The organism is Exiguobacterium sp. UBA5002 (genome assembly GCF_002396765.1).
GTDB lineage: Bacteria > Bacillota > Bacilli > Exiguobacteriales > Exiguobacteriaceae > Exiguobacterium_A.
The window spans coordinates 177,073-234,743 of sequence record NZ_DGYQ01000026.1 but is presented as its reverse complement, the minus strand read 5'-3'; the positions used below and the strand labels follow the sequence as shown (position 1 = coordinate 234,743).

At 48.8% G+C, this 57,671-nt stretch carries 57 protein-coding genes, 1 other RNA gene, 1 pseudogene and 3 other annotated features (2 of these 62 only partly in view); of the genes and pseudogenes, 55 read left to right on the top strand and 4 right to left on the bottom strand.

The window, feature by feature from the left end; translation table 11 throughout:
* The 21 genes from B4C70_RS08390 to B4C70_RS08290 form a co-directional block, all read left to right on the top strand.
* On the top strand, nucleotides 1-570 hold the 3' portion of the coding sequence (locus tag B4C70_RS08390) for a GspE/PulE family protein (protein WP_214746524.1). Its footprint begins 1,095 nt before the window's first position; 570 of the gene's 1,665 nt are visible here — the last part of the coding sequence; the start codon falls outside the window, past its left edge; the stop codon is at nucleotides 568-570.
* Complete coding sequence (locus B4C70_RS08385) at nucleotides 567-1,613, top strand: type IV pilus twitching motility protein PilT (RefSeq protein ID WP_023468959.1); 1,047 nt, start codon at nucleotides 567-569, stop codon at nucleotides 1,611-1,613. Before B4C70_RS08390 ends, B4C70_RS08385 begins: the two co-directional genes overlap by 4 nt.
* A 4-nt stretch (nucleotides 1,614-1,617) precedes the next feature.
* Nucleotides 1,618-2,835: a type II secretion system F family protein gene (locus B4C70_RS08380; RefSeq protein WP_290778379.1), complete on the top strand. Its 1,218-nt coding sequence runs from the start codon at nucleotides 1,618-1,620 to the stop codon at nucleotides 2,833-2,835.
* 136 nt (nucleotides 2,836-2,971) lie between these two features.
* The gene (locus B4C70_RS08375; RefSeq protein ID WP_214746519.1) at nucleotides 2,972-3,442 is read left to right on the top strand and encodes a type II secretion system protein; all 471 of its coding nucleotides are present in this window, start codon (nucleotides 2,972-2,974) and stop codon (nucleotides 3,440-3,442) included.
* Nucleotides 3,443-3,498: 56 nt separating this feature from the next.
* Nucleotides 3,499-4,254, top strand: coding sequence for a prepilin peptidase (locus B4C70_RS08370; RefSeq protein ID WP_290778372.1), 756 nt, complete (start codon nucleotides 3,499-3,501; stop codon nucleotides 4,252-4,254).
* A gap of 18 nt (nucleotides 4,255-4,272) precedes the next feature.
* Nucleotides 4,273-5,991 carry a fimbrial assembly protein gene (locus B4C70_RS08365; RefSeq protein WP_290778368.1) on the top strand — a complete coding sequence of 573 codons (1,719 nt, stop codon included), beginning with the start codon at nucleotides 4,273-4,275 and terminating at the stop codon, nucleotides 5,989-5,991.
* Nucleotides 5,988-6,710: a hypothetical protein gene (locus B4C70_RS08360; RefSeq protein WP_290778365.1), complete on the top strand. Its 723-nt coding sequence runs from the start codon at nucleotides 5,988-5,990 to the stop codon at nucleotides 6,708-6,710. Before B4C70_RS08365 ends, B4C70_RS08360 begins: the two co-directional genes overlap by 4 nt.
* A 107-nt stretch (nucleotides 6,711-6,817) precedes the next feature.
* Nucleotides 6,818-7,393, top strand: coding sequence for a Maf family protein (locus B4C70_RS08355; protein WP_290778363.1), 576 nt, complete (start codon nucleotides 6,818-6,820; stop codon nucleotides 7,391-7,393).
* A gap of 46 nt (nucleotides 7,394-7,439) precedes the next feature.
* Nucleotides 7,440-8,072, top strand: a complete 633-nt coding sequence (gene radC / locus B4C70_RS08350) for a RadC family protein (RefSeq protein ID WP_214747291.1) — start codon at nucleotides 7,440-7,442, stop codon at nucleotides 8,070-8,072.
* Between the two features lie 162 nt (nucleotides 8,073-8,234).
* On the top strand, nucleotides 8,235-9,269 hold the full coding sequence (locus B4C70_RS08345) for a rod shape-determining protein (RefSeq protein WP_023468951.1): 1,035 nt from the start codon (nucleotides 8,235-8,237) through the stop codon (nucleotides 9,267-9,269).
* Between the two features lie 14 nt (nucleotides 9,270-9,283).
* Nucleotides 9,284-10,168, top strand: coding sequence for a rod shape-determining protein MreC (mreC, locus tag B4C70_RS08340; RefSeq protein ID WP_290778359.1), 885 nt, complete (start codon nucleotides 9,284-9,286; stop codon nucleotides 10,166-10,168).
* Entirely contained in the window at nucleotides 10,161-10,664 is a 504-nt protein-coding gene (mreD, locus tag B4C70_RS08335; protein ID WP_023468949.1) for a rod shape-determining protein MreD, read from the top strand. The genes mreC and mreD overlap by 8 nt, the downstream gene beginning before the upstream one ends.
* Nucleotides 10,665-10,667: 3 nt before the next feature.
* Nucleotides 10,668-11,342 (top strand): septum site-determining protein MinC, encoded by a 675-nt coding sequence (locus B4C70_RS08330; RefSeq protein ID WP_023468948.1) that lies wholly within the window; start codon nucleotides 10,668-10,670, stop codon nucleotides 11,340-11,342.
* Nucleotides 11,343-11,392: 50 nt separating this feature from the next.
* Nucleotides 11,393-12,196: a septum site-determining protein MinD gene (minD, locus tag B4C70_RS08325; RefSeq protein WP_029342255.1), complete on the top strand. Its 804-nt coding sequence runs from the start codon at nucleotides 11,393-11,395 to the stop codon at nucleotides 12,194-12,196.
* Between the two features lie 63 nt (nucleotides 12,197-12,259).
* Entirely contained in the window at nucleotides 12,260-13,600 is a 1,341-nt protein-coding gene (locus B4C70_RS08320; RefSeq protein WP_290778355.1) for a ribonuclease E/G, read from the top strand.
* A gap of 74 nt (nucleotides 13,601-13,674) precedes the next feature.
* Nucleotides 13,675-13,744: a sequence feature (ribosomal protein L21 leader region), on the top strand.
* Nucleotides 13,745-13,759: 15 nt separating this feature from the next.
* A complete protein-coding gene (rplU, locus tag B4C70_RS08315) occupies nucleotides 13,760-14,068 on the top strand; it encodes a 50S ribosomal protein L21 (protein ID WP_012370978.1) in 309 nt (102 codons plus the stop codon).
* A 3-nt stretch (nucleotides 14,069-14,071) separates the two neighbouring features.
* Nucleotides 14,072-14,410, top strand: a complete 339-nt coding sequence (locus B4C70_RS08310) for a ribosomal-processing cysteine protease Prp (RefSeq protein ID WP_023468945.1) — start codon at nucleotides 14,072-14,074, stop codon at nucleotides 14,408-14,410.
* Between the two features lie 14 nt (nucleotides 14,411-14,424).
* On the top strand, nucleotides 14,425-14,703 hold the full coding sequence (rpmA, locus tag B4C70_RS08305; RefSeq protein ID WP_012370976.1) for a 50S ribosomal protein L27: 279 nt from the start codon (nucleotides 14,425-14,427) through the stop codon (nucleotides 14,701-14,703).
* A gap of 68 nt (nucleotides 14,704-14,771) precedes the next feature.
* On the top strand, nucleotides 14,772-15,254 hold the full coding sequence (locus tag B4C70_RS08300; protein ID WP_056062530.1) for a Spo0B domain-containing protein: 483 nt from the start codon (nucleotides 14,772-14,774) through the stop codon (nucleotides 15,252-15,254).
* A 15-nt stretch (nucleotides 15,255-15,269) separates the two neighbouring features.
* On the top strand, nucleotides 15,270-16,565 hold the full coding sequence (gene obgE, locus B4C70_RS08295; protein WP_290778349.1) for a GTPase ObgE: 1,296 nt from the start codon (nucleotides 15,270-15,272) through the stop codon (nucleotides 16,563-16,565).
* A gap of 53 nt (nucleotides 16,566-16,618) precedes the next feature.
* Nucleotides 16,619-17,893, top strand: a complete 1,275-nt coding sequence (locus B4C70_RS08290) for a hemolysin family protein (protein ID WP_290778346.1) — start codon at nucleotides 16,619-16,621, stop codon at nucleotides 17,891-17,893.
* 42 nt (nucleotides 17,894-17,935) lie between these two features.
* Here B4C70_RS08290 and B4C70_RS08285 read toward each other — a convergent pair whose 3' ends face one another.
* Together B4C70_RS08285 and B4C70_RS08280 are read right to left on the bottom strand one after the other, a co-directional pair.
* Nucleotides 17,936-18,478 carry a transcription repressor NadR gene (locus tag B4C70_RS08285; protein ID WP_149427668.1) on the bottom strand — a complete coding sequence of 181 codons (543 nt, stop codon included), beginning with the start codon at nucleotides 18,476-18,478 and terminating at the stop codon, nucleotides 17,936-17,938.
* A gap of 24 nt (nucleotides 18,479-18,502) precedes the next feature.
* Nucleotides 18,503-19,585, bottom strand: coding sequence for a cysteine desulfurase family protein (locus B4C70_RS08280; protein ID WP_290778342.1), 1,083 nt, complete (start codon nucleotides 19,583-19,585; stop codon nucleotides 18,503-18,505).
* 98 nt (nucleotides 19,586-19,683) lie between these two features.
* Between B4C70_RS08280 and B4C70_RS08275 the strand changes: the two genes are divergently transcribed.
* From B4C70_RS08275 to B4C70_RS08185, 19 genes and pseudogenes are all read left to right on the top strand, one after another.
* Nucleotides 19,684-21,153, top strand: coding sequence for an L-aspartate oxidase (locus tag B4C70_RS08275; protein WP_290778339.1), 1,470 nt, complete (start codon nucleotides 19,684-19,686; stop codon nucleotides 21,151-21,153).
* Entirely contained in the window at nucleotides 21,077-21,919 is an 843-nt protein-coding gene (gene nadC, locus B4C70_RS08270) for a carboxylating nicotinate-nucleotide diphosphorylase (protein ID WP_290778336.1), read from the top strand. Before B4C70_RS08275 ends, nadC begins: the two co-directional genes overlap by 77 nt.
* The gene (gene nadA / locus B4C70_RS08265; protein WP_290778333.1) at nucleotides 21,909-23,006 is read left to right on the top strand and encodes a quinolinate synthase NadA; all 1,098 of its coding nucleotides are present in this window, start codon (nucleotides 21,909-21,911) and stop codon (nucleotides 23,004-23,006) included. The genes nadC and nadA overlap by 11 nt, the downstream gene beginning before the upstream one ends.
* A gap of 162 nt (nucleotides 23,007-23,168) precedes the next feature.
* A complete protein-coding gene (ruvA, locus tag B4C70_RS08260) occupies nucleotides 23,169-23,762 on the top strand; it encodes a Holliday junction branch migration protein RuvA (protein WP_023468936.1) in 594 nt (197 codons plus the stop codon).
* Nucleotides 23,763-23,766: 4 nt separating this feature from the next.
* Nucleotides 23,767-24,762 (top strand): Holliday junction branch migration DNA helicase RuvB, encoded by a 996-nt coding sequence (gene ruvB, locus B4C70_RS08255; protein WP_035406506.1) that lies wholly within the window; start codon nucleotides 23,767-23,769, stop codon nucleotides 24,760-24,762.
* A 4-nt stretch (nucleotides 24,763-24,766) separates the two neighbouring features.
* Nucleotides 24,767-25,807, top strand: a complete 1,041-nt coding sequence (queA, locus tag B4C70_RS08250; RefSeq protein WP_214853061.1) for a tRNA preQ1(34) S-adenosylmethionine ribosyltransferase-isomerase QueA — start codon at nucleotides 24,767-24,769, stop codon at nucleotides 25,805-25,807.
* Nucleotides 25,807-26,952 (top strand): tRNA guanosine(34) transglycosylase Tgt, encoded by a 1,146-nt coding sequence (tgt, locus tag B4C70_RS08245; RefSeq protein ID WP_214853063.1) that lies wholly within the window; start codon nucleotides 25,807-25,809, stop codon nucleotides 26,950-26,952. Before queA ends, tgt begins: the two co-directional genes overlap by 1 nt.
* A gap of 72 nt (nucleotides 26,953-27,024) precedes the next feature.
* The gene (gene yajC / locus B4C70_RS08240) at nucleotides 27,025-27,315 is read left to right on the top strand and encodes a preprotein translocase subunit YajC (RefSeq protein ID WP_214853065.1); all 291 of its coding nucleotides are present in this window, start codon (nucleotides 27,025-27,027) and stop codon (nucleotides 27,313-27,315) included.
* A 156-nt stretch (nucleotides 27,316-27,471) separates the two neighbouring features.
* A pseudogene (gene secD / locus B4C70_RS08235) lies at nucleotides 27,472-29,680 on the top strand (protein translocase subunit SecD).
* A gap of 72 nt (nucleotides 29,681-29,752) precedes the next feature.
* Nucleotides 29,753-32,062, top strand: a complete 2,310-nt coding sequence (gene recJ, locus B4C70_RS08230; protein ID WP_290778330.1) for a single-stranded-DNA-specific exonuclease RecJ — start codon at nucleotides 29,753-29,755, stop codon at nucleotides 32,060-32,062.
* On the top strand, nucleotides 32,041-32,559 hold the full coding sequence (locus B4C70_RS08225) for an adenine phosphoribosyltransferase (RefSeq protein WP_023468928.1): 519 nt from the start codon (nucleotides 32,041-32,043) through the stop codon (nucleotides 32,557-32,559). Before recJ ends, B4C70_RS08225 begins: the two co-directional genes overlap by 22 nt.
* A 141-nt stretch (nucleotides 32,560-32,700) precedes the next feature.
* On the top strand, nucleotides 32,701-34,899 hold the full coding sequence (locus B4C70_RS08220; RefSeq protein WP_290778327.1) for a RelA/SpoT family protein: 2,199 nt from the start codon (nucleotides 32,701-32,703) through the stop codon (nucleotides 34,897-34,899).
* A gap of 14 nt (nucleotides 34,900-34,913) precedes the next feature.
* Nucleotides 34,914-35,363, top strand: coding sequence for a D-aminoacyl-tRNA deacylase (gene dtd / locus B4C70_RS08215; protein WP_058713802.1), 450 nt, complete (start codon nucleotides 34,914-34,916; stop codon nucleotides 35,361-35,363).
* A gap of 45 nt (nucleotides 35,364-35,408) precedes the next feature.
* Nucleotides 35,409-35,630: a binding site (T-box leader), on the top strand.
* 42 nt (nucleotides 35,631-35,672) lie between these two features.
* Nucleotides 35,673-36,953, top strand: a complete 1,281-nt coding sequence (hisS, locus tag B4C70_RS08210) for a histidine--tRNA ligase (RefSeq protein WP_064299563.1) — start codon at nucleotides 35,673-35,675, stop codon at nucleotides 36,951-36,953.
* Nucleotides 36,950-38,716 carry an aspartate--tRNA ligase gene (aspS, locus tag B4C70_RS08205; RefSeq protein WP_290778324.1) on the top strand — a complete coding sequence of 589 codons (1,767 nt, stop codon included), beginning with the start codon at nucleotides 36,950-36,952 and terminating at the stop codon, nucleotides 38,714-38,716. Before hisS ends, aspS begins: the two co-directional genes overlap by 4 nt.
* Nucleotides 38,717-38,778: 62 nt before the next feature.
* Nucleotides 38,779-39,363 carry a DNA-3-methyladenine glycosylase gene (locus B4C70_RS08200; protein WP_290778321.1) on the top strand — a complete coding sequence of 195 codons (585 nt, stop codon included), beginning with the start codon at nucleotides 38,779-38,781 and terminating at the stop codon, nucleotides 39,361-39,363.
* 290 nt (nucleotides 39,364-39,653) lie between these two features.
* Entirely contained in the window at nucleotides 39,654-40,838 is a 1,185-nt protein-coding gene (locus B4C70_RS08195) for a DASH family cryptochrome (protein WP_290778318.1), read from the top strand.
* A 74-nt stretch (nucleotides 40,839-40,912) separates the two neighbouring features.
* Nucleotides 40,913-41,102, top strand: a non-coding RNA gene (gene ssrS, locus B4C70_RS08190) — 6S RNA.
* Between the two features lie 93 nt (nucleotides 41,103-41,195).
* Nucleotides 41,196-41,960, top strand: a complete 765-nt coding sequence (locus B4C70_RS08185; RefSeq protein WP_290778315.1) for a tRNA threonylcarbamoyladenosine dehydratase — start codon at nucleotides 41,196-41,198, stop codon at nucleotides 41,958-41,960.
* Between the two features lie 10 nt (nucleotides 41,961-41,970).
* Here the strand turns inward: B4C70_RS08185 and B4C70_RS08180 are convergent, their stop codons facing one another.
* On the bottom strand, nucleotides 41,971-43,308 hold the full coding sequence (locus B4C70_RS08180) for a replication-associated recombination protein A (protein WP_047393656.1): 1,338 nt from the start codon (nucleotides 43,306-43,308) through the stop codon (nucleotides 41,971-41,973).
* Nucleotides 43,309-43,368: 60 nt separating this feature from the next.
* On the opposite strand from B4C70_RS08180, the gene cymR reads away from it, so the two are divergent.
* From cymR to B4C70_RS08160, 4 genes are read left to right on the top strand one after another with little or no spacing between them, the layout of a single operon-like run.
* Nucleotides 43,369-43,776, top strand: a complete 408-nt coding sequence (gene cymR / locus B4C70_RS08175; protein ID WP_290778471.1) for a cysteine metabolism transcriptional regulator CymR — start codon at nucleotides 43,369-43,371, stop codon at nucleotides 43,774-43,776.
* Between the two features lie 13 nt (nucleotides 43,777-43,789).
* A complete protein-coding gene (locus B4C70_RS08170; protein ID WP_290778312.1) occupies nucleotides 43,790-44,917 on the top strand; it encodes a cysteine desulfurase family protein in 1,128 nt (375 codons plus the stop codon).
* A gap of 16 nt (nucleotides 44,918-44,933) precedes the next feature.
* Complete coding sequence (mnmA, locus tag B4C70_RS08165; protein WP_290778309.1) at nucleotides 44,934-46,055, top strand: tRNA 2-thiouridine(34) synthase MnmA; 1,122 nt, start codon at nucleotides 44,934-44,936, stop codon at nucleotides 46,053-46,055.
* A gap of 13 nt (nucleotides 46,056-46,068) precedes the next feature.
* Nucleotides 46,069-46,734 (top strand): tetratricopeptide repeat protein, encoded by a 666-nt coding sequence (locus tag B4C70_RS08160; protein ID WP_290778306.1) that lies wholly within the window; start codon nucleotides 46,069-46,071, stop codon nucleotides 46,732-46,734.
* 45 nt (nucleotides 46,735-46,779) lie between these two features.
* Here the strand turns inward: B4C70_RS08160 and B4C70_RS08155 are convergent, their stop codons facing one another.
* Complete coding sequence (locus tag B4C70_RS08155) at nucleotides 46,780-47,328, bottom strand: VOC family protein (protein ID WP_214859649.1); 549 nt, start codon at nucleotides 47,326-47,328, stop codon at nucleotides 46,780-46,782.
* A 116-nt stretch (nucleotides 47,329-47,444) separates the two neighbouring features.
* Here B4C70_RS08155 and B4C70_RS08150 point away from each other — a divergent pair, with 116 nt between their 5' ends.
* The 11 genes from B4C70_RS08150 to mtnN all read left to right on the top strand — a co-directional run.
* Nucleotides 47,445-49,670 (top strand): ATP-dependent RecD-like DNA helicase, encoded by a 2,226-nt coding sequence (locus tag B4C70_RS08150; RefSeq protein ID WP_023468913.1) that lies wholly within the window; start codon nucleotides 47,445-47,447, stop codon nucleotides 49,668-49,670.
* Between the two features lie 42 nt (nucleotides 49,671-49,712).
* Nucleotides 49,713-49,923 (top strand) — a binding site (T-box leader).
* A 57-nt stretch (nucleotides 49,924-49,980) separates the two neighbouring features.
* Nucleotides 49,981-52,623, top strand: coding sequence for an alanine--tRNA ligase (alaS, locus tag B4C70_RS08145; RefSeq protein WP_290778301.1), 2,643 nt, complete (start codon nucleotides 49,981-49,983; stop codon nucleotides 52,621-52,623).
* Between the two features lie 34 nt (nucleotides 52,624-52,657).
* The gene (locus B4C70_RS08140) at nucleotides 52,658-52,927 is read left to right on the top strand and encodes an IreB family regulatory phosphoprotein (RefSeq protein WP_029342229.1); all 270 of its coding nucleotides are present in this window, start codon (nucleotides 52,658-52,660) and stop codon (nucleotides 52,925-52,927) included.
* Entirely contained in the window at nucleotides 52,924-53,346 is a 423-nt protein-coding gene (gene ruvX / locus B4C70_RS08135) for a Holliday junction resolvase RuvX (RefSeq protein ID WP_023468910.1), read from the top strand. Before B4C70_RS08140 ends, ruvX begins: the two co-directional genes overlap by 4 nt.
* A 14-nt stretch (nucleotides 53,347-53,360) precedes the next feature.
* Nucleotides 53,361-53,648, top strand: coding sequence for a DUF1292 domain-containing protein (locus B4C70_RS08130; RefSeq protein WP_023468909.1), 288 nt, complete (start codon nucleotides 53,361-53,363; stop codon nucleotides 53,646-53,648).
* Nucleotides 53,635-53,928: a DUF1292 domain-containing protein gene (locus B4C70_RS08125; RefSeq protein ID WP_023468908.1), complete on the top strand. Its 294-nt coding sequence runs from the start codon at nucleotides 53,635-53,637 to the stop codon at nucleotides 53,926-53,928. Before B4C70_RS08130 ends, B4C70_RS08125 begins: the two co-directional genes overlap by 14 nt.
* A gap of 78 nt (nucleotides 53,929-54,006) precedes the next feature.
* Nucleotides 54,007-55,155: an endolytic transglycosylase MltG gene (gene mltG, locus B4C70_RS08120; protein ID WP_290778298.1), complete on the top strand. Its 1,149-nt coding sequence runs from the start codon at nucleotides 54,007-54,009 to the stop codon at nucleotides 55,153-55,155.
* 71 nt (nucleotides 55,156-55,226) lie between these two features.
* On the top strand, nucleotides 55,227-55,865 hold the full coding sequence (locus tag B4C70_RS08115) for an O-methyltransferase (RefSeq protein WP_023468906.1): 639 nt from the start codon (nucleotides 55,227-55,229) through the stop codon (nucleotides 55,863-55,865).
* 16 nt (nucleotides 55,866-55,881) lie between these two features.
* Nucleotides 55,882-56,529 (top strand): uridine kinase, encoded by a 648-nt coding sequence (udk, locus tag B4C70_RS08110; protein WP_023468905.1) that lies wholly within the window; start codon nucleotides 55,882-55,884, stop codon nucleotides 56,527-56,529.
* 56 nt (nucleotides 56,530-56,585) lie between these two features.
* The gene (greA, locus tag B4C70_RS08105; protein ID WP_029342224.1) at nucleotides 56,586-57,059 is read left to right on the top strand and encodes a transcription elongation factor GreA; all 474 of its coding nucleotides are present in this window, start codon (nucleotides 56,586-56,588) and stop codon (nucleotides 57,057-57,059) included.
* 52 nt (nucleotides 57,060-57,111) lie between these two features.
* A protein-coding gene (gene mtnN / locus B4C70_RS08100; protein WP_023468903.1) for a 5'-methylthioadenosine/S-adenosylhomocysteine nucleosidase crosses the window boundary here: on the top strand, nucleotides 57,112-57,671 show its 5' portion. Its footprint extends 139 nt past the window's final position; the window shows 560 of its 699 coding nt (coding positions 1-560); the start codon lies at nucleotides 57,112-57,114; the stop codon falls past the right edge of the window.

Sequence of the window (57,671 nt, the reverse complement as noted above, 5' to 3'; positions counted from 1 at the left end):
GCGAGTGGTCTTCGATCGATTCTCCGTCAGGATCCGAACGTCGTCATGGTCGGTGAGATTCGCGATATTGAAACAGCAGAAATATCGATCCGTGCTTCTTTGACAGGACACTTAGTTCTATCCACGCTCCATACGAACTCAGCAGTTAGTTCAATTACACGATTAATCGATATGGGCGTTGAATCGTTTCTCGTTGCAGCTTCGCTTAGTGGGTTGATCGCACAACGACTCGTCCGCCGTGTTTGTCGGGACTGCGGAGAAGTCCATCCACTCTCAACGCGGGAACAGGAGCTGTTTGATCAAGAAGGAATCGAGGCGACGACTGTCATGCGAGGGCGTGGCTGCTCATCTTGTAATATGACCGGATATCGAGGTCGTGTCGCGATTCAGGAAGTCATCATGATTGACGAAGTCTTACGGCGCATGATCATGAACCAGTCGACGGAAAGTGACATCACAGCGTACGTTAAATCGCAAGGACAACGTTTCCTTCTAGCTGATGGTCTATCGAAAGTAGCTGACGGTATCACGACGACAGAAGAAATTTTACGGACGGTGATTTCAGAATGAATCAAACGATGGAACGTGCCCAAATCGAAGATATTCTTCGTTCCTCGAAGGAACGAGGGGCATCCGATGTTCATTTGACTGCCGGATCCCCTCCTGTGTTTCGGATCAATGGAACACTGACACCATATGGATCTGAGAAGATGAAACCAGTCATCATTGACGGGTTCGTTCGTTCGTTGATCACGGAAGACATGTATCAGCAACTGAAGCAGGATCGAGATATTGATTTTTCGTTTGGTGTGACAGGTGTAGCGCGATATCGGGTCAATTGTTTTTACCAGCGAGGTGCATTATCGATGGCCTTTCGAACGATCCCGACAGAAGTGCCTTCGCTTGAACAGTTAGGACTTCCTCCAGTCATCAAACGATTTTTGACGAAGCCACATGGTCTCATCCTTGTCACGGGTCCAACAGGTTCCGGGAAGTCGACGACGCTTGCTGCGATGATCAACGAAATCAATCAGACGATGTATAAACGGATCATCACACTGGAAGACCCGATTGAATACTTACATAGTCATCGAAAGAGCTTAATTGATCAACGGGAGATTGGAATTGATGCGCCACGTTTTTCGACAGGATTGCGCTCAGCGCTTCGCCAAGATCCGGATGTGATTTTACTGGGAGAAATGCGCGACCTTGAGACGATTGCTACCGCGGTAACGGCTGCTGAAACCGGTCATCTTGTCTTTGCGACGGTGCACACGGCAACAGCAGCTTCAACGGTCAGTCGCATCATCGATGTATTTCCGTCGGAGCAACAAGATCAGATTCGGGCACAGCTAGCGAACGTCCTAGCGGGTGTCATCTCACAACGACTCATGCCACGATCGGATGGGACAGGACGTGTCGCTGCCTTAGAAATCATGGTTGATACACCAGCTGTCTCCAACTTGATTCGGACAGGTAAGGAATATCAGATTCAATCCGTCTTACAGACGGGTAAACAATATGGCATGCAAACGATGCAGATGGCCTTACAGGATTTGGTCAGTCGCGGTTTGATCCCGGCATCTGCTGCAACACCATACATATCGGGGTGAAGGGATGGCAGTATTCATTTACGAAGGTCGAACGATGGCCGGAAAACGAAAGAAGGGCAAGATTACTGCGCTGACGAAGCGCGAGGCAGCAGAACGGCTTCGGACGGATCAAATCGCCGTAACATTGCTTGAGAAACAAGAATCAAAAGGGTTAAATACCGAGATTACGTTTTTAAGTGCTAAACCGAAAATCGAGCATCTTGTCATGTACGCGCGTCAGTTTGCGACGCTCGTTCGATCCGGTGTTTCGATTGTTAGGGCAACCGAAATTTTACGTAAACAAACAGAATCAAAACCACTCGAGCGAGCGCTTGTCGAGGTGGAAGATGATTTGCGTAGTGGGATTCAGTTTTCCCAGGCAATCGAAAAGCATCCTCGTGTATTTGATACGTTTTTCGTTAGTATGGCGATGGCGGGGGAAGCGAGTGGTAATCTCGAAGAGGCGTTAGATAACATCGTGACACAGCTGCAAAAACAATATGAGATCAAACGAAAAGTCATCTCCGCTTTAATCTATCCGGCGGTCGTCTCAATTGTCGCGATCGGCGTCGTTGTCTTCCTGATGATGAATGTCGTACCGACGTTCGCTTCGATCTTTGATCAGTTAGGCAGTGAGTTGCCACTGATCACGAAACTCGTCGTCGCAGTCTCCGACTTTTTTGTCGCCTATTGGTGGGTACTTCTATTGATTGCATTTGGTTTGATCGGACTGTTGTATTTTAATCTCAAGAATGAGCGCCAACGTCTCTTTTTTGACCGTTTCTTGTTAATGATTCCAGTCTTCGGACCGCTGATTCAAAAATCACAAATCGCACTGATGACACGTGGCTTGTCGGTGTTACTGAATGCGTCAGTACCGATTTTAGCTTCGCTTGACATTACCGAACGAATCGTTACGAATCGGATCATTCGTAAAGGGATTGCAGGTGCGAATGAAGCGATGTCTCGCGGTATTCCGATGCACGAACCTTTGGAGCGAAACAAATATTTCCCGCCGCTCGTCACACAGATGATTGCGATTGGGGAAGAGTCAGGTCGCCTCGATTCGATGTTGACGGAAGTCGCGAACTTTTACGAAACCGAAGTGGAAACGACGACGGATCGTTTGAAATCGATCATCGAACCATTATTGATTGTTGTTTTAGCCGCAATCGTTGGTGTCATTGTCATTGCCGTCGTCGTACCGATGTTTAAGATTTACTCTGACATTCAGGCAAGTTGACAATTGTAAAAACATTTACCTGTTGTTAAAAAAAGACATAAACTACAAAAAATGTGGTGCTACTATAATAGTATTCGTTTGGATAGTAAGTCTTACTAACCAAGAACAGTAAAAAGCACTAGGGAGGCATAATGAAATGATCGAACGGTTAAAAGAAATCTGGTTAGATGCAAAACAAATGCGTGATGAGCGCGGACTGACATTGATCGAGTTACTTGTCGTCGTCGTTATCTTAGGTATCATCGCAGCAATCGCTGTCGTCGCAATCGGTGGATTGATTGAGAACTCACGTAAAGATGCAGTTGTTTCGGATGCGAAGCAATTGGTATCTGCTGCGAAGTTATATACTTCTTCGAATCCGATCAAAGCAGGGGAAACGGTTGTAATGGGAATTGAGAAAGCTGGAAAGAAATTTGCTACAACTGACGGTGTAGTGCTCGATAAATATATCGATAGCATGGAGGACCCATTCGATTCTCCTAAACCATATAAAGATGCATTTGTATCTGTAACAGAAACTGGTGGGAAGTATACTTACTCTGTAACCCTTAAAGGTGAGGAAGATTACTTTGCAAATAAAGGTCCATCTGAACTAAAACGTTGGTAATCGTCCCCCCTCCTCGGGGGTTTTTTTCTGAAGTTTTTTGAAAGGGAGGTCGTGTCATGACGATTGTCTTCACGGTATATTTTTTCTTGCTAGGTTTATTGATCACATCGTTTACGAATGTCGTCGGTTTGCGTGTTCCGGTCGGGGAGTCGATCGTTCATCCACGTTCCCATTGTCCGACCTGTGGACATGTGCTTGGACCACTCGAACTGACGCCAATACTCGGATATGTAGTACTCGGTGGGAAGTGTCGTTCCTGTGGACAGGCGATTTCAATCAAGTATCCAGCGCTTGAACTACTCGGTGGAATGCTCTATGCGTATGCCTTTTGGCAGTTCGGTTGGTCGATGGAACTTGCGTTGACACTCACTCTAACTAGTCTCTTGTTTATTCTTACGATGTCTGATCTTGCCTATATGCTCATACCGAATAAAATTTTACTGTTCTTTTTACCAATTGCCTTGATTGTGCGCTACCTTTCTCCACTTGAAAACTGGTATAATCCAATTATTGGAGGAATTGTCGGATTCGTTCTATTGTTCGTCATTTTTCTTGCATCACGACGCGGTATGGGAGCGGGAGATGTCAAGCTCTTCGGTTTACTCGGGATTTTCCTTGGACCGCTTCACGTCGTCATCGCGTTGTTTGTTTCAGCATTTGTTGGTTCAGTGATCGGGCTGACGCTACTCGGAACGGGACGCGTCAGACGAAAACAACCGATACCATTCGTTCCCTCCATTGCGATCGGGACATTACTTACATATTATTTTGCGGATGATTGGGTGTCGTGGTACCTCGATTTACTGCTTTAAGAAAGGAAGAACGTACATATGACGCAACGGCGTAAAGGTACATATGTTTATTTTAATTTTACGGACGTCGCTATTTTTGGTGCGGTTGTCAAAAAAGGGGTCTTGAAACGACGTGCTGTCGTATCTCTTCCAGCAGGTACGTTACAGGGTGGATGGCTTCAACCGGAAGCGTCGCTCGATCTGATTTTTGATAGTCTATTGACGAAGTTGAAAGTTCCTCGCGGATCTAAAGCCGTTCTTGCGCTGGATGGTTCACTCGTCCTTGCGCGGAAACTCGATATTCCGGAGACGATTGCGACGAATCAGATCCGGGGTTATCTATTCATGGAGATTGGTCATAGCATTGTCCTTCCTTTTGAAGAACCATACTTCGACTACACTGTCCTTGAAGACGGTGAAAAGCGTGAAATCATGCTGTATGCGGCACCGAACGAAGCACTGAAACAATATACGCAATTGTTTAAACAAAAGCATCTTCGATTAGTGGCAGCGGAACCGCAACCACTGTCTACCTACTTCGGTCTTGAAGCGCATTATCCAGCAGCAGATACCGATACGCTACTGATTTGGAATGCAAACGCAACGAACCATCAATTGATTATCATCGAAGACCGTGTACCACGCCTGATTCGCTCAGTGGATACGTTTTCGGCAGATGCTTGGGATGTAGACGTGATCGAGGATCAATTGCATTATCGCTATCGATCGGATGATCAGACAGTTGAACTCGTCTTGGATGAAATGCTGTTAGAATTTTCGCGTGTGCTAGACTTTTACCGTTTCTCGCTCGCTCGAGAAAGCCGCGAAATCAAGACAGTTGTCCTTGCGGGAGACTTCCCGTTTCGAGATGAATTAGCGACACGATTCCGAACGAACTTTGATCTTCAGTTAGATGAAGTACCGGACATGATGACAATCGATAGTCAATCGGTTCCACGCATTTACTTACCGATCGTTGGTCTAGCCACTGCGCGACCAGATCGTATCAACCTTTTACCGGAAAGTGACGAGGCACCGAAATATCCGCTTGTCGCTTCGCTGATTTTATTATTATTTGGTGGATTGATTGGTGGTTATTTATATTGGCAAACGGATCAGTTCGCTAACCGAGTGGAATCCGTAGACGATCAGATTCAAATCGTCCGACAATTACAATCCGAATCCGATCAGTCGTCTAAACAAGAAGTCGTTCAATTGAAACAGACGGTCGAGTCGCTAGAAGAAGCACCTAAGCCAGCTGTTCCAACACTTGAGCGGATCACACGTTACTTACCGGAACGCGGGTACATTCTTCAGTACGCATATGAAGCGGATGATACCGTTGCTATGACGGCTCAGTTTGAGACACTCGATGAGCTGAATGATTTTTACCGAGAGTTGCTGACCGATAAAGTGTTCTCCGGTACGACGCTGGCAAGCGTGACGACAAAAACGATGAATGAAAAAACGGATGTCGTGACAACGACAACGGTTGATCCGGCGACCGGTCAAGAGATTCCAACGACGGAAATTACTCCGAATGATGACACGAAGACAGAAGAACCGCGATATATCGGTCAGTTTTCTATGAATGTCAATCCTGAGGAGGTTGTTAAGGGAGAGACCAATGAGGCAGACCCGGCAGTACCGAAAGAAGATAAGCCATCTGAGCCAGAAATTGAAGGGGACGGTCAAACACCGGATGATCCTTCAGGAGAAGTCATCTCGACAGAAGTTGAGGAGGTGCCTGAAAATTGAAGCGATATAGTAGCTACCTCCTTCTCTTTTTATCAATCCTCATCGTTTTAGGTGGCATTGGGTATTTTGGATATGCGACGTATATGACACATCAAACCTTGCAACAAAAAGAAGCGACACTCAAGCGAGAACAAATGGCGTTAGAGCAAGCAAAAGCAAATGAGCAAAAAGTGGACGTGGCAGAATCGAGTTTCCTACAGCAAAAAGTTCCGGTGACGGCATCGAATGATGATGTCATCGATGCGATCAACGCAGCAAGTCAGATTGCTGGAGTAAAAGTGCAGTCGATTACTTTCGGTCAATCGACAGAGACGACACCACAATCTCCCGTAACGTCAACACCAGCTGTTGATGGAGCGATGGCGACCGAATCGGATCAAGCGACAACGCCTACAGCGACTACTCCCGCAGCAAATGCGACACCGTTACCAGCTTCCTTGACGATTGAAGCGCCGTCATATCTTGAACTGATGGCCTTCTTGAAACAAATTGAGCGAACAGATCGCATTACGATTCTTCGCCAGATTCAGTTGACTGGTCCAGAAGAACAAGGACCTGGCGGTGGCGCAATTCAATTGGAAAACGAAATGCTATCTTTCACAGTCGAAATCGAATCGTATTACCGTCCGGATTTAACGAAGTTGACGCCTGATAAACAGACGCCGCTTAAAGAAAAAACACCAAAGTCAGATCCATTTGTCGATGTGACAGGAAATTAAGATGAGTTTGGCGGTTCCTACTCTGTTAGGGACCGCTTATTTTTTGTTAGACTAAACGATGACTCGAATTATCCGATTCGAAATTAATGGGAAAGAACGTGATACTAATGGTAACGCAACCACACTTGATCCTTGCCTCGGCTTCACCACGCCGGACGGAACTTCTAAAGCAAATTGGAATCCCTCACGAAGTCGTACCTGCGAATGTCGTCGAAGAGGCACCATTTCCGATGTCACCGCATGAGTACGTCCGTTATCTATCGCAAAAGAAAGCGCGAGCGATTACGGTAGACGGCGTCATTTTGGCTGCGGATACGGTCGTTGCGATTGACGACATGATTCTTGAGAAGCCAGCAGATAGTTCTGAGGCACGGGCGATGCTTGCGCGTCTGTCAGGACGTGCTCATGAAGTCGTGACAGGCGTGACGATTCGCTTTGGTGAAAAGGAGGAGACGTTCGACGTAACGACACACGTTCGTTTTGGTGCATTGTTAAACGAGTGGATCGAAGGGTATATCGCGACGAACGAGCCTTACGATAAAGCGGGTGGCTATGGTATCCAAGCGATGGGAAGGCTATTCGTCGAGGCGATTGAGGGCGATTATTATAATGTCGTTGGATTGCCCATACACGAGATCACGAAACGTCTCGCGTCGTTTAAAATCAAGCCGATGTTTGCGTAATTCTGAAACAGAGAGGTCGGATGCTGTGATTGAATGGCCGAAGGATATGGTTCAGTTGAAAGGCTTGGCACAAGCGACGACAGTCGAACTGCTCGCGTGTCTTGTCCGAAGTGGGACACGGGACCGGACACCGCTTGAAATCGCGGAAGAATTACTGCATATCTATCCTTCGCTGATCGAACTCGAGGCGGCGGGAGTCGGAGGACTCGAAAAAGCACCGGGGGTCGGAAAGGCGAAGGCATTACAAATCATGGCGGGACTAGAACTGGGTCGTCGTCTCGTCACCGAACCGAAGTGGGTGCGACCAACGATTCGTTCACCGGAAGACGCAGCGGAGCTGTTGTTAGAAGAGATGCGTCTTTATCAACAAGAACACTTCATCTGTCTGTATTTGAATACGAAAAATGAGGTCGTTTCGAAAAAGACGTTATTCATTGGAGGATTGAACACGTCGATCGTCCACCCGCGTGACGTCTTCCGGGAAGCGATTCGCTGCTCGGCTGCGAATTTCATCGCTGTGCATAATCATCCGTCGGGTGATCCGACACCGAGTCGAGAGGATATCGAGGTATCCGAGCGGCTCGTTGAGGCAGGACGGCTCATTGGAATCAGTTGTCTTGACCACATCATCATCGGGCACGGACAATATATTAGTATGAAACAGCGCGGATTTATGTAAGAATAACGTCTGAAGGGAAAGTTTCGTTTCTTTCCATCAGACGTTTTTTTGTGTGTTTTCTAAGGCGAACTGTAAACAAGCTGTAACGTTTTAACGCTTTCCAATGAAGGCTTTTCCGTTATAATTAGTGAAGTGTATTCTCAGAGAGGGGTTTTTTGAATAATGTTTGGATCATTCAGCCGTGAAATCGGCATTGACTTAGGTACGGCTAACACGCTCGTGTATGTAAAGGGGCAAGGAATCGTCGTCCGCGAACCGTCCGTCGTCGCTTTCCGTACGGATACAGGAAAAATTGAAGCGGTCGGTAACGCAGCGAAAAACATGATCGGTCGTACGCCGGGTAACGTGACAGCACGACGCCCGATGAAAGACGGGGTTATCGCGGATTATGAAACAACCGCTACGATGATCAAATACTTCATGGATCAAGCTTCGAAGAAAAAAGGTTTGTTCTCTTCAAAAACAAACGTCATGATCTGTGTACCAAGTGGGATCACATCGGTCGAAAAACGTGCGGTTGAAGATGCAGCGAAACTTGCCGGAGCGCGTGAAGCGTACACGATTGAAGAACCATTTGCAGCAGCAATCGGTGCAGGTCTTCCGGTTTCAGAACCAACAGGCTCGATGGTTGTTGATATCGGCGGTGGTACGACGGAAGTTGCTGTTATCTCACTCGGTGGTATCGTCACGAGTCAATCGATTCGTGTCGGTGGAGACGAGATGGATGAATCCATCATTCGTTACATCAAGTCGAAATACAACCTGATGATCGGGGAGCGGACAGCTGAGACGTTGAAAATGACAATCGGTTACGCACGCATCGATGAAGAATCAGAAAATGAAACGATGGAGATCCGTGGACGCGATCTCGTGACAGGTCTTCCAAAACAGATTGAAGTCACAAGTGCCGAAATTTGTGATGCACTTTCAGATACGGTCGATGCGATTCTTGCGGGTGTCAAGCACACGCTTGAGCAGACACCTCCTGAATTATCAGCAGACGTCATGGACCGCGGTATCGTTCTGACTGGCGGTGGGGCTCTCTTAAAGAACCTCGATGCTGTCATCGAAGACGAAACACGTATTTTGACACTCGTTGCAGAAAATGCACTCGATTGTGTCGCAATCGGTACAGGAAAATCACTCGAGATGATGAATGTTCTTCGTTCGAAATCAGGCATCTCGCAAAAAAGATAAGGACGGGATGAGCGATGAAGCGATTTTTAAACAATCGAAAACTGCTCATCACACTCCTTAGTTTTCTCCTTTTGGTGATTTTGATCGGCATTTCGCTGCAAGGGCGTAACCAATCCCACTGGTATCAAAGCTTCGTGCGTGATACCGCGGGCGTCGGTCAACGCCTTTTCGCGACACCGATTGGCTGGATTGATGATACGGTCACTTCGATTAGAGAAGTGCGTGACGTGTACAAAGAGAACGAACACTTGAAATCACGATTGAATGACTATGCTGGTAATGCGGTCAAAGTCCGTGATCTTGAGCGTGAGAATAAAGAATTGAAGGATATGCTCGACCTGAACGGATCGATCCGTGACTACAAGTTGTTACCGGCAGAGATGATTGGTCGGACGGCATCTGAATGGCAACGGTTCGTGACGATCAACATCGGTGAACAAAAGGGTGTTAAGGCGAATATGGCCGTTGTAACAGCAGACGGACTAATTGGTCGCGTCATCCAAGCGAGCGCCTATACGTCTCTCGTACAGTTGATGTCGGATACGAGTCGCACGAATAACGTCTCGGCAACGGCTGATGATACGAAGGGAAAAGGTGTTTTCGGTACGATCGAGGGGTTTGATGAAGAAACGAAATTACTCAAGTTCACGAAAATTCCGAACGACGCGAAACTGAAAAAAGGGCAGACCGTCACGACGTCAGGTCTTGGTGGAAAGTATCCGAGTGGAATCGTCATCGGAAAAATCACGGAAGTGAAATCCGATCAGTATGGGGCTTCAAAAATCGTATACGTCAAACCGGCAGCAGACTTCGAACAGTTCGGTCATGTCTTCGTGATTGAACGCGAAGCGAAGGAACCTTTCGCTGAGACCGATAAGGGAGGGGACACTCGTGAATAACGTTAAGTTGTTTTTCGCCGTGTTCCTTCTTTTCATCTTGGAAGGAACGCTGTTCGCAGGACCTCTTGGAGATGGATCGCCATATGTCATTCATGCGACATTGATCGGATTGATGTTCCTTGGTCGATATGGAAAACTCGAACAGGCACTCGGATTCGGACTCGTCTTCGGATTGTTGTATGATTTCGTCTATTCGGATATCATCGGCATTTACTTATTTGCGTTATCCGCCATTCCGCTTTTTAGTAGCTTCGTGCTAAAATATGTAAAGGAGAACGTATTGACGATTCTTGTCACGTTCACGTTCAGTGCCATTTTGTATGAACTCGATATATATTTCTTCACGGCTTCGGTCGTGGGTGTCGGAGTCTCCTTCCAGGAACTCGCGACACAGATCATTCCAAGGAGTCTGGTTGCGCAGTTGATCGGGATCATCATCCTGTATTATCCGATGACCCGACTCGTGCAGTCGACCCTTGACGAGAAAAGAGGATGAGTCATGATTGAGCGTAAACGTTATGTAACGATGAAAGGTCATCGTGGTGGCCTCGCCGTCTATGTGAATGAAAGGTGCAGTGTGGATGAATTTCTTGACGATTTAGAGTTGACGCTTGCGGACAAATCCGTCGAGAACGGACGCGCCGTACCGATCACCTTCTTCTTCGGTCGACGTTATGTCGATGAAGGGGTGTTGACGGCCGTCGAATCTATCGTCGCGCGACATGATTCCTTCTCTTTCAAAGGTTATGACAGTGAGTGCATCACGAAGGACGAGGCAAAAGCCTTGTACGGAGAGCGAACGTTCCACTATTTCGGTGGCACGGCACGCAGTGGGCACGTATTAGACGTCGAAGGCTCGATCGTCATCATCGGAGATATCAATCCGGGAGCGGTCGTCCATGCGACAGGAAGTATCTATTGTCTCGGTGCGTTACGGGGGACCGTTCATGCCGGGAAAGGTGGCAATACGGAAGCCGTCATCGCGGCGAGCGTGTTGCAACCGAAGTGGATTGCGGTCGCTGGCACCGTCCATGAGGAACCGGAGGACGCACCGATTCCTGCTCTCGATATGGGTTGTGCATTTTTAGGTGAAGACGGGGTCGAATTCTCCCGCCTTCAAACCGTTCCGCTCGCGCGGATGGATCAGTTTGCGATTGATAGTGAAAGAGGGTGACGGATATGGAACAAGTGAAAGAACAGGTACATATGGAGGCGAAGACGAACATGGGACGCGCCATCGTCGTCACATCCGGTAAAGGTGGTGTCGGTAAGACAACGACGACTGCGAACATCGGAACAGCACTTGCATTGATGGGACATTCCGTTTGTCTCGTCGATACGGATATCGGGTTACGCAATCTGGATATCGTGCTTGGTCTCGATAACCGGAGTATCTATAACATCGTTGACGTCGTGACGGGGCAATGTAAGTTGCACCAAGCGCTCGTCCGCGATAAACGTTTTGAAGAGATGTATCTGTTGCCTGCTGCTCAATCAAAGGATAAGTCCTCCGTCACACCCGAACAGGTGAAGGCAATCATCGATACACTGAAACTTGAATACGACTTCGTTTTGATCGACTGCCCTGCCGGAATCGAACAAGGCTTCATGAATGCAATCGCAGGAGCCGATGAAGCCGTCGTCGTGACGACACCGGAAAAAGCAGCCGTTCAGGATGCGGACCGGATCATCGGGATGCTCGAGCGCTCAGAACGTAACATCGTTCCGAAACTCGTCATTAATCGGGTGCGGTCACACATGATGGCATCAGGTGATATGCTCGACATCGATGAGATCATGCGTATTCTTTCGATTGATCTACTTGGTCTGATCATCGATGATGAAGAAGTCATCGCCGCTTCCCACCGTGGTGTGCCTGTGACGATGAATCCAGATAACCGGGCTGGACTCGGATACCGAAACATCGCCCGCCGGATTCTTGGAGAATCCGTGCCACTGCTTGATTTAAACGAACAACCGCAAAAAGGCTTCTTCGTCAAATTGAAGAAGATGCTTGGGATGAAATAAGAATGGGAAATTAGACTAGGACGACAGCGTCGTGCCTAGTCTAATTTTTTTGGAGGGATCAGTATGCGATGGATTAGTGAACAGACCGCTTCGCTTGAACGATTAGCATTGGTCGAAGGCGGTCGATTGATTGAATATCATGAACGGATGCGTGACGAGATCCGGGTCGGCACATTCGTCTATGCAAAGGTCGATCGGTTGCATCCGACGCTCGGGGCAGCCTTTTTGATCGCGACTGACGGTACACCGCTTTATTTACCGCTAAATGAGACGGTGGAAGCACTTCGCCGCTATCCGGACGTACCAACGATTGGACAAGCCGTCCAGGTCGGACAGACGTTACTTGTCCAGGTCGTCAAGGAAGGGGTCGCACCAAAACAACACAAAGTGACGCAGAACATCACCTATGGTGGACGTTATCTCGTTTATTTCCCGTATGGTCGTCGCGTCCGTTTCAGTCGAAAGCTGGATCTCGTCGTTCAGCGTCAACTGGCGGAGCAATTGACGACGACGGACGAAGAGGGGATTCTCTACCGGACGGAGGCAGCAAAAGCATCAATTGACGAATTGAAGCAAGAGCTTCAGTCATTACGGACACGACATCAAGAACTCATGCAGGCACCGCGTCTTGAACAAGACGAGGCACTGATCGTTCAGGAAGCAAAACGACTTCCACATGTCACCGATGCGCTCGTCATGACGCGTCAGGAAAAGGAACGCCTGGAATTGCTTGGTCTGTCCGTCGAACGGTCGCTACGAAAAGGACGCTTACCCGAGATGGAAGCGATCGATGGCGCAATCGAGAAGGCGATGCAACGGGTCGTCTGGCTTGACGGGGGAGCGTATCTCTTGATTGAAGAGGTCGAGACGATGACTGTCATCGACGTCAACAGTGGGAAGACGATCTCCGTCAAGGAACAAAAGCGGACGTTTGATCAAATCAATGAAGCGGCTGCCGTCGAAGTCATGCGCCAACTACGGTTGCGCAACATCAGTGGTATGATTGCGATCGATTTCCTCCGTGGCTCTAGTAAAGGTCAGACACGGGTGACGCAACTTCTCAAAGAACGAGCCGCACTCGAGACGAAACAAATCGAAGTTTATGGCTTTACGAAGATGGGCTTATGTGAACTGACACGACAACGTCACGGAAAATCGCTACAGGAACGCTCACAGGAATCCGGGCAGTGGACGCGATTGAGTGTCTATCGCTTGATTGAACCGAAGTTACTTGAGATTGCGACCTATGCGGAAGCGGTCGTGATTCGCGCACCACGGCATCTGTTGCAAGACGAATTCATCTCTCGTCAACCGCTCGAAGTCCATGTGCTCGAAGGCGATCCAGCGGTCCTGTTCACGGGGTCGTCACAGGACTGTCTCGATTTCATCAAGCGATCGGAATAATCCTTCAGAACAGCATTGACAAGGTAGAAGAACGTTTGGTATTCTGAATAACGTTAGTTCGTTTGGAAGCACCCAAATGACTACAACCGCACAGACCGGGTTTTAAAGCATCCGCTGCCCGTGATGGCGAGTCTGAGTTCCTAAGAGGAGGTGCACGTAATGTACGCAATTATCAAAACTGGTGGTAAACAAGTCAAAGTTGAAGCTGGCCAAGAAATCTACGTTGAGAAATTAAACGCAGACGTCGACAGCACAGTTGAATTTGGTGAAGTATTGATCCTTGGTGGTGACGATGTTAAAGTCGGCGCTCCACTCGTAGAAGGTGCGAAGGTCGTAGCAACGGTCATCAAACACGCTCGCGCGAAAAAGATCACTGTCTTCAAAATGAAAGCGAAAAAGAACTACCGTCGTAAGCAAGGTCACCGTCAACCTTACACGAAGGTCCGCATCGAGAAAATCGAAGCGTAAGCCATGATACGTGTCAAGATTCGACGAGATGAAGCGGAACTCGTCCGCTCCATCGAAGTGACAGGACATGCCGAGTTCGCAGAACCAGGTCTCGACCTTGTCTGTGCCGGCGTCTCGTCGGTGATTTTCGGGGCATACAATGCCATAGAAGCATTACTCGGGCAGGTCCTGCTCCTTGAAATGGCAGAACAACAAGAGGGTGGCTACTTTTATGTAGAACCGTATGCTGACTTAGCACCGGATGTCAGTGAACGCACCCAATTGTTACTGGAGGCGACTTTGGTCCAGCTTGGTACCATCGCTGAAAGTTACGGTGAGTTTATCCAACTTGAACAAGTATAGGAGGTGGATTCCACATGTTGAAACTTAATCTTCAGTTCTTCGCATCGAAAAAAGGGGTAGGTTCGACAAAGAACGGTCGTGACTCGCAATCGAAACGCCTTGGGGCGAAACGTGCAGACGGTCAAACTGTTTCTGCTGGTTCAATCCTCTACCGTCAACGCGGTACGAAGATTCACCCAGGTATGAACGTCGGACGTGGTGGCGATGATACACTTTTCGCAACTGCAACTGGTGTCGTTCGTTTCGAACGTCTCGGACGCGACAAGAAACAAGTCAGCGTTTACCCAGCATAAGGATCGACGAAGCAGACTCTAGCCACTTTCGAGGGTTAGGGTCTGTTTTTTTTAGGAGGGAACGACCGATGGAGGAACAACAGGTACTTGATCTTTTAAAGACTCTTCGTCACGAGTGGTTGAACCGGATACAACTCGTCCGTTCGTATGGCGCGATCGGAGACGAACAAGCAGTCGAGTCGATCTGTTCGGCGTACCGGGAGCAAGCATCTCGGGAAGGACGTCTAGCGCGAATCGGATTGCCGAAAACCGCACTGGCGTTGCTGCAAGCTGAATGGTCAGGCAAAACTGTGACGTATGATGTCATCGGAGCACCCCACATGGAAGATGAGCGGCTGAAGCAACTCGTCGAAGCAGCCATCACCATGATTGATGTAGGAGTAGGAGAAGTATCCGTGACCTTCCACGAGGGCGTGACCATCGAGATCTATCGGGATCTACTAGATATGTCGCGCCTTAAGGATCTAGTGACGCCGATGGAAATCGAGTCGCAGACGGAAAATGAGTGTGTGATTGAGATTGAAAGTCTTCCGTTTGAGGAAGAGAAGTAAGAGGAGGGATCCGACATGTTTGTCGATCAGGTAAATATTTATGTAAAAGCAGGTGACGGAGGACGTGGGCAAGTAGCGTTCCGTCGCGAGAAATACGTTCCGGACGGCGGTCCTGCCGGCGGTGACGGTGGTCACGGGGCTCACGTCGTCCTCGAAGTCGACGAAGGACTTCGGACATTGATGGACTTCCGTTACAAACGTCACTTTAAAGCGGTTCAAGGTGAAAACGGTATGTCAAAAGGCATGCACGGTCGTAAAGCCGAGCATTTAATCGTCAAGGTCCCACCCGGTACAGTCGTCTACGATGATGATACGAATGCGGTCATCGCTGACCTCGTCCATCACGGACAACAAGCGATCGTCGCAAAAGGTGGACGTGGCGGACGTGGAAATACACGTTTTGCGACACCAGCCAACCCAGCACCTGAGCACGCTGAAAACGGTGAGCCAGGAGAAGAGAAGTACTTGAAACTTGAGCTGAAGATGCTAGCAGACGTCGGTCTCGTCGGTTTCCCAAGCGTCGGAAAATCAACGATGTTATCCGTCGTTTCAGCCGCACGCCCGAAAATCGGCGCATATCACTTCACGACGATCACACCGAACATCGGTGTCGTCGAAACGGAAGATAGCCGTAGTTTCGTCATGGCTGACTTGCCAGGATTGATCGAAGGTGCAAGTGAAGGTGTCGGACTCGGTCACCAGTTCCTCCGTCACGTCGAACGGACGAAAGTCATCGTACACGTCATCGACATGAGCGGGATGGAAGGTCGCGATCCAATCGAAGACTACAACATCATCAATAAAGAACTCGCGGACTATAATCTCCGCTTAACAGAACGTCCGCAAGTCGTCGTCGCGAACAAGATGGACATGCCAGATGCGGCAGAACACCTTAAAGCCTTCAAGGAAGCTTTCCCAGAGCTTGAAGTATTCGAGATTTCAGCAGCAACACGTCAAGGTTTACGCGATCTGTTATTCCGAATCGCTGACCTCGTCGATGCAACACCAGAATTCGGTCTTGAGGAACTCGAAGAGAAAACAGCGACACCACGTGTCGTCTACGGTTACGAAGCACCAGAAGCTGGCTTTACGATCACGAAAGATGAAGACGATTGCTTCGTCATCAAAGGACCACGCATCGAAAAACTCTTCACGATGACGAACTTCATGCGTGAAGAATCGATTAAACGTTTCGCTCGGACACTGCGTCAAATGGGTGTCGACGAAGAGTTACGTCGTCTTGGTGCGATCGACGGCGATGTCGTTCGAATCCGTGATTTCGAGTTCGAATTCGTCGAGTCATCATTCTAAGCGATTCATTCCATTAGGAAACGGAGTGTGAAAGCATCGTGGACCCATTGCCCATGATTTCATTCGTTTGGTTAATTCCGATTCTCATGTTATCCGCGTTCTTTTCCTCAGCCGAGACAGCACTCGCGAGTGTCAATCGGTTGCGGTTGTTGCACCAATCGGAAGCAGGGGACGCGCGTGCGTCCCGTGTATTTCGTTTACTTCAACGCTACGAAGAGACACTGACGTCGATTTTGATTGGGAATACGATCGTCAACGTCGCCTTTATCTTATTTGGTGGCTGGTGGATCATCCAGTTCGTCGAGACGATCGCAACACAAACCGTTGCCTTTCTTGCGCTGTTTTTCCTGTTGCTGTTGTTCGGAGAATTGATACCGAAGTCGTATGCTCGTGAACATACGGAACGTTACGTGTTATTGATCGGACGTCCACTGCGTTTCTTCTTACTGTGCTTTCGACCGCTCGTTTTTCTGTTACTTCGCTTACGTCAGTTTGCGCTTCGGTTGATTGGAGCAGATCCGAAAGGACCGCTCGTGACCGAACAGGAACTCAAGGCACTTGTTGATATCAGTCAGGAAGAGGGCATCATGGGGCTTGCAGAGGCTGAACTCGTTCATCAAGCAGTTGATTTTCAACATGCGACGGTCGAGGATGCGTTGACGCCACGGATGGACATTCAAGCGATTGATATCGATGCGCGGCTCGAAGACATCCTTGCAGAAGTCCAGAAGGGCGGCTATTCTCGTCTACCGGTCTATAAGGATTCGATTGATCACGTCATCGGTGTATTATCGGAGCGGGACTTTCTGCGTGCATACGTGAAGAACGGCTCCGTTGATATCCGAGAATGGATTCGACCGGTATCGTTCGTCGTCCTACAGACACGATTGATGGATTTATTACCGGAACTCAAAGTCAAGCAGTCCCATATGGCAGTCGTCCTTGATGAGTTCGGAGGGACGGCAGGTTTGATCACCCTTGAGGATATTTTAGAAGAAATCGTCGGGGAGATTTGGGATGAACACGATGAATCGTTGGAATATACGAAACGGATTGGTCCAGAGCAATACGAATGTCTAGCGGAGTATGACATTGAAGACTTCTGTCAGCAATTTCAATTGACGATGCCGGACACCGATGCCCAGTCACTTGGGGGATGGATCATGGAGGGGAGCGGACAATTACCGGACGTCGGAACGGCGATGCGTTATGAACGTGTCACGTTGACCGTCTTGCATATCGAAAACCGACGCGTCCGCAAAGTCTTAGCAACGTTCGATCCGCCATCTACGATGCCGGAGACACGACTTGAACCGATTGAACGATAAAAAAAACCGCTTATTCCTTTGGAATAGGCGGTTTTTTTATGTTCAGACATCGAGCTCTGAAACGAGAATTCCGAGACGATCGAGTTTCGCAATGGCTGCTTCCAGTGCGTCTTCATGATCCGCCTCCAGCGTGTGGATATGGACTCCGTCCGTCAGGCTCGAGAGCGGAGTGGCTTGCGTCTCTTTTAGCTGCTCTAGCAATACACGGACGTCTCGGCGGCTCTTTAGCATCAATTCTCCAGTGATGAAGCCGTAGACGGGATGTTCGATGATGACATCGCGGACGACGACCCCTTCGTCAACGATGGCGTCACACTCATCCTTTAACTGATCGATGCCGTGACGGCAAACGATCTTGCGACGTAATTTTGAACCGTCGACTTCCGGATCATTGATGAAATAACCACGAGCTGTCGCGATGACAGGATATCCTTTTGCCTTTAACAATGATAAATCCTGCACGATCACTTGGCGACTGACACCTGCTTGTTTCGCCAGTGCCGTTCCCGTGACAGGTTGCTCACTTTCCTCAATCATACGAAGTAATGATTTCCGGCGTTCTTCTCCGGAGATGCGTTTCCCCATCATGTCTCCTACCTTTCTTCAGTGTCATGAGATCGTGTTCAACACATCAATGCACTGTTCGATTTCTTCGTTCGTCGTCTGTCTTCCAAAACTGAGTCGTATCAACCCGTGAGCCGCTGATTCGTCAAAGCCGATGGCACGTAATGTCGCATTCGGACCGTTTTCTCCAGCCCGGCAGGCACTACCAGCGGAAACCGCGATTCCAGCACGATTCAAGGCGAGCAATGCGTATTGACCATCCCGTTGCTTCGTATGGATGGCGCAGATGGAAGCGAGTTGAGTCGGCGACTCGATGATCGTGTAACGAGACGAAGACAATGTTTTTTTTAGCATACCACGAAATCGACGGCTTGAATCTTGGATTCCTGGATTTTCGAAGCGAGACGCTTCACAGGCAGCGATGAAGGCGGCAATTCCTGGAACGTCCACTGTGCCTGGGCGGATTCCGAATTCGTGATGTCCCTCGTAATAAGGGCTGAAGAGCGGACGCCGTAAATACAAAGCGCCCAATCCTTTTGGTCCATACACTTTATGACTACTCATTGTGTAGGCATCAAAAGCGTCGATGTTGATTGCATCTTTTAAAAATCCTTGGACACCATCGCAATGAAACAGAATCCCGCGCGATTGACAATATGCTGCAATCCGTTCGACCGGAAAACGAAACCCCGTATCCGAATTGACATGTTGAATCGAGACAACGCCGATTTCATCCGTACAAGCTGTGACGAATTGTTCCCAATCGAACGTTCCGTCCGGTAATAAAGAAAGGTGCCGTGTTTCTTGTGCCCAGCGCGCTAGCGGAAGCAAGACCGAGTCGTGTTCACATCGAAGTGTCAAGACAACTGATTTGTTACTCTGTCGCATCAGATGGGTCAACGCGATGTAGTTTGCTTCAGATCCACTCCCTGTAAAGATGACGGTTCCTTCTTGTTGAGCCAATTGTTGCATCAGATACTGACGGGCTCGTTCGAGTAAACGTTCAGCGTTCCCACCGATGTCATGAAGAGAAGAACTGTTGCCGTAGAACGACTGAGCGGCTTGTTGATAATGATCGAGTGCTTGTGGATGCAGCGGAGTCGTCGCTGCGTAATCGAGATAGATCATGAAAAAATCCTGTCCTTTCGTCTTGTCACTCAGCTAAAAGTATGCCAAACTTATTGTCAAGTCAATAGTAAACATTTAGATATAGAGGTGTAAAACATATGTCTTTACATAAACGGCTTGAGACGGATGTGTTGATCATTGGAACAGGACTTGCCGCAATTTCAGTCGCCCTGCATCTTCCATCAGGGATGGACGCATTACTCGTCTCGAAAGGTTCGCGGTTTGAGACGAATTCCGTCCGAGCACAAGGTGGGATTGCTTCCGCTTATGCAGAAGTCAATCATCGTGGTCACTTTGAAGATACGTGCCAAGCAGCAAAAGGGCATATCAATCCGTCCGTCGTCGATTACGTCACCCGATCGGGAACCGAGGCGATGGAATTTTTGTTACGACAAGGCGTTCCATTCGATCAGTCCGAAGGAGAGTTTTTGCTCGGTCGTGAAGGAGCACATCGTTTGCCTCGGATTTATCACTGTGGCGGCGACGAGACTGGTAAACGGATCATGGAGACGTTGATGCCGCGGGTACCATTTCCGATTCTCGAGCAGACGCGTATCACAGAGTTGATTCAAGTAAATGGGCAGGTAGTAGGTGCAGTCGGATATAGCCATGGAGAGCCGATCGAGATTGTGGCGCGCGCAACGATTCTCGCGACCGGTGGAGTGGGTGGATTATTCGCGGCGTCGACGAATGATCCATCGATTCAAGGAGACGGGATTGCGCTCGCCTTTGAAGCGGGGGCGACGATTCGTGATCTCGGTTATATTCAGCACCATCCGACGGTACTCGTTCATGCAGGTCGTTCGGAAGGTTTGATCACGGAAGCATTGCGAGGTGCAGGAGCGACGCTTGTAACGAAAAATGGCGACCGGATTATGGCGGATCATCCGATGCAAGATTTAGCGGCGCGAGATGAAGTCGCAAAACGAATCCATGAGGTGCGAAAACGTGAACCAGTCTATCTCGATACGTCAAACGTCATCGATCGGACAAAACGGTTTCCAACGTTTGTCGAAAAATGTGAAAAACTGAACATAAATCCGGATCTCGTTGAAATCGCACCAGGCATCCATTTCTTAATGGGCGGGATCGAAACGGATCTGACGGGGCAGACGCATGTCGAAGGACTTTACGCGGTCGGCGAGACAGCATCGATTGGACTACACGGTCGAAATCGTCTGGCGTCGAACTCGCTCCTTGAATGTGTCGTCATGGGGAAAGCAGTAGCAGAACAGCTTAAGTTGTTACCGAAACTTGCAGTAAAACAAGTGAAACGACGTCCAGGAACACTTCGTTCCGTAACAGACCGTCTATCGCAGGTCATTGGTGTCGAAATGGATGTTAAGCAAATAGAAGATAGTTTAGAAGAGTTAAAACGCTGGACGTTAGACGAATCCGGACAGGAAGCGGAAGAAAATCGATTACGTCACGTAGCGGCATGTCTGTTGCTTGAAGGAGCAAGGAGTCGATTGACAGGAGAGGATGAGAACGTTGAACAAATGGCAGTTACGGCAACAACTGGAGGCATTTTTAATCGAGGATATCGGACAGTGGGATATCACGAGTGAAGGATGTCTGACGGGACAAGAACGCGGGACCGGTCGTTTTTTAGCAAAGGAAGACGGTGTCTTTTGCGGAGTAGACATCATTCAGGAGATGGCGCATCTCTTACAAGTCGACGTGACGATTCATGTAGCGGAAGGGACGATCGTCACGCGAGGAACACTCCTTGCCGAGTGGTCTGGTTCGTTACAGGACATTTTAAGCGGAGAACGGGTCGCCTTGAACCTAGTGCAACGCTTATCCGGGATTGCGACGAAGACACGTCAAGCGGTCGAGGTAGCAGCAGGACGAATCCGAATCACGGATACACGCAAGACGACCCCTGGATTACGAATGCTCGAAAAACATGCCGTTCGCGTCGGGGGTGGATATAGTCATCGCGGACGTCTCGATGACGCCGTCATGATCAAGGATAACCACATCACAGTCGCGGGATCGATCACAGAGGCGGTGGCGCGAGCAAAACGTGTCGCGGGTCATACGACACCAATCGAAGTCGAAGTCGAGACGGAAGCGGAAGTACTGGAGGCAGTGGCTGCAAAAGTCGATATCATCATGCTCGATAATCGGACGCCAGCAGAAATTAAACAGCTCCGGCAATTGATTCCACCGCATATCACAATCGAACTATCCGGTGGGATCACGGTAGACACATTATCGGACTTCGCGGATAGCGGAGCAGACGTCATCTCACTTGGAGCACTTACTCATTCAGCAACAGCACTCGATATCAGCATGAAAATCGAAGGAGGAAAAAAAGATGTCATTTGATCTATTACGTCACGAGGGAATTCCGGCGTCATACTTACAGCAATCAGAAGCAGACTTGATCGCGATCATCGAAGGGGTCAAAGAACGGATGGGCAGTCGCTTATTCTTACCTGCCCACCACTACCAAAAGGATGAAGTCGTCCAGTTCGCGGATGCGATGGGAGATTCGCTCCAGCTCGCGCAAGTCGCGAAGCAGATGACAGAAGCGGAATATACAGTCTTTTGTGGTGTCCACTTCATGGCAGAGACGGCAGATATGCTAACCGATGCGTCGCATACGGTCGTTTTGCCTGACATGCGTGCTGGCTGTTCGATGGCGGATATGGCAAATGATACGCAAACGGAGCGTGCTTTTACGATCTTGACGGAACGATTCGGGGAGTCGATTTTACCGTTGACGTATGTCAATTCGACGGCAGCGATCAAAGCATTCGTCGGTCGTCACGGTGGGGCGACGGTGACGTCATCGAACGCTGTCCAGATGGTCGAGTGGGCGCTTGCTGAACGAGACATCTTATTCTTCCTGCCGGATCAACATCTCGGTCGCAATACGGCACATGCGCTCGGAATTCCGTTAGAGCAGATGGCGATTTGGGATCCGATTCGCGACGAACTCGTTTTTGACGGGGAGGACCAAGACGTCCGCGTCATCTTATGGAAAGGGCACTGCTCGGTGCATGAGAAATTCACAGTCGGTCAAATTGAACAGTTCCGTAAGACGGATCCGGAGCGAAAGATTCTCGTTCACCCGGAATGTTCGCATGAAGTCGTAGCAGCGTCAGATCTCAACGGATCAACGGCGTACATCATTCAACAAATCGAACAGGCTGCTCCTGGAACGAAGTGGGCGATCGGAACAGAGATGAACCTTGTCAATCGACTCGCGACGACTTATCCGGATCTCGACATCGTGTCGCTCAATCCGTTCATGTGCCCGTGTCTGACGATGAACCGGATTGACTTGCCGCATTTAGCGTGGGCGCTCGAACAAGTCGAAGCAGGTGAGCCGGTCAACGTCATTAAAGTCGACGCAGAGACGACGCGGCATGCCGTGTTGGCGCTCGAACGGATGCTTGAGCGTTCGTAAAATAGAGAGTGAGAGCGTGGTCGTGCAAACGATCACGCTTTTTGTCTTCTGATTGAGAGAGCGAACGTATGTATTGATTTTTGCTGAAGAACGCTTTGAAGCCAAACGAAGATGTATGCTACAATAACACGAGAGTTTGTTTAAGGATGGGAGCGTTCCACATTGATAGAATTCGTACGCGGCGAAGTCGCTTATGTCTGTGCGGAATTCGTGACGGTAGAAGTTGGCGGGATTGGCTACAAGATCGTAGCACCGAACCCGTTTTTTTATCGGACCGGAGACGAACAGATCATCGTATATACGTATCACTATGTCCGTGAGGACCAAGAAGTCTTATTCGGATTCCGTTCCCGGCGTGAGCGTGCCTTGTTCACGAAGTTGCTCGGTGTGACAGGGATCGGACCAAAAGGAGCGCTTGCAATCGTCGCATCAGGGAATGTCGATGCGCTTGTTGAAGCAATCGAACAAGAAAAGGAAAGTTATCTCGTCAAGTTCCCAGGTGTCGGCAAAAAGACAGCAAAACAAATGACACTCGATCTAAAAGGAAAGTTAGCAGAGCTCGCGCCAGACTATGTACCGAGCGAAGGCTTGTTCGCACAAGGTAACGCTGAGTTGAACGAAGCCTGTGAAGCTCTGACGGCGCTCGGTTACAGTGATCGAGAAGTCGAAAAAGTCAAAAAAGCGTTGCAGGCAGAAGTCCTGTCAACGGATCAATATGTTAAACGGGCACTCCAGTTGTTATTGAATGTGAGGTGAGGACATGGAAGAGCGCATTTTGTCAGAATCCGCCCATGCGGAAGATCAAGAAGAGTGGAGTCTGCGTCCTCAGACGCTCGAACAATATATCGGGCAGGAGAAAGCAAAAGGAAACTTAAGTGTCTTCATCGAGGCGGCAAAAATTCGTCAGGAAACACTCGATCACGTGCTTCTCTACGGTCCTCCGGGTCTTGGGAAGACGACGCTTGCGACGATCATCGCAAACGAGATGGGGGTCGGCATCAAGACGACAGCCGGTCCTGCGATCGAACGACCAGGTGATCTAGCGGCAATTCTCTCATCACTTGAGCCGGGAGACGTCCTGTTCATCGATGAGATTCATCGGTTGAGTCGATCAATCGAAGAGATTCTATATCCGGCAATGGAAGACTATTGTCTCGATATCGTCATCGGTCAAGGGGAACTCGCCCGCAGCGTCCGAATTGATTTACCACCGTTTACGCTCGTTGGTGCGACGACGCGTGCCGGGATGCTGTCGGCACCGCTACGTGATCGTTTTGGAGTGACGCTGAAGCTTGAATATTATACGATGTCAGAGTTGTCTGCCATCGTGACCCGGACGTCACGATTGTTCGGATTCGAAGCGGATCGTCTCGCAGCAGAAGCGATCGCCCTTCGTTCACGCGGAACACCACGTGTCGCGAACCGGTTATTACGGCGTGTCCGCGACTTCGCTCAAGTTGCCCATCAAACCGAAATCGATGCCTCGCTTGCGACAAGTGCACTTGATCGCTTGCATGTCGATGCGCTCGGACTCGACGATGTCGACCATCGTTTATTACGATCGCTTGCAGAACGGTTTGCCGGTGGTCCGGTCGGTCTTGAGACGATTGCAGCGACAATCGGAGAAGATGCGCAGACGATCGAGGATGTATATGAACCATATCTACTGCAACAAGGATTTTTACAACGTACTCCGCGCGGACGCGTCTTAACACCGTTCGCCCGCCAACATTTAGGACTGAAAGAAGGAAATTGAACCAATGGATGTAAACTTATTTGATTTTCATTTACCAGAAGAACAAATTGCTCAAGTGCCATTGCTCGACCGGACGAGTTCGAAACTGATGGTTCTCGATCGGGAGACGGGTGCGATTCAGCATCAGCACTTCCATGATATCGTCGACCACTTTCGCGAAGGTGATACACTCGTCATCAACGATACGAAAGTCTTACCAGCACGTCTCTTTGGTGTAAAGGAAGAGACGGGTGGGAAAATCGAATTGTTGCTTTTGAAGCAGACGAGTGACGATGTGTGGGAAACGCTAGCAAAACCAGCAAAACGCGTCAAACCAGGAACGATTTTGTCGTTTGGTGACGGGTTACTCCGTGCTGAGTGCGTCGAAGCACTTGAAGACGGGGGACGGATTCTGAAGTTTTTCTATGACGGCATTTTCTATGAAGTGCTCGACCAACTCGGAACGATGCCACTGCCACCGTACATTCATGAACAACTAGAAGATCAAGATCGTTACCAGACGGTCTACGCTCGCGAACGTGGGAGCGCTGCGGCACCAACAGCGGGTCTTCATTTCACGCCGGAATTGCTCGAAGCGCTTCAAGCGAAAGGTGTCCGGATCGCACCGTTGACGTTACATGTCGGACTTGGCACATTCCGTCCTGTTTCGGTCGACGACGTCGATAGTCACAAGATGCACAGTGAGTACTACGAACTGCCGGAAAGTTCAGCTGCTCTACTACGCGAAACACGGAAACAAGGCGGACGGATCATCGCGGTCGGTACGACGTCGACGCGAACGCTTGAAACGGTCATCCGTGATCACGGTGACTTCGTCGAAGCAACAGGTTGGACGGACATCTTCATTTTCCCAGGTCAGGAAGTCAAAGGGATCGATGGATTGATCACGAACTTCCACTTACCGAAATCAACATTGATTATGCTCGTGTCCGCGTTATCGACACGGGAACACATTCTGCATGCCTACGAAGAAGCTGTCGCGAATGGCTATCGTTTCTTTAGCTTCGGTGATGCGATGTTCTTAACGAGAGAGGAACGAAACTAATGACAAAACACGCGGTAACATACGAACATATCAAGACATGTAAACAATCCGGAGCGCGGTTAGGAATCGTCCACACGCCGCACGGTAGTTTTGAGACACCGGTCTTCATGCCGGTCGGAACACAAGCGACGGTCAAGACGATGGCACCGGAACAAATCAAGGACATGAACGCGAACATCATCCTCGCGAACACGTACCATTTATGGGTGCGTCCTGGACACGATGTCATCAAGGAAGCAGGCGGTCTGCATAAATTCATGAACTGGGATGGCGCGATTCTCACGGACTCAGGTGGTTTCCAAGTCTTCTCACTCGCTGATCTCCGGAATATTTCGGAAGAAGGCGTTCATTTTCGTAACCATTTAAACGGTGACAAACTGTTCTTATCACCAGAAAAAGCAATGGAAATCCAGAATGCACTCGGTTCAGACATCATGATGGCGTTTGATGAGTGCCCACCGTATCCAGCTTCTCACGAGTACATGAAAGCATCTGTTGAACGGACAAGCCGCTGGGCAGAACGTTGTCTTGCAGCGCATGAACGTCCACATGATCAAGCGCTGTTCGGTATCATCCAAGGCGGAGAATACGAAGACTTACGTCGTCAAAGTGCAAAAGACCTCGTTGCGCTTGATTTCCCGGGTTATGCGGTCGGTGGTCTATCGGTCGGAGAACCGAAAGACGTCATGTACCGTGCGCTCGAATTCACGACACCACTCATGCCGGAAGACAAACCGCGTTATTTGATGGGCGTTGGTTCACCGGACGCGTTGATTGAAGGCGCGATTCGCGGAATCGATATGTTCGATTGTGTCTTACCAACACGAATTGCACGAAACGGAACGTTAATGACCTCAAAAGGTCGTCTTGTCGTTCGGAACGCGAAATATGCACGTGATTTCCGTCCGCTCGATGAGAACTGTGATTGCTACGCGTGTAAGAATTACTCACGTTCGTACATCCATCACTTGATTCGTGCGCAAGAAACGTTCGGTCTTCATCTGTGTTCGACACACAATCTTCACTTCCTCGTCAAGTTGATGGAAGGCGTTCGTCAAGCGATTCGTGAGGATCGTCTGCTCGATTTCAAGGAAGAATTCTTCGAAGAATACGGTTACAATTTACCGAACGCAAAGAATTTCTAACAAATCGTCTGACAAATCAATCCTTTCACGGTATAATGAACGTGATTTGAATGATAAAAGGAGCTGAATATGATGCAACAATTATTGACATTCCTCCCGATGATCTTGATCTTCGTGGTGTTCTATTTCTTGTTGATCCGTCCACAGAACAAACGCCAGAAGCAAGTGCGTCAGATGCAAAATGAACTCTCACGCGGCGATTCGATCGTAACGATCGGCGGTCTTCACGGGGTTGTCCAAAAAGTGGACGACACGACGGTGACATTGAAGTCAGGAAACGCACAATTGACATTCAACCGAAGTGCTGTGGCAGAAGTGACGAAAAAATCAACGACTGTCATGGGCGACGAAACGGTCGAATAAGGCATTGAAAAGACGCTTTCCGGATTCCGGAGCGTCTTTTCTGTTTATATATGAGAAAAACGTTTGCTAAGATTACCATTTCTTTTGTAAGCTAGGGTAGGAGAACAAAGTTGTCTGAAAATATACTGGGAACTAGAGAAAGGACAATGTAGCATGATCAAGAAAGGGAAACTTGCCACATTCTTCATCGTCGTCATCGCGTTGCTCGTGCTGATCGGTACGACATCGTCATGGTTGCTGAAGGATACGAAGCTTGGCCTTGACCTTAAAGGTGGCTTCGAAGTCTTGTATGAAGTACAACCACTGAAAGAAGGAGACGTCATCGACCAAAATGCGATGAGTGCCACATTGACGGCAATTGAGAACCGTGTCAACGTTCTCGGTGTCTCTGAACCGGATATTCGGATCGAAGGTAACAACCGGATTCGTGTTCAACTTGCTGGCGTCAAGGATCAGACGGAAGCGCGTCAAATCCTATCTTCGACAGCACAATTGTCATTCCGTGACATCAACGATAAGTTGTTGCTTGACGGTTCAGACTTAAAAGCTAAAGGAGCAAAAGTCGGATATGATCCGAATACGAATGAACCACTCGTCGAATTGACGATGAAGTCAAAACAGAAATTTTATGAAGTAACTCAAAAAGTCTCACAAATGCAAGCACCGGCGAACCGCCTTGTCATCTGGCTCGATTACGAAAAAGGTGATACGTACGAAAAAGAGATTCAAAAGAAGAATTCGAAAATCGTTTCGGATGCATCGGTCACTCAACCAATCAACTCGGATAAGGCAATCATTTCCGGTGGCGATATCGATGCCGAGTATGGTAAACAATTGTCCTCAATCCTTAACGCAGGAGCACTGCCGGTCAAACTCGAGGAAATCTACTCGACGTCGGTCTCTGCTGCTTTTGGACAGGATGCACTTGATCAGACGCTCTTCGCCTCAGCAATCGGTGTAGCTGCGGTCTTCTTGTTCATGCTACTGTTCTACCGGGTCTCTGGATTCGTTTCGATTATTACGTTGCTGTTCTACATCTATCTCGTCATGATCTTCTTTAACGGGATCAATGCTGTCCTCACATTACCGGGGATTGCGGCACTCGTTCTTGGAGTCGGGATGGCGGTCGATGCGAACATCATCACTGCTGAGCGGATCAAGGATGAATTACGAAGTGGTAAATCTGTCTTGTCCGCGTTCAAAGCCGGTAACCGTCGTTCGTTCGGTACGATTCTTGATGCCAACTTGACGACGTTAATCTCTGCTGGCGTGTTGTACTACTTTGGTACAAGTACGGTCAAAGGATTCGCCATCATGTTGATGGTTTCGATCGCCGTCACGTTCGTCACGAACGTCTTTGTCTCACGTTACCTGATGCAACTCCTTGTCAGTAGCCGATGGTTCGATAAGAAGAAATCATGGTTCGGTGTAAAGGAGAGTGAAATCCGTGAGCTTTAATCCTACGAAATTCGATTACGTCAAACATCGTAAAATCTATTTCGCAATCACGATTGCGCTTGTCATCGTGTCGGTCCTTTTGTTGTCGTTCCGTGGTCTGAACCTCGGGATCGACTTCACGCAAGGTACACGCGTCGAGATTTCTTCTGAGAATCAAATCAAGGAAGCCGATGTCCGCTCTGTCATTGAAGAGTCAGGCATTGATGCTGCGGAAATCGATGGCATCCAATTTGCTCAAGGTGGAAAACTAGCGAACGTCACGTTCGTTGGGGAATTCAGCCAAAATCAAATCTCTAAAATGAAACAAACGATTGAAACGGAATATAAGAAAGAACCGAGTATCTCGACGGTTTCGGCACAAGTTGGTCAAGAAATCGCGCGTAACGCGATTTATGCCGTCTTACTCGCGTCACTTGGGATCGTCATCTATGTCTCGTTCCGATTCCAACCGTTATACGGGATTGCGACAGTGCTTGCACTATTGCACGATGCATTGATGATTGTCGCCTTCTTCTCGCTGTTCCAGATCGAGGTCAATCTGTACTTCATCGCAGCCATCTTGACGATCATTGGGTATTCCGTCAACGATACGATCGTTACCTTCGACAGGGTACGAGAAAATCTCGGACTTGCTGAAAAGGGCGGACGGAAAGTCTCATTCGATGAGTTGGCGCATATCGTCAATGAATCGATTCAACAGACGATCATTCGCTCGATCAATACCGTCGTGACGGTCATCATGACGGCAGCAGCGCTCTACATCTTCGGTAGCGAAGCGATCCGTGGATTCAGTCTTGCCCTGCTTGTCGGGTTGATCATGGGGATGTATTCTTCGATCTTCATCGCTGCTCAGCTCTGGCTCGTCATGAAAGGTCGGACACTTGGTCGGACAAAACGCGCTTCTTAAAAGAGTATCCGCATCAGCTATCGCTGGTGCGGATTTTCTATTATAATGGGGAAGTTGATTGGAGGGTTTGAGATGTACCATGCTAAAAAAACATGGCTTGATAAAGTCATCGATTCAGAACAGATCGAACAATTGACGGCGGATGGCACAATCTCATCGCACGTCGCACAACTACTTGTCCAACGGGGATTCACGACACGTGAAGCAGCCCGTGATTTTCTAGAAACCGATCAGATGGCATTCCACGATCCATTTGCTTTTAAAGACATGCCGAAAGTCGTCGAACGGATTCAACGTGCCGTCAACGAAGGTGAGATGATTTTAATTTACGGTGATTATGACGTCGATGGTGTGAGTTCCGCTGCGATTCTCTGGCATGCCTTGATTGAAATCGGAGGGATGGCAGAGTGTTATATCCCAAACCGATTCACGGAAGGCTATGGACCGAATGAAGCCGCATTTCGCTGGGCAGCGGAAGAAGGGTTTAGTCTCGTCATCACTGTCGACTGTGGGATTTCCGGTATCCACGAAGCAGATGTCCTGAAGGAACTCGGGGTCGATTTAATCATCACCGATCACCACGAAGCCAAAGAAACGTTACCCGATGCCTTTGCCTTGATCCATCCAGGTGTCGATCCAGACTATCCGTTCTCAAAACTTGCTGGGGCAGGCGTCGCCTTTAAAGTCGCACATGCTCTCCTTGATCGTGAACCAGTCGAATTACTCGATCTTGCCGTGCTCGGAACGATTGCCGATCTTGTCCCGCTCGTCGGCGAAAACCGCTTGCTTGCGATTCGTGGAATCGAGGCGCTAAACGCAAGTGAACGTCCAGGTATCCTTGCGTTACGGGACGTTTGTAGTTTGACGGAAGACGAACTGACGGAAGAATCAGTCGGATTTGCATTCGGTCCGCGGATCAATGCGGCAGGTCGTCTTGATTCAGCGATGCCAGCGCTCGAGATGTTACTAGCGGAAAGTAAGGATGAGGCACTTCATCTCGCGAAACAACTCGACCAACAAAATAAACAACGTCAAGATATCGTCAAACAGATTGCAGAGGAAGCAACGGCACTTGTCGAAGAACGTTTTACAGAGGACCGCGTGCTCGTCGTCGATGCGGCAGACTGGAATCCAGGTGTCGTCGGGATTGTCGCCTCGCGACTCGTTGAAAAATATCACCGTCCCGTCATCATGCTGTGTCATGATGCTGAAAAAGGAACAGCGAAGGGTTCTGGACGTTCAATCCCAGCCTTTGATCTCTTCGCTGAACTGACGAAATGTGAAGACATCTTGCCGCATTTCGGTGGACATCCCGCTGCTGCCGGTATGACGCTCTCTTCCGATGACGTCGAGGCGTTACGTCAACGTTTGAATGAACAAGCCAGTACGTTGCCAGACGATGCCTTCATCGCGACAATCGATGTCGATCTACGTCTACAGGTCAGTGATGTCTCGATCCAGTTGATTGAAGATATTCAGCGATTGGCACCGTTCGGGATGGGAAATCCCGCGCCGCGGATCGTCATCGAGCAAGCGAAGATCCGTGACATGAAACGGATTGGTCGTGACTTGACGCATGTTAAAGCACTACTATCAGGCGACGGGAAGGAACTCGATGCGATCGGCTTCGGCTTCGGCGACCTTGTCGATGAAGTCTCGACCTTATCGGAGATTCACTTGATGGGTAGTCTGAACATCAATGAATGGAATGGGTTCCGTAAACCACAATTGATGATTCAAGACGTCGCCGTCGAAGATGTCCAAGTGTTCGATTACCGCGGCGGTAAGCGGCCGCTGAGCGAACTATTCGCCTTACCGCATGAGACGACGACGTTCGTCGCCTTTACTGATGAGGTGAAGGAGAAGTACGCGGAACGTCCGTTGAACGGACCGATTCGTCAAAACATCGTCTTCCTCGATCTACCGGAAGAAGAAGTTGCGTTTCATCCATACGTCCAACAGGCAGAGCGGATTTATTGTGCCTTTAAGGACGAGGGCTATTATTTTGAGACGATTCCATCGCGGGAGGACTTCAAGCATTACTTCCAGTATTTCGCGAAATGTCCACGCGACGAGCTCCGAATTGGTCTCGTACGTTTGTCAAAATCGCGAAAATGGACGAAACGATCGATTAACTTTATGCATTCGGTATTCTCGGAACTTGATTTTCTTGTTACAATGGAGGACGGGCTGCCGGGTGTAAACCCAAATGCTGCAAAACGAGATCTGACGGAAGCTCCGACGTACCAGCGTCATGAAGCGCGTCAAGAGCTCGAGCAACAATACATTTATTCGTCACTCGCTCAGTTGAAAGAGCGTTTTGATACTTTGGTAGAAGCGGCGAAGCAGGAGGAAAAGACATGGAGTTCAAACAGCATATAAAAGAGGTCGAAAACTGGCCGAAAGAAGGAATCAGTTTCAAAGACATCACATCACTCATGCAGAACGGACCAGTATACAAACAATCGGTTGATGCACTTGTCGAATATGCACGCAGTAAAGGTGCTGATGTCATCGCGGGTCCGGAAGCACGTGGATTCGTAGTTGGTTGCCCAGCCGCTTACGCGATGGAAATCGGATTCGTACCTGTCCGTAAAGAAGGAAAATTACCACGTGAGACAGTCCGTGTCGAGTATGGTCTTGAGTACGGAAAAGACGTCTTGACGATGCATGAAGATGCGATTCAACCAGGACAACGCGTCGTCATCCTTGACGACTTGCTTGCAACAGGTGGTACGATCGAAGCGACGATCCAAATGATTGAAAAATTAGGCGGAACGGTTGCCGGAATCGGATTCTTGATTGAACTCGATGGTCTTGGTGGACGTGAGAAACTCGAAGGATACGACGTTCTCTCATTGATTCGCTACGAAGACTAAAGCATATATACTCTCTTGGTACATGGTGACCAAGGGGGTATTTCTTTTTATTTTGACATCTTCTCAAGATTTCACGATAATAAGAACTATATATTAGGGATTCCGTTGCAGACGATCCCGGGGACTGGGTGAGGAAAAGGGATGACAAACAAACAAATCGTAAATGTAGAAGACCTTCTCGCTCGATGTGCGGAATACATGACGCAAGCTGAAGTCAAAGACATCGAACGGGCTTACCAATTCGCGAAAGACGAACATGATGGGCAATTCCGCCGTTCTGGGGAACCCTACATCATTCATCCGGTACAAGTTGCCGGTATCTTAGTCGATATTGGTTTGGATGCAACGACGATTGTCGCTGCGCTTCTTCATGATGTCGTCGAAGATACGGACATTACACTCGAAGAATTAACGGAACGATTCGGACCCGACGTCGCGATGCTCGTTGACGGCGTCACGAAACTCGGGAAAATCAAATATAAATCGAAACGCGAAGAATTGGCTGAGAATCATCGGAAGATGTTCATCGCGATGGCAGAAGACATTCGCGTCATCTTGATCAAACTGGCTGACCGTCTGCATAACATGCGGACGTTGCAACACATGGTCAAGGAGAAGCAGGTGCAAAAGGCAGAAGAGACGCTCGAAATCTTTGCACCGCTTGCGCATCGTCTCGGGATTTCGACGATCAAGTGGGAACTCGAAGATATCAGTTTGCGATATATCAATCCACAACAGTACTACCGGATTGTCTCAATGATGAAACAAAAACGGACGGAACGCGAAGCGCTCGTCAGTTCGGTCATTGAAGAGGTCAAAGAAGTACTCGATGATGTACAAATCGCAGCGGAAGTCGATGGACGTCCGAAGCATATCTATTCCATTTATAACAAGATGCAAAACTCGAAAAAAGAATTCAGCGAAATTTATGACTTGATGGCTGTGCGCATCATCGTTGATTCAATCAAGGACTGTTACGCTGTTCTCGGAATCATTCATACGCAATATAAACCGATGCCGGGACGTTTCAAGGATTATATCGCGATGCCGAAGCCGAACATGTATCAATCGCTGCATACGACGGTCATCGGACCGAAAGGCGAGCCGCTCGAGGTCCAAATTCGGACACGAGACATGCATTTCATTGCCGAGTACGGTATTGCCGCTCACTGGGCGTATAAAGAAGGTAAGGAACAGGAAGCGAAATCAGGCTTTGAGGATAAGATTGCCCACTTCCGTGAAATCCTCGAATTGCAGAAGGATACAGCGGATGCTGAAGAATTCATGGAATCGGTCAAAGTCGACTTCTTTAGTGACATGTTGTACGTCTTTACACCAAAAGGCGACGTCATCGAATTGCCGAAAGGCTCTGTTCCGATTGATTATGCGTACCGGATCCATACGGAGATCGGTCACCGGACGATCGGGGCGAAAGTCAACGGACGGATGGTCCCGATTGATTATAAGCTGAAGACAGGCGACATCATTGAAATCGTCACTTCAAAACACAGTTATGGTCCAAGTAAGGACTGGCTCAAGATTTGTGTGTCGAGTCAGGCGAAGAACAAGATCCGTCAATGGTTCAAACGTCAGCAACGCGAAGAGAACGTCTCTAAAGGACGGGAACTGATCGAAGCAGAAGTCAAGAAACTCGGATTCGAGCCGAAGGAAGTCATCAATGAGAAGACGCTCGAAGACGTGACGCGGAAGTTCAACTTCGCGCAAGAAGAAGACATGTATGCTGCCGTTGGGTATCATGGTCTGACCGCTGCCCAAGTCGCGCATAAATTGACGGAAAAGTTACGCAAAGACAAAGAGTCCAAAAATCTTGAACTGAACGAAGCCATTAGTGAGATGAAGACGTTCGATCGTCCGAAGAAGGAAAATCCAGAAGGCGTTCGTGTCAAAGGCATCGATAACATGCTCGTTCGCATGAGTCGTTGTTGTAATCCAGTACCAGGGGACGATATCGTCGGGTACATCACACGTGGACGGGGTGTCTCGATTCACCGGACGGATTGTTTGAACGTCATTCATGAACAAAATCCAGAACGCTTGCTCGAAGTCGAGTGGGAACACGAAGGCAAAGCCGTTAAGAGTTATAACGTCGAAATCGAAATTTCTGGATTCGACCGGGCAGGATTATTGAACGATGTCCTGCAGTCGGTATCTGCGACGAATACAAACATCGTTGCCGTTAGTGGGAAAGGCGACGACAGTAAACAAGCAAAAATCACGATGACGATCGCGATCAATAACGTCAATCATTTACAAAAAGTCGTCGATCGCATCAAACAAATCTCTGACGTGTATGCTGTACATCGCGTCATGATGACGTAAGGAGCGGATGAGTCATGCGAGTCGTATTACAACGAGTCAAAGAAGCAAGTGTCACAGTCGATCAGGAGGTCATCGGTCAAATCAAGCAAGGTTTTCTCTTGCTTGTCGGTGTCACGCACGAAGACACGATCGATCAGGTGAACTGGTTAGCTGATAAAATCGCAGGACTCCGCGTGTTTGAAGATGAAGAAGAACGGATGAACCGCTCGTTGCAAGATGTCGACGGTCAGATTCTATCCGTCTCGCAGTTCACGTTGTATGGTGATGTCAAAAAAGGACGTCGCCCAGCGTTCACGGAAGCAGCGAAACCGGATCTTGCCAACGAATTGTATGAAGCGTTCAATGAACGTCTTCGTGCGCAAGGACTGACGGTCGAGACAGGTCAGTTCGGTGCGATGATGGATATCGCGCTCGTCAATGATGGACCGGTGACATTGATTCTTGAAAAAGAAGCAAACGCTTGACAGGAACCGAGAGACGAGGCAATATTAGACGTAACCAAATGATTCATACGACCGAAGACGAAGAGGAGTAATCAAGACCTTGTCTGCTTAGAGAGTCGCCCCTTGGCTGGAAGGGCGAACAGACGAACTTGATGAAAGACCCTTCCGAGGTATCTTCCTGAACTGATAGTAGGGAAGGTCGTACGCAGGCGTTAACTGCACCGAGTGGTCAAATGTGATTTGACAACCAGGGTGGTACCACGGGATCTTCAAGTTCTCGTCCCTTTGCGGACGAGGACTTTTTTGTATTCAAAAAAGGAGGAATTTGAGATGAAATTACCACGCGGTACGTTTGATGTCCTTCCAGGAACAGTCGAACGCTGGCAGTACATCGAGCAACAATTACGTGATATCAGTAAGCGTTACAACTATAAGGAAATTCGGACGCCGATTTTTGAGGAGACAGAACTCTTCAAACGTGGCGTTGGTGAGACGACGGATATCGTTCAAAAAGAAATGTTCATGCTTGAGAAACGCGGAAAAGACCAGTTGACGTTACGTCCAGAAGGAACGGCTGCTGTCGTTCGTTCATTTGTGACGAACAAGCTGTTCGGTTCACCGAACCAACCGACGAAATTGTTTTACATTGGACCGATGTTCCGTTATGAACGTCCGCAAGCAGGTCGTTTCCGTCAGCTCCACCAATATGGAGTCGAGGCACTTGGTAGTGAACAACCAGCGATCGATGCGGAAGTCATCAGTCTCGCGATGAGCATCTACCGTTCATTCGGATTGAAGCACCTTAAGCTCGTCATCAATACACTCGGGGATAACGAAAGTCGCGCCGCACACCGGGCAGCACTCGTCGATCACTTCAAACCGGTCGTTCACGAGTTGTGTCAGGACTGTCAGAACCGTCTCGAAACGAATCCACTTCGTGTCCTTGACTGTAAGGTCGACCGCGATCACCCGAGTATGGCAACGGCACCATCGATTCTCGATTACTTAAACCCGGCATCAAAAGCCTACTTCGATGAAGTACTGCTTCACTTAGATGCACTCGGCATCGAGTATGTCGTTGATCCAACGCTCGTCCGCGGAATCGATTATTACAATCACACGGCATTCGAGATCATGTCAGAAGCAGAAGGCTTCGGAGCGATCACGACATTATGTGGTGGTGGACGATACAACGGTCTCGTCGAACAGATCGGTGGACCGGCAACACCGGGAATCGGATTCGGAATCGGCATCGAGCGTTTATTGATGGCACTTGAGAATGAGAACGTCTTACCGCCAGTCGATGATCAAATCGATGTCTTCATCGTCGCGCAAGGCAGTGACGAAGTCGAAAAGACGGCAACACGTCTCTTACAATTGATGCGTCTCGAAGGACTTGTCGCGGATCGGGATTATCTCGGTCGAAAGTTCAAAGGACAATTCAAGGCAGCCGATCGCTTGAAAGCACGCTATACGGTCATCCTCGGGGATGAAGAAGTTGAGCGTGGTGCAGCAGCGCTGAAGAACATGGCTACAGGGGAACAGACGGACGTTCCGTTATCAGCAGTCGCTGATACGATCGTCGCGAAATTAAAGGAGGAAGCACAATGATCGGACGCACGCATATGAACGGTCAGGTGACAGAAGAAGTCATCGGTCAACACGTTCAACTTAAAGGATGGGTTCAAAAACGACGTGACTTAGGAGGATTGATCTTCCTTGATCTCCGCGACCGGAGTGGCATCGTCCAAATCGTCTTCCAACCGGAAAACGAGCAGGCACACCGCCTTGCGGAATCGATTCGTTCAGAGTATGTCCTCGACATCAAAGGACACGTCATCGGCCGTGAGAATCCGAACCCGAACATCCCGACTGGGCAAGTCGAGGTCGTCGCGGATGAAGTCGTCATCTTGAACGCAGCGAAAATGACACCATTCCCGATCAGTGAAGAAGCAGAGCAGACGTCAGAAGATTTACGTCTTAAATATCGTTATCTTGACTTGCGTCGTCCGTCGCTTCAAGAGACATTCCGTCTCCGTTCGAAAGCATCGAACATCATGCGGAACTTCCTCGATGAGCAAGACTTCTTGGAAGTCGAGACACCAATCTTAACGAAATCAACACCAGAAGGCGCACGTGACTATCTCGTTCCGAGTCGTGTTCACCCAGGTGAGTTCTATGCCTTGCCACAATCACCGCAATTGTTCAAACAATTGCTGATGGTGTCTGGTTTTGAGCGATACTTCCAAATTGCACGTTGTTTCCGTGACGAAGACTTACGGGCAGACCGTCAACCTGAATTCACGCAAGTCGATATCGAGACGAGCTTCATGGACATCGAAGATTTGTATGCGATGATGGAGTCGATGATGACACGTGTCATGAAGGAAACGCTTGGCAAAGATATCGTGACACCGTTCCCACGGATGCCATATGCGGAAGCGATGAGCCGGTATGGTTCGGATAAGCCAGATACACGCTTCGGTCTCGAATTGATCGATGTCGCGGAAGCCGTCAAAGGTGCAGGATTCAAAGTATTCGACATGGCACTAAAAGCAGGTGGCGAAGTCAAAGCATTGAACGTCAAAGGTGCAGCTGAGCGCTTCTCGCGTAAAGATATCGATAAGTTACAAGAATTCACGGCGATCTACGGTGCAAAAGGTCTCGCGTGGGTCAAAGTGACAGCGGACGGACTGAACGGTCCGATCGCGAAGTTCTTCGACGAAGAAGCAACTGCTCGCCTGACAGCGGCGACAGATGCGGAATCAGGCGACTTATTGTTGTTCGTCGCAGCAAAATCATCGATCGTAGCAGACAGCTTAGGTGCGCTCCGTCAGAAATTAGCGAAGGAACTGGACTTGATCGATGAGTCGGTCTTCAACTTCCTTTGGGTGACGGACTTCCCACTCGTCACGTACGAAGAAGAAGAAGGTCGTTTCTACGCGAACCACCACCCGTTCACGATGCCACGTCGTGAAGATCTCGAATTGCTCGAGACGGATCCTGGAAAAGTCCTCGCCGTCGCGTACGACCTCGTCTTGAACGGATACGAGCTCGGCGGTGGATCACAACGGATCTACGAACGGGATATCCAAGAGCGGATGTTTAAGTTGCTTGGCTTCACAGAAGAAGAAGCAAACGAGCAGTTCGGTTTCTTGATGGAAGCATTCGAATACGGAACACCACCACATGCGGGAATCGCACTTGGTCTAGACCGTCTCGTTATGTTACTCGCAGGACGTTCAAACTTGCGTGATACGATTGCCTTCCCGAAAACAGCATCAGCAAGCGATCTGTTGACGGCAGCACCAAGCCCAGTCTCGGATGCGCAATTAAATGATCTCTCGATTCGAACAGCAGTTAAACAATCGTAAGACACGACAAGCGAATCTTCCGGTATGGGAGATTCGCTTGTTTCATGAAGGAGGTCGAACGGATGGAACGACACTTTTTTGAACGCTCACCGGTTGAAGTCGGTCCAGATTTCTTAGGAACACAGATCACCGTCGATGAGGTGACGATGCGGATCGTCGAGGTCGAAGCCTATCTCGGTCCTCACGATCAAGCAGCGCACTCGTTTTCCGGAAAACCAACGAAACGGACGGCACCGATGTTCGGTCCACCGGGGCATCTCTATGTGTATTTCACATATGGTATGCATCACTGCATGAATATCGTTTGTGGACATGAAGGGGAAGGATACGGACTTTTACTACGAGGTGCGGAAATCATCAGTGGGCACGACCTCGTCGCGGAACGTCGTTTTGGTTGTTCCTACGCAGCGTTGACGGGGGTGCAACGGCGTAATCTCGTCAATGGACCAGCGAAACTGTGCCAAGGATTCGGTCTCACGACAGCGGATTCAGGTCAGGATCTCTATCAAGCACGGTTCCGACTCGTTGCTGACCCGGTCGATGCGATCGTCCAGACGACACGGATCGGTATTCCGAACGCAGGAGAAGCGACAGCCTATCCATGGCGGTTTTATGTAGAGGCGAGTGAAGGTGTCAGTAAACGTTAAAAAATGGACGCTCCGATAAGGAGACGTCCATTTTTTATTTAGGGTTGTTGATTGATTTTTTCGACTGCTGTTTTTTATAGAATTTATAGACGATTGGACCAACCGTCGTTACGAGCGTCATTAATGTTCTAAGTTTACCGCGTTTTGCTGCCATTGATTCATTCACTCCTCTGATTTGTTGTACTAATCATATTCCACGAAAACAACGTCTTAAAACCTCATCGGCACATCAAGTGGTTTTCTATCTACCTTGGTCGGGTCATAGTATAAGGAGAAGGGAGTCGATCAATATGGGAGCAGTCGTTTGGTATCGTCATGATTTACGTGTCGATGATCATGAGGCACTTCGGAGTGCGTGTGAAGAACATGACGTCATTCGTGCCATATACGTCAAAGACCAAAAGAAACGCGATTTTAAAAGAGGTACACAACAAGCACGGTTCGAACAAGAGACACTAGAGAACCTAGCGGGCCATCTGTCTCAAATCGGGATTACGTTAGATATAGTAGAAGGGGAGACAATTGAGACACTCGATTCTTATCTGCAAGCGGATGATACCGTCTATTTCCATAAGATGACCGGAACAGAAGAAGCGACAAGTGAGCAGTATATCGAAGACAGATATACCGTCCGCTCTTTTGAAACACAGACATTACATCGACGGGAAGATATCGGAAGTGATGAATTAAAGCGTGTCTTTACGGCATTTCGAAAACGTGTCGAGGCGAGAGGGACCTTCTACGATCCACTCGATCTACCAACCGGTATTCAGTTAGTAAAAGAAGAATCGGTCGAAGCGAATCCCGAAATCGCGTTCCCCTTCCGTGGTGGAGAGTCAGCAGGGAGAGCGCGCCTTAAGGAATACCTTGCTGAGCCTGTATTCACCTATAAAGAAACACGGAATGGGTTCTTACGAAATGATTCTTCGAAGCTGTCTGCCTGGCTAGCGAACGGATCACTCTCGCCGCGTCGCGTCATGGCTGAATTGCAGGAAGCCGAGCGAAAAAAGGGAGCGAATGAATCGACGTACTGGTTGTATTTCGAACTGTTATGGCGTGACTTCTTCCATTTGACGATGCGTGAGACAGGAAGCCGTCTGTTCCGTGCGAGCGGATTACAAGAAGGTCGATACACGTGGAAGGCGGACCAGCTAGCTGTCGAACGCTGGATAGAAGGAAAAACCGGTGTGCCATTCGTCGACGCCTTCATGAACGAGATTCGCGAGACGGGATGGATGTCGAACCGCGGCAGGCAGATCGTTGCCAGTTATCTGATTCATGAATTAAAGCAGGACTGGCGCATCGGAGCGCGATATTTCGAACAGCAGTTGATCGACTATGATGTCGCTTCGAACTATGGGAACTGGGCGTTCATCGCGGGTGTCGGGAATGCAACACGCACACCACGATTCGATCCTGCATTCCAACAACAACGATATGATCCGAATCAACACTTCACGAAACGTTGGACCTGAAAAAAGCATCTTTTTCTGGAGTGGGAAGTAGTTGCATTTCAGAGGGGAGGATGCTATATTAAATGCATCAGATGGGGTTCCTGAATTGTACGAGAGCCGCCTTTTATCTTTGAGCCACTCTTTTTTGATAGGGAGTTTGACGTTCCAACTAGTAGTACATGCCTCGTAACACAGCAGGAGGACGTACGAATAGGAATCGGATAAGACACCCACCTGCACAGCAGGTTCAAAAATAAGGTATCGACACGGCACTTCGGGTCCCATCGTCTTATTATTTTATTGTTTGACACGTCGCATGACGTTTTTTTTTATGATATAATTCCGAGTAAAACAGTATGAGTATTGTGAGGTTATGAGATGTTACATCAATTTTCGCGTAATGAACTAGCAATCGGTAAAACTGGACTTGACGCATTGGCATCCAAGTCTGTCGCTATTCTGGGAATCGGTGGTGTTGGATCGTTCTCGGCAGAAGCGCTTGCCCGTAGTGGTGTAGGTCGTTTGATTCTCGTTGATAAGGATGATATCGACATCACGAACGTCAACCGACAAATTCATGCCTTGCTTCCGACGGTCGGTCAGCCGAAGGTCGATGCGATGGCAGAACGTCTTGCGTTAATCAATCCAGACCTTGAAACCGTTCGTTTAAAGATGTTCTACAATGAAGAAACATTCGAGTCGTTCTTTGAACAGCAGCCGGATTATGTCATTGATGCATCGGACACGGTCTCGTTCAAGATTCACCTGATTCAAGAATGTAAGAAACGTAACATCCCGATCATTTCGAGCATGGGGATGGCGAACAAGATGGATCCGACACGCATCAAGATCGTTGACATCAAAGATACAAGTTATGATCCATTAGCGAAGGTCATTCGGACGAAACTCCGGAAAGCCGGCATCCATAAAGGTGTTCCTGTCGTCTTTTCCGATGAACCACCCGTTAAGATCATTGAAGAAGTCCGCCAAGTCGTCGGAAACGATGCCGCTGCGATTCGTAAAGCGAAGATGCCACCGAGTTCGAATGCATTCGTGCCTTCAGTCGGTGGATTGATTGCAGCGAGCTACGTCATCAATGAGATTGTCCGTGAAGCTGGCGTGACGATCGAACGCGTTCGTTAAAAAAGCGACCTTATGGTCGCTTTTTCTGATGTGTGGCTGTTTGTTTGTTCCAAAAATCGAGTCGAGCCTGCAGTTGTTTCTCAAAACCGCGTGGGCTTGGACGATAAAAGACGGGTTTGGTCCGGGCAAGGTTTTCTGGCCAATAATTCTGTGGCACATAGGCATGTTCGAAGTCGTGCGGATATTGGTAGGTAACGCCATTCCCAAGTGCCGCTGCACCCGGATGATGGGCATCGCGCAAGTGCGGCGGAACGGGTCCGCCGTCCGAACGACGAACGAGCGTCAATGCTTGATCGATTGCTGAGATGACAGCATTCGATTTCGGTGCCGTCGCGAGATATAAGACCGTTTCAGCAAGCGGGATCCGTGCTTCCGGGAAACCGACGTACTCGCACGCGCGTGCGCAGGCATCGACCATTAATAACGCTTGCGGATCAGACAGACCGATGTCTTCTGCCGCATGGACGTAGAGACGCCGTACGATGAAGCGCGGACTTTCGCCCGCTTCAATCATGACAGCGAGCCAGTAGAGCGCAGCGTCGGGATCGGAACCCCGAATTGATTTGATGAAGGCGGAGATGACATCATAATGCCGATCGCCGTCCTTATCGTACTTCAATGCTTTTTGTTGAATCGATTCCTCGGCGACAGCGAGATCGATCGTGATCTGACCATCGATTTCCGGTGTCGTTAAGACGGCGAGTTCAAGCGCATTCAATAATGCCCGGTAATCGCCATCCGACAACTTGACGTAATGATCGATCGCGTCATCCGTGATCGTGATCGGATATTTGCCAAGACCACGTTCTTCGTCTTTTAGGGTCCGGTCGAGGACGATTCGTAAATCGTCTGCTGTCGGGGGCTCGAAACGGAAAACCGTTGCCCGCGATAAGAGAGCGGCGTTGACCTCAAAACTCGGATTTTCAGTCGTCGCCCCGATCAACGTGATCGTACCTGCTTCGAGCGCTGGCAGTAAGGCGTCTTGTTGCATCTTATTGAATCGATGGATCTCATCGAGAAAGAGAATCGTTTTTTGATCCTCGAACTGAAGACGGGCTTCGGCCGCTTTTAGAATTTCCCGTAATTGTTCCAGTTTCGCTGTGACCGCGTTCAATTGCTCGAACGCTGATTTCGTATAACTGGAGATGACACGCGCGAGCGTCGTCTTACCGGTTCCGGGTGGACCGTAAAAAATGACGGTTCCGAGACGATCGGCTAAGATGGCACGCCGCAGGAGCGTCGTCTCTCCAATCAGATGGCGTTGTCCGACGATTTCATCCAGATTCTGCGGACGCATTCGATTCGCGAGCGGTCCGGCAGGTGACTGGGATTCAAATAAATGTGCCATACACATACGCTCCTTCCACTTTTAGCTACTACTATACTAGAAAGGATGATCCTTCGCATGATGAAAATCTCGACGAAAGGGCGATATGGTCTGACGATCATGATCGCACTCGCGAAAGAAGCTGAATCTAAACCATTATCCCTAAAAAAAATCGCGCAGATGTATGACCTATCTGAGCATTATCTTGAACAGTTGATTGCCCCCCTTCGTAATGGAGGTCTCGTCAAAAGTGTACGCGGTGCTTACGGCGGGTATAAGCTCGGTTGTGAAGCGCAAAACATCACAGCGGGTGAAATCATCCGCCTGCTTGAAGGACCACTCGTCGTCGTCGAAGGCGATGCGTGTGACGAGGTCACAAAACGCAAACTGTGGGATAAAATCCAGCAAGCAGTCGATCAAGTACTCGATTCAACGACGCTACAAGACTTAGCGGAAGAAGAAGATACAGGATACATGTTCTATATTTGAGAGGTGAAAACGAATGAATTACTTTGACCACTCGGCGACGACGCCGATGCGTCCGGAAGTCCTTGAGGCGATGACGCCTTATTTGCTCGAACAGTATGGCAACCCATCTAGTGTCCACGCGGCTGGTCGGTCTGCTCGGGCAGCAATTGACAAAGCACGCCGGCAGATCGCACAAGAATTGAACGCGAAACCAACCGAACTGATTTTTACGAGCGGTGGAACGGAATCGGATAATTATGCAATCTTCGGTGCGGCTGAGGCGGCGCGTGAAAAAGGGCGTCATCTCATTACGACACGGTTTGAGCACCATGCTGTATTGCATGCGTTCGAAGAGCTCGAAAAACAAGGCTATGACGTCACGTATCTCGATGTTCCAGATACAGGTGTCGTCTCATTGGCTGCCTTGCAAGAAGCGGTCCGGGAAGATACGACACTCGTCTCGATCATGTTCGGCAACAATGAAGTCGGAACGATTCAGCCGATTGCGGCATTCGGTCAATTTTTACGAGAACGCGGTGTTTTGTTCCATACGGACGCGGTGCAAGTGTTCGGAAAACAAGCAATCGATGTCGAAGCGTTACAGGTCGATCTTTTATCCGCATCTGGTCATAAAATCAATGGGCCAAAAGGAATCGGATTGTTGTATGTGCGGACTGGTGTGAAGTTGGCTCCTCAAACATTCGGAGGAGAACAGGAACGCAAGCGTCGCGCTGGTACGGAGAACGTACCGGGAATCGTCGGTTTAGCGAAAGCGCTCGAACTGATGATCGCAGAGCGTGAACAACAACAGGACCACATCAAACAGTTGCGTAGCGTTTTGCTAACACGCTTGGATGAAAGTGGCATCACTTACGAAGTCAACGGTGTTGAAGGATTGCCGAATGTCCTCAATCTTTACTTCCCGCAAATTGAAATCGAACCGTTCCTGATCATGCTCGATATGCGCCAGATGGCCGTATCGAGCGGGAGTGCATGTACGGCAGGATCCGTCGAACCTTCGCATGTCTTATCGGCGATGTATGGCGAAGATGAACGGACACGAGCATCGGTCCGAATCAGTTTTGGTCACGGAAATGAGCTCGCGCAAGTCGAACTACTCGCACAAGCCTTGCAAGATGTCGTAAAATCGTTTCAGAATTAACTAAGAGGTGAAATAAATGAATACACGAGCGAAAGCCCCGAGTGAAACGACAGTCGTCGTTGGGATGTCGGGCGGTGTCGATTCTTCTGTGACCGCTCATTTATTAAAAGAGCAAGGCTATAACGTCATCGGAATCTTCATGAAAAACTGGGATGACACGGATGAGAACGGCTTTTGTACGGCGACGGAAGATTATGAAGACGTCATCGCGGTAGCCAATCAAATCGGCATTCCGTACTATGCAGTCAATTTCGAGAAAGAGTACTGGGATAAGGTCTTCACGTACTTCCTCGATGAATATAAACTCGGTCGGACACCGAATCCGGACGTCATGTGTAACAAGGAAATCAAGTTCAAAGCCTTCCTCGATCACGCGATGCGTCTTGGTGCCGATTTCGTCGCGACAGGGCACTATGCGCGTGCCGTCTATGAGGATGGAGAACATAAATTGCTTCGAGGCGTTGATGCAAACAAGGATCAAACATATTTCTTGAATCAATTGTCGCAAGAGCAAATCGCGAAGGCGATGTTCCCGATCGGGCACATGGAAAAATCAGAAGTGCGCCGGATCGCAGAAGAAGCGAACCTCGCAACGGCGAAGAAAAAAGACTCGACAGGCATTTGCTTCATTGGCGAGCGGAACTTCAAACAGTTCCTCGGTCAATATCTGCCGGCGCAACCCGGTGAGATGCGGACACTTGACGGCAACGTCATGGGACGTCACGATGGATTGATGTACTATACGATGGGGCAACGTCATGGACTCGGTATCGGTGGCGACGGAGAGCCTTGGTTCGTCGTCGGGAAAAATTTAGAGGAGAACATCCTCTATGTCGATCAAGGATTCCATAACGAATTGTTGTATTCGGAAGGGTTACTTGCTTCAGATGTCAGCTGGACATCTGAGCGTCCGGTCGGTGAGACATTCCGTTGTACGGCGAAATTCCGTTACCGTCAACAAGATATAACCGTCACGGTTCGTGTCCTCGAAGATGGACTCGATGTTTCATTTGACGAGCGTCAACGAGCAATCACACCAGGACAAGCAGTCGTGTTCTATGATGGGGACATCTGCCTCGGTGGTGCGACGATCGATGCAGCCTATAAAGCAGGCGAACGCCTCGCTTATCTAGCGTAAGGAGCAAAAGAAGATGAACTATAATGAAGTAGGATTCCGGCATCTAGAAGCTGGAAATTATGAATTAGCAGCGCAAGCGTTTAACGACGCGATCGAAGAAAATCCAAAAGATCCGACAGCGTACGTCAATCTTGGAACATTACTCCAAACGATGAACGATGCTGATCGTGCCCTTCGTTTTTATGACCGGGCACTGATGATCGATAACACGTTTGCGAGTGCCTATTATGCAAAAGGGGCGCTGTTCTTTGCTGCCGATAAACTCGTCGAAGCAGAGGAATCATTGCGGGCAGCGTTATTATATGGACTTGACGACGCGGATCTCCATTTCATGCTTGGGATGACGTATCAAAAACTAGGTGATCCAGTACGTGGCTTACCTCGTCTACAGCGCGCGTCAGAATTAAACGGTGTCGATATCGAGATCGCATTCCAATACGGACTTGCCTTAGCGCAAAACGAGAAGTTGGAAGAAGCGGTCGAGATGTTCGAGCACGTCTTGATGCTTGACGAAACGCATACGGATGCACGATACAATTATGCGATTGCCCTTGCTTTCCTTGGTCAACAAGAAGCCTGTTATGCAGAACTCGAAGCCGTTCTTGCCTACCAGCCGGAACACGCCCTTGCGCGGGACGCGAAAGCGAAGATGGATGCGTTATTAAAACAAGCAGACTGATATAAAAAAGACGATTCCGCCTGGAGTCGTCTTTTTTTATGCTATTTAATTCCCAACTTCACGGATGACACGAAGTGGTGGACCGGAAAAGTCTTCATAGGCTTCATCCATGTTTTTCGTGTACAGTTCGATGACGTTATTTTCCGTATCCTTGAAATAAGCAGAATGTTCTTTTTGATTCGAGGTCTCCTGTTCGTCCCATTCTCTGAGCTTCACGGTGATTGATGCTTCCCGCAATTGATTCAAGGCTTGCTGGAACTCGTCCTTCTCAACGTAAAAGGCACAGTGGACATGGACTCCGCCTTCATCGTACAACGTATCCCATTCGGAGACCGGTAAGTGTTTGACGGTCCGTTCTTCCATCGTAAAGTCCCGTTTCAGCCACAGACCGAGTCGAGTATTACCGCCAATGTAGAGCCACGTGGCCCAGACCCCGTCTTGTTTAGATTGTTCTTTACTTGGTTCAGCGTCCTCAGGAGCCCATTGCTCGACGATCGGAATACCAAGTGTCCCATTCCAAAAGCCGACCGCACGATCCATATCCTCGACTTCAAGTACTAATTCACACAATCCTGCAATCGGTAAACGTGCCATCCTTAAACTCCTCCTCTTAACGAAATGTTTCAGGGTATCTTTCCCTGATTTAAAATCCGGTAAACGAATGCTATGATGAAAGCAGCGAATGAAAAAGAGAGAAAGAAGGTGGAGTGATGGAGCACCCCCATCAAGTCGTCGGGCGCGTCAAACGTGTGCTCTTTTCTTCTGAAGAAGAAGCACACTCCATTGTATTGGTCGCCGTCAAAGAAAAGAACTTTGAACTGAAAGAAACCGAGCTCGTCATCACGGGTACTGGGGTTGGGATCGAACTCGGAGGAACGTATCAAGCATTCGGTCGTCTCGTTGATCATCCTCGCTTCGGAAAACAACTGAAGGCGGAACTGATTCGGCGATCGGTTCCGATGACAAAACATGCGACGATCCGCTTCTTGACGAATGGTTCGTTCACCGGCATTGGTCCGAAGACAGCGAAAAATATCGTCGATGCTCTCGGAGAAGAGGCAGTGGATCTCATTTTGAAAGATGAACGGGTACTGAATCAGGTGCCTGGGTTAAAACAAAAACAAGCTGACATCATCTTGAGTCGACTCGCTACCTTATACGGTGTCGATCAGTTGATGCTGTTCTTAGCACCATTTGATGTTACGCCGAAGCTAGCGGCAAAGATTTATGCTGCTTACGAAGGGGACGCCATGGCGCGAATACGAGAGAATCCATATTCCTTGATGTATGAAGTGAATGGGATTGGTTTTAAGACAGCCGATCATATCGCATCACATCTCGGACTCGTCGGATTACACCCGGAGCGCGTCGCTGCTTCGATCATGCACATATTAGAACAAGAAGCAGGAGAGGGACATGCCTTTGCGACAGTCGACTCGCTATTGCAGCGAGCACCCCGTTTGCTTGGTGAAGACCCGGGTGAACGGCTAGAACAAGCGATTGAACTGTTGCTCGCTGAAGATAAGGTCAAGCTCGAAGAAGGCTGTTTGTATTTACCGACGATCTTTTATGCCGAAGTCCGAGCGGCAAAGGAACTGGCGCGCGTCATGGCGAACGGTGCCGAACAGGAAGTCGATGTCGCGACGATCCTTGAAGCAATCGGGCATCTCGAAGAACAGTTTGGCATGGAATATGCGGCGCAACAGCGAGAAGCGATCGAGTTAGCGGTCAAAGCACCGCTGATGGTCCTGACCGGTGGACCCGGTACCGGTAAGACGACTGTTATCAAGGGAATTTTACATGCCCTGCAAGAAATTCATGATTGGCCGCTTGAGAAGAGTCGCGTCAAGACGGGAGATGTTTATCCGTACGTCCTTGTTGCACCGACCGGACGCGCCGCTAAACGTCTGTCGGAAGCAACGGACGTCCCAGCGATGACGATTCATCGTCTGTTGAAGTATGACGGAACGAATTTCCAATTAAATGAAGATCAGCCGATCACGGGGAAAGTACTGATCATCGATGAGTCGTCGATGATTGATATCTACTTGTTATCGAGTCTGCTCCGTGCTGTGCCGAACGGTATGAAAATCTTGTTCGTCGGTGACCGGGATCAATTACCATCCGTTGGTCCTGGGCAAGTGCTGGCAGACTTGATGGATACGGAAGGGATTCCCGTCGTTCGTTTGAACGTCGTCCATCGCCAAGCGGAAGATTCTTCGATTTTACGGCTCGCGCACGATTTGAAGAACCGGACGACGTCAGCTGATTTGTTATCACCACTTGCGGATCGTCGCTTTTACACTGCGTCTCCGCAAGAGACGTTACGCGGCATCTCAGCCTTCGCGGAAAAAGCACTCGCAAAAGGGTATTCGAAATTCGATGTTCAGGTTTTGGCACCGACTTACCGTGGTCAGGTCGGAATCGACGAACTGAATGTCGCCTTGCAACGCGTCTACAATCCGGAGGAACCGAAAAAACGCGAAGTCAAACAAGGCACCCGGATTTACCGGACCGGGGACAAGATTCTTCAGCTCGTCAACAATGCGGAAGAGAACGTCTATAACGGAGATATCGGCGAAATCGTCAATATCTTCTTCGCCAAAGAAAACGTCGACAAGGTGGATAAGATCATCGCCCGCTTCGACCAGACGGAAGTCGAGTACAACCGGAGTGACTGGGATCAATTCACGCATGCCTACGCGATTACGATTCACAAGGCACAAGGGTCCGAGTTCCCGATCGTCTTGATGCCGGTCTATTTCACGGGGGCATTCAAACATTCTCGAAACTTGATTTATACGGCGGTCACCCGTGCGAAGTCGAGTTTATTATTGTTCGGCGACCCACGAGCGTTTCATAAAGCGTCGCAAGAAGAGGAGCCGCGGCGCCGAACACGATTGATTGAACGACTCGGTGGGGTGACAAAGACTTGACGGATGCTGTACGATAGGTAATAATCACGATAGATGAATGGACGTAACACGTTGATGGAAGATAAGTAAAAGGAAAACTCGAGTCCAGAGAGAAGTGAATCTGCTGCAATCACTTTCTCGAGTCCCTTTGAAGCTCCTTCCGGAGTCGGGTGTAAACACCTGCGGGTCATCCCCGTTATCAGATGTTCGAGGTAAGCAATGGATTGCTTACGAACGAGGGTGGTACCACGGAAGCGATGCTTTCGTCCCTTTTCAGGGATGAAGGCATCGCTTTTTTGCGTCCAAATAAAACCAATGGGGGTAACTGTTCATGAAAGCTTTAAAACCATTAACGGGTGCACAAATCCGTCAGATGTATCTTGATTTCTTCCAAAGCAAAGGGCATGCGATCGAACCGAGTGCTTCACTCGTACCGGTCGAGGATCCATCGCTCTTGTGGATCAACTCAGGGGTTGCGACACTCAAGAAATATTTCGATGGTCGTGTCATTCCTGATAATCCACGTATCGTCAACGCACAAAAATCAATCCGGACGAATGATATCGAAAACGTCGGGAAAACAGCACGTCACCATACGTTCTTCGAGATGCTCGGAAACTTCTCTGTCGGTGATTACTTCCGTGAAGATGCAATCAAATGGGGCTGGGAACTTTTGACGAGTGATGACTGGTACGGTCTTGACCCGGAACGTCTCTCGGTCACGATTCACCCGGAAGATGACGCAGCGCGTCAAATCTGGCTTGAACTCGGTGTACCGGCTGAGCGGATCATTCCACTTGAAGATAACTTCTGGGAAATCGGTGAAGGTCCATCTGGTCCGAACACGGAAATCTTCTTCGACCGTGGACCTGCTTTTGGAGACGATCCGAACGATTCAGAACTCTATCCAGGTGGCGAAAACGAACGCTATCTCGAGATCTGGAATATCGTCTTCAGTCAGTATAACCACGATGGACACGGCAACTACACGGAACTTCCACGTAAAAACATCGATACAGGAATGGGACTTGAACGGATGGCATGTGTCATGCAGGACGTGCCGACGAACTTCGATACGGATCTGTTCATGCCGATCATTCACAAAACAGAAGAGATCAGCGGTAAAATCTACCGTGATGATTCGAAACTCGATGTAGCATTCAAAGTCATCGCAGACCACATCCGTACCGTATCATTCGCGATCGGTGATGGTGCGCTTCCTTCGAATGAAGGTCGTGGATATGTCCTTCGTCGTTTACTACGCCGTGCGGTTCGTTATGCGAAGATGCTTGGAATCGAACGTCCGTTCATGTATGAACTCGTCGATACGGTCGGGAATGTCATGGTCGACTTCTACCCACAAGTTCCAGAAAAAGCAGACTTCATCAAACGTGTCATCAAAAACGAAGAAGAACGTTTCCACGAGACACTTCATGACGGTCTTGCAATCTTGAACACGGTCGCTCAGACGGCTAAATCAAACGGTGAGCACGTCATCAGTGGCGAAGATGCGTTCCGTCTGTATGACACGTATGGTTTCCCACTCGAATTGACAGTCGAGTATGCGGAAGATCATCAGATGTCTGTTGATGAAGAAGGCTTCAAACTAGCGATGGATGCACAACGTCAGCGTGCACGTGCAGCGCGTGAAGAGAGTGGTTCGATGCAACAGCAATCGGAAGTCCTCTCAACGCTAAAAGATAAAAGTACGTTCGTCGGCTATACCGACCTTAAGGCGGATGCGAAAATCATCGCATTGTTGCATGATGGAGAACGAGTCACAGAAGTCGCTGCTGGTGAAGAAGCACAAGTCATTCTCGACATCACACCGTTCTACGCTGAAAGTGGTGGTGAAGTCGCGGATACAGGAACAATCGAAGGCAAAGACTTCGTTCTTGATGTCAAAGATGTTCAAAAAGCACCAAACGGTCAAAACTTGCATACGGTCATCGTTCGTACAGGGATCGCAACGGAAGCTGCAGACGTCGTTGCAAACGTCGAAGCAGCAGAACGTAAAGCCGTCACGAAAAACCATACAGCAACACACTTGCTTCATAAAGCATTGAAAGACACGCTCGGAACACACGTCAACCAAGCGGGATCACTTGTTTCTCCAGAACGTCTCCGCTTCGACTTCTCACACTTCGGTGCCGTGACACAAGAAGAGTTGACAAAAATCGAACAAGACGTCAACCAAGCGATCTGGGCATCATTACCGGTTGATATCGAAGAGATGAACATCGCTGATGCAAAAGCAAAAGGCGCGATGGCATTGTTCGGTGAGAAGTACGGGGAAACGGTCCGTGTCGTCTCAGCAGGCACATACTCGATTGAATTGTGTGGCGGAATCCACGTCGGAAACACTGCAGAGATCGGTCTGTTCAAGATCGTCTCAGAGTCTGGGATCGGTGCAGGTACACGCCGAATCGAAGCGGTAACGGGTGCAGGCGCATATCGTGTCATGAATCAACACTTGGAAACACTCGAACAAGCAGCAGCTGTCTTGAAGACGAAGACGACAGAAGTTCCTGTTCGCATCGAAGCACTGCAACAACAGCTCCGTGAGACGGAACGGGCGAATGAATCGTTGCAAGCAAAACTCGCGAACATCGAAGCTGCTTCATTGAAGGACGATGTTGAGGAAATCAACGGTGTGCGTGTGCTTGCGAAACGCGTCGATGTCTCAGATATGGATGCTCTTCGCGGTATGATGGACGAGTTGAAGAGCTCGCTCGGATCGGCAATCATCGTTCTCGGAAGTGCGCAAGGTGAGAAAGTCAATCTCGTCGCAAGCGTCTCAAAAGATTTAATCGACCAAGGCTATCATGCTGGTAAATTGATCAAGGAAGTCGCAACACGCTGCGGTGGTGGCGGTGGCGGTCGCCCTGACATGGCTCAAGCTGGTGGAAAAGATGCGTCGAAATTAGAAGAAGCACTCGCGTACGCTTCACAATACGTGCAATCACTGGCATAATAGAAACGTAGTGTATATGAAAGAGGTGATGAACGTGAGTCAGATGGATCAAACGATGAAATTCAACTTTCCGGAAGACGATAACAAAGCAGCGACACGTGATGTGTTGTTGACGGTCTATCATGCTTTAGAAGAAAAAGGATATCATCCGATCAACCAAATCGTCGGCTATCTCCTTTCAGGAGATCCTGCTTACATTCCTCGTCATAATGACGCACGTAATTTAATTCGTAAGATTGAACGCGACGAATTGCTCGAAGAACTCGTGAAATCTTATTTGGCGGAGAGTGGAAATTCAAAATGAAACGTGCAATGGGACTAGATGTCGGTTCGAAGACGATTGGGGTAGCGGTCAGTGACTTGATGGGCTGGACGGCGCAAGGCGTCGAGACGGTCAAGTGGACGGAACCGGATTACCCAGAAGCCTTCAAACGGCTCGATGTCATCATGAAGACATACAATGTCGAAATCCTAGTCATTGGTCTTCCGAAAAACATGAACGGTTCCATCGGTCCCCGCGCAGAAGCAAGTGAAGCTTTTGCGAAGGAAATCGAACAGCATACCGGGCTTGAAGTCGTCTTCATGGATGAACGGTTGACGACGATGCAAGCAGAACGGATGCTGATCGATGCCGATGTCAGCCGTAAAAAGCGTAAACAAGTCATCGATAAGATGGCTGCCGTCATGATCCTGCAATCGTACTTGGATCGGACGAACCGATGAAGGGGGAGAAACCGATGGCTGAAGAAAAACGTCAGTATCTCTTTCCAGATGAAGAGGGCGGCGAACATCTTTTCGAAGAATGGTACCGTTACTCGAGTGAACGTACAGGAAAAACCTATCTGTTTCTTGAAATGATCGGTAACCCTGACGAAGGAGCAGATGATCTGATCATCTGTGAGATCGATGAATATGGAGAAGGCGAAGATGATTTCGAATTGAGCCTGATCGATGAAAATGATGAGCAAACTTGGGATGAACTCGAGCTTGCGTTAAAGGAGCGGATCACTGATGCAACAGAATGAACCAACACGTTACGTAATTCCGGACGGCGAAGGAAATGATTTCGAATTCGTAGAACGTCTGCGTTACGAAAGCCCACGTTCGAGTAAGACATACATCTTCCTTGAGCCAATCGGAGCAGACTATGACGAAGCAGAAGAAGTCGATATCTTCGTTTACGAACTTGACGAATACGGTGATGGAGACAACGACTTCAACCTCGTACCGATCGATGAAGATGATACAGCGACTTGGGATGAAATCGAAGAAGTCTTTAACACGCTCGAAGATCAGTTAGACTAATCCGACTCATGACAGGTGACGTCGTAAGAGACTTTCTCTTACGATGTCACCTTGTTTTAAGAGAAAAAGGAGGAACCGATGGAGAACGAATGGAAGCAAAATGCCGAAATCGAAAAAAGGCGACGCCGGACATCACGGCGGATTACGCTAATCATCCTTTCTGTATTGTTGACGATTTTTCTAGTTGCCAGTGCGGTCGTCTATGTCTTTTTGAAAAATGCGCTTGAACCAGTCGATGAAGCAGCGACGAAATCCGTCAAAGTCGAAGTTCCTTTAGGAGCAGGGACGAGTACGATTGCTTCCTTACTAAAGGAAAAAGACTTGATTGCGAACGAGACGATTTTCCGTTATTACGTCCGTTATAAGAATGAATCGTCATTCCAGGCGGGTACGTATACACTGTCACAAGCCATGTCCCCGGATGAAATCATCAATGAATTAAAGACGGGAACGGTCATGAAGGCAGCGGATGTGAAAATCACGTTACCTGAAGGCATCACGATGGATCGTCAAATCGCTTTGATCGCGAAAGCAACGAACTTCAAGGAAGAGACGGTCCGTAAAGAATTGACGGATGCGACATTCATCGACAGCATGATTGAAAAATATCCGATGTTGACGGATGAAGTGAAAAAAGATGGTGTCCTGTATGCACTTGAAGGGTACCTCTTCCCAGCAACGTATGAGTTTGATAAAGGAAAAAGCATTGATCAAATCGTCGAGACGATGCTCGATGAAACAGAAAAAGTCTACGATGAGAATGCGGATGCCATTCAAAAGTCAGGCATGACCTTCCATGAAGTGCTCAGTCTCGGTTCCATGGTCGAGCGCGAAGCGGCGACACCAGATGATCGTCGTGAAATCGCTGGTGTCTTCAAAAATCGATTGGATGACGGCATGAAGTTACAGTCGGATCCAACAGTTTGGTATGGTACAGGCGAAAATACGGCTTTAACGACGCTGAAGGATCTTGAGAATAACTCGAAGTACAATACGTACAAGTACGAAGGGATTCCGATCGGTCCGATTTCAACGGTCAGCAAAGATTCGGTACTTGCCGTATTAAATCCGAATAAAACGAAATATGTCTATTTCTTCGCACGTCCACCAAGTGATAAACATCCACGAGGACAGATTCTATACGAAGAGACATATGAAGAACATCAACGAAACGTCGTTAAGTATAAGCCGGAATGGGTGGAATACGAAGCGAGTAAAGAGCAATGAGCAACGGGTTGGGTTGAAGCGGGAAGTTCGCTTCAAGTCAACCTGTTTATGCGGAAGAGGGAGTGAATGGCGTGAATGATTTCACGACCTATGTCGAATCAATGATTCATCCTCGAGATGCTCTGTTAGAAGAAATGGAGCGTTATGCGGAAGAACATCATATACCAATCATCGAACTGACAGGTTCCGAAGTCTTGTTATCGCTCTTGCGATTACAACAACCGAAGCGCATTCTAGAAGTCGGAACCGCAATCGGATATAGTGCGATTCGGATGGCCCGTGCGCTACCGGATGCGCGCATTACGACGATTGAACGGAATGCAAAGCGGTATGAAGAAGCAAAAACCTTCATCGCCCGGTCAGATGTGGCGGATCGGATTGACATCATTTTTGGTGATGCAGTAGAATTAGCCGAAACGCTTGAAGACCAGTTCGATGCGGTCTTCATTGATGCAGCTAAAGGACAGTATAAAAAATTCTTTGCAGGATATGGGCGACTCATTCCTGAGGGCGGTGTACTCTATACGGATAATCTCTTCTTACACGGAGATGTTCTCGAGTCTGATCCGAAGACATTCGATCGAAGAAGACGTCGACTCGTGCGTCTCGTCAAGGAATTCACGGTCTGGATGATGGAACAAGAACAATACGATACGACGATTTTTCCGCTCGGTGACGGTGTATCCGTCAGTCGGAAAAAGTCGAAATGATGGAGGAACGAATGACATGCAAAAACCGGTAGTAATTGGCGTAGCGGGCGGAACGGGTTCAGGGAAGACGACGGTGGCACGTTCACTCGTCGATGCGTTCCCAAGTGAATCAATCGTCATGATTGAGCAGGACGCGTATTATAAAGATCAAAGTGATTTATCAATGGAGGAGCGGTATCAGACAAACTATGATCACCCGTTCGCTTTTGATAATGGTCTGTTGATTGAGCACATTCAGTCGCTCCGTGAAAACATTGCCGTTGAAAAACCGGTATATGACTATGTCGCCCACACGCGGGCACAAGAAACGATTCGTCTCGAACCACGCGATGTCATCATCGTAGAAGGAATTTTAGCGCTTGAAGACGAACGGTTACGGGAACTAATGGATATCAAGGTGTTCGTCGATACGGATGCGGACGTTCGCATTCTGCGTCGGATGCAACGTGATATCAACGAACGTGGACGTTCGATCGACTCAGTCGTTGAGCAGTACACGAACGTCGTTCGTCCGATGCATCTGCAGTTCTGTGAACCAACAAAACGGTATGCGGATATCATCGTACCGGAAGGCGGCGAGAATCATGTCGCGATCGATTTACTCGTGACGAAGATTCGAGCGATTCTTGATTATCGTTCAGCACTCGATCAAAGAGGATATTGATTCCAAAAAAGATGTGAATATACTATACTAGTGGAATAAAAAGGAGCGTGACAAAAATGGCAGAAAAGCAATACTACATGACGCTTGAAGGTAAAGCGAACATTGAAAATGAATTGAATGAATTGAAGTCAGTCCGCCGGAAAGAAGTCGTCGAGAACATCAAGATCGCCCGTTCGTTCGGTGACCTTTCAGAGAACGCTGAGTACGATTCAGCAAAAGAAGAGCAAGCGATGGTCGAAGGCCGGATCGCTCAACTTGAAGAGATGCTTCGTAATGTTGCCATCATCTCAGAAGAAGAGAAGGATATCTCGGTCGTCGGTATCGGAACGACGGTAACTTTCTTAAGTGTCGAAGATAACGAAGAAGATACGTATACGATCGTCGGTAGTGCCGAAGCAGATCCGTTCACGGGTAAAATCTCGAACGAATCACCAATCGCGAAAAGTTTAATGGGGCACCAAGTCGGAGATCAAGTCTCTGTACCAGCACCAGGCGGCGAATACGCAGTAAAAATTACATCGATCAAATAAAGAACACAGGAGCCGGAGCAATCCGGCTTTCTGTTTGATGGAGGAATGAATTATGCCAATCGCAATCATCGGCGCAATGGAAGAGGAAGTCAACTTATTGCGTAATGAGTTATCAGAACGTAAAGATACAGTCATCGCAAACTATCATTTTTATGAAGGGCTTTTAAATAGCGTTCCTGTCGTCATCTTGAAGTCAGGAATCGGGAAAGTGAACGCTGCGATCGGGACGACATTATTGCTAGACCACTACAAACCAAGTGCTGTCATCAATACGGGCTCAGCAGGTGGATTCAAGGAAGGCTTAACGGTCGGGGATGTCGTCGTCTCAACAGAAGTACGTCACCACGACGTCGACGTGACGGCATTTGGATACGAATATGGTCAGGTACCTGGAATGCCAGCTGCCTATCAAGCAGATCCGAAGCTTGTTGCAACGGCAGAAGCCGTCATCGAGCGGATGGATGCGATTCGCGTCGTTCATGGATTAATTGCGACAGGCGATTCATTCATCCACGATTCAGAGCGCTCTGCTCAAATCAAGGCGCACTTCCCAGAAGTCGCAGCCGTCGAGATGGAAGCAGCACCAATCGCACAAGTCTGTCATCAGTTCGG

Bases quoted from the DNA above. Each gene is read 5' to 3' on its own strand.
- B4C70_RS08385 (WP_023468959.1), top strand. From the start codon at position 567: ATGAATCAAACGATGGAACGTGCCCAAATCGAAGATATTCTTCGTTCC.
- B4C70_RS08380 (WP_290778379.1), top strand. From the start codon at position 1,618: ATGGCAGTATTCATTTACGAAGGTCGAACGATGGCCGGAAAACGAAAG.
- B4C70_RS08375 (WP_214746519.1), top strand. From the start codon at position 2,972: ATGATCGAACGGTTAAAAGAAATCTGGTTAGATGCAAAACAAATGCGT.
- B4C70_RS08370 (WP_290778372.1), top strand. From the start codon at position 3,499: ATGACGATTGTCTTCACGGTATATTTTTTCTTGCTAGGTTTATTGATC.
- B4C70_RS08365 (WP_290778368.1), top strand. From the start codon at position 4,273: ATGACGCAACGGCGTAAAGGTACATATGTTTATTTTAATTTTACGGAC.
- B4C70_RS08355 (WP_290778363.1), top strand. From the start codon at position 6,818: ATGGTAACGCAACCACACTTGATCCTTGCCTCGGCTTCACCACGCCGG.
- radC (WP_214747291.1), top strand. From the start codon at position 7,440: ATGGTTCAGTTGAAAGGCTTGGCACAAGCGACGACAGTCGAACTGCTC.
- B4C70_RS08345 (WP_023468951.1), top strand. From the start codon at position 8,235: ATGTTTGGATCATTCAGCCGTGAAATCGGCATTGACTTAGGTACGGCT.
- mreC (WP_290778359.1), top strand. From the start codon at position 9,284: ATGAAGCGATTTTTAAACAATCGAAAACTGCTCATCACACTCCTTAGT.
- B4C70_RS08330 (WP_023468948.1), top strand. From the start codon at position 10,668: ATGATTGAGCGTAAACGTTATGTAACGATGAAAGGTCATCGTGGTGGC.
- minD (WP_029342255.1), top strand. From the start codon at position 11,393: ATGGGACGCGCCATCGTCGTCACATCCGGTAAAGGTGGTGTCGGTAAG.
- B4C70_RS08320 (WP_290778355.1), top strand. From the start codon at position 12,260: ATGCGATGGATTAGTGAACAGACCGCTTCGCTTGAACGATTAGCATTG.
- rplU (WP_012370978.1), top strand. From the start codon at position 13,760: ATGTACGCAATTATCAAAACTGGTGGTAAACAAGTCAAAGTTGAAGCT.
- B4C70_RS08310 (WP_023468945.1), top strand. From the start codon at position 14,072: ATGATACGTGTCAAGATTCGACGAGATGAAGCGGAACTCGTCCGCTCC.
- rpmA (WP_012370976.1), top strand. From the start codon at position 14,425: ATGTTGAAACTTAATCTTCAGTTCTTCGCATCGAAAAAAGGGGTAGGT.
- B4C70_RS08300 (WP_056062530.1), top strand. From the start codon at position 14,772: ATGGAGGAACAACAGGTACTTGATCTTTTAAAGACTCTTCGTCACGAG.
- obgE (WP_290778349.1), top strand. From the start codon at position 15,270: ATGTTTGTCGATCAGGTAAATATTTATGTAAAAGCAGGTGACGGAGGA.
- B4C70_RS08290 (WP_290778346.1), top strand. From the start codon at position 16,619: ATGATTTCATTCGTTTGGTTAATTCCGATTCTCATGTTATCCGCGTTC.
- B4C70_RS08285 (WP_149427668.1), bottom strand. From the start codon at position 18,478: ATGGGGAAACGCATCTCCGGAGAAGAACGCCGGAAATCATTACTTCGT.
- B4C70_RS08280 (WP_290778342.1), bottom strand. From the start codon at position 19,585: ATGATCTATCTCGATTACGCAGCGACGACTCCGCTGCATCCACAAGCA.
- B4C70_RS08275 (WP_290778339.1), top strand. From the start codon at position 19,684: ATGTCTTTACATAAACGGCTTGAGACGGATGTGTTGATCATTGGAACA.
- nadA (WP_290778333.1), top strand. From the start codon at position 21,909: ATGTCATTTGATCTATTACGTCACGAGGGAATTCCGGCGTCATACTTA.
- ruvB (WP_035406506.1), top strand. From the start codon at position 23,767: ATGGAAGAGCGCATTTTGTCAGAATCCGCCCATGCGGAAGATCAAGAA.
- queA (WP_214853061.1), top strand. From the start codon at position 24,767: ATGGATGTAAACTTATTTGATTTTCATTTACCAGAAGAACAAATTGCT.
- tgt (WP_214853063.1), top strand. From the start codon at position 25,807: ATGACAAAACACGCGGTAACATACGAACATATCAAGACATGTAAACAA.
- yajC (WP_214853065.1), top strand. From the start codon at position 27,025: ATGCAACAATTATTGACATTCCTCCCGATGATCTTGATCTTCGTGGTG.
- recJ (WP_290778330.1), top strand. From the start codon at position 29,753: ATGTACCATGCTAAAAAAACATGGCTTGATAAAGTCATCGATTCAGAA.
- B4C70_RS08225 (WP_023468928.1), top strand. From the start codon at position 32,041: ATGGAGTTCAAACAGCATATAAAAGAGGTCGAAAACTGGCCGAAAGAA.
- B4C70_RS08220 (WP_290778327.1), top strand. From the start codon at position 32,701: ATGACAAACAAACAAATCGTAAATGTAGAAGACCTTCTCGCTCGATGT.
- dtd (WP_058713802.1), top strand. From the start codon at position 34,914: ATGCGAGTCGTATTACAACGAGTCAAAGAAGCAAGTGTCACAGTCGAT.
- hisS (WP_064299563.1), top strand. From the start codon at position 35,673: ATGAAATTACCACGCGGTACGTTTGATGTCCTTCCAGGAACAGTCGAA.
- aspS (WP_290778324.1), top strand. From the start codon at position 36,950: ATGATCGGACGCACGCATATGAACGGTCAGGTGACAGAAGAAGTCATC.
- B4C70_RS08200 (WP_290778321.1), top strand. From the start codon at position 38,779: ATGGAACGACACTTTTTTGAACGCTCACCGGTTGAAGTCGGTCCAGAT.
- B4C70_RS08195 (WP_290778318.1), top strand. From the start codon at position 39,654: ATGGGAGCAGTCGTTTGGTATCGTCATGATTTACGTGTCGATGATCAT.
- B4C70_RS08185 (WP_290778315.1), top strand. From the start codon at position 41,196: ATGTTACATCAATTTTCGCGTAATGAACTAGCAATCGGTAAAACTGGA.
- B4C70_RS08180 (WP_047393656.1), bottom strand. From the start codon at position 43,308: ATGGCACATTTATTTGAATCCCAGTCACCTGCCGGACCGCTCGCGAAT.
- cymR (WP_290778471.1), top strand. From the start codon at position 43,369: ATGAAAATCTCGACGAAAGGGCGATATGGTCTGACGATCATGATCGCA.
- B4C70_RS08170 (WP_290778312.1), top strand. From the start codon at position 43,790: ATGAATTACTTTGACCACTCGGCGACGACGCCGATGCGTCCGGAAGTC.
- mnmA (WP_290778309.1), top strand. From the start codon at position 44,934: ATGAATACACGAGCGAAAGCCCCGAGTGAAACGACAGTCGTCGTTGGG.
- B4C70_RS08160 (WP_290778306.1), top strand. From the start codon at position 46,069: ATGAACTATAATGAAGTAGGATTCCGGCATCTAGAAGCTGGAAATTAT.
- B4C70_RS08155 (WP_214859649.1), bottom strand. From the start codon at position 47,328: ATGGCACGTTTACCGATTGCAGGATTGTGTGAATTAGTACTTGAAGTC.
- B4C70_RS08150 (WP_023468913.1), top strand. From the start codon at position 47,445: ATGGAGCACCCCCATCAAGTCGTCGGGCGCGTCAAACGTGTGCTCTTT.
- alaS (WP_290778301.1), top strand. From the start codon at position 49,981: ATGAAAGCTTTAAAACCATTAACGGGTGCACAAATCCGTCAGATGTAT.
- ruvX (WP_023468910.1), top strand. From the start codon at position 52,924: ATGAAACGTGCAATGGGACTAGATGTCGGTTCGAAGACGATTGGGGTA.
- B4C70_RS08130 (WP_023468909.1), top strand. From the start codon at position 53,361: ATGGCTGAAGAAAAACGTCAGTATCTCTTTCCAGATGAAGAGGGCGGC.
- B4C70_RS08125 (WP_023468908.1), top strand. From the start codon at position 53,635: ATGCAACAGAATGAACCAACACGTTACGTAATTCCGGACGGCGAAGGA.
- mltG (WP_290778298.1), top strand. From the start codon at position 54,007: ATGGAGAACGAATGGAAGCAAAATGCCGAAATCGAAAAAAGGCGACGC.
- udk (WP_023468905.1), top strand. From the start codon at position 55,882: ATGCAAAAACCGGTAGTAATTGGCGTAGCGGGCGGAACGGGTTCAGGG.
- greA (WP_029342224.1), top strand. From the start codon at position 56,586: ATGGCAGAAAAGCAATACTACATGACGCTTGAAGGTAAAGCGAACATT.